Genomic DNA, 56768 nt, shown 5'->3' with positions numbered 1-56768 from the left:
GGCGGCCGGTCGCCTCCATGCTTGCCGGACTGCTCGGCCGCATCGGTGTGCCGGCGCAGGAGACACAGGAGATTTGCTACTGGCTGCATATCGGCGCCATCCTTGCCTTTCTCGTCTATATTCCCGGCTCCAAGCATCGGCACATGTTCCTTGCCGCGCCGAACATCTATTTTCGTAATCTCGAACCGCGCGGCACGGCACCGGCGGTGCCGCGCGAGCGTGAAAACCCAGGCGTCGACACGCTCGCCCAATTCGACTGGAAACAGCAGCTCGACCTTCTCTCCTGCACCGAATGCGGCCGTTGCCAGGCGGTCTGCCCGGCCTATGCCGCGGGCCTACCGCTCAGTCCCAAGATGCTGATCACCGACATGCGCGATGCGCTGGCCGCCGGACCGTCGGCGCTGCCGCTGGTCGGCGGCGTCATTTCGGAAGCGACGCTGTGGGCCTGCACCACGTGCCGCGCCTGCATGGAAGAGTGCCCGGTCGAGATCGAGCACCTGCCGAAGATCATCGACATGCGCCGTCACCTGATCGACGAAGGCCATGTCAGTCCGGGTTTGCAGGATGCGCTTTCCAACCTTACCCGGCTTGGCAACTCCATGGGCAAGCCTTCCAAGATGCGGGCTCGCTGGACCAGGGAACTCGGCTTTCCGGTCAAGGACGCACGCAGCGAACCCGTCGATGTCCTGTGGTTCGTCGGCGACTACGCCTCCTACGATCCGCGCGTTCAGGAAATCACCCGCAAGGTTGCCGAGTTGCTGAGTGCGGCAGGTGTCGATTTCGGCATTCTCTTCGACGCCGAGCGCAACAGCGGCAACGACGTGCGGCGCGCCGGCGAAGAGGGTCTGTTCGAGACTCTCGCGCAGTCCAACATCGATGCGATCGCGGAATGCACCTTCAACCGCATCATGACCACCGATCCGCATAGCCTGAATGCGCTCAAGAACGACTATCGGCATTTCGGCGCTGCATTTGAGGTCTTGCACTATACCGCCCTGCTGGCCGAGCTCATCCAGGCGGGAAAGCTCGACCTCGCCCCGGTCGACGGCGGCAAGGTTACCTATCACGATCCCTGCTATCTCGGGCGCTACAATGGCGGCTTCGACGCGCCACGCGACCTGATCCGCGCGGCCGGCTACACGCTTCACGACATGCCGCGCTGCCGCGAGAATTCGTTCTGCTGCGGCGCCGGCGGCGGCCGCATCTGGCAGAGCGACGACGGCGTCGCCGAGCGGCCGAGCGAGAACCGTATCCGCGAAGCGCTGAGCCTTGGCGACATCGATTATTTCGTCGTGGCCTGCCCGAAGGACAAGGTGATGTACACCGCCGCCATCGATGCCCTTGGCGTGGCGGACAAACTGAAGGTCCTGGACATAGCGGAACTTCTCGTGCCGCAGACACCTCCGAGACGCGATACGGCACCCGGGACCTCGGTGAGTGTCATCTGATGAATGCAATCCGCGAGATCGAGACAAACGCTACGGCAAATGCACCGAACGAGGAGTGAGCGATGACCATGAAAATCGGCTTTGTTGGTATCGGAAAAATGGGCACGCCGATGGCGAGCCGTCTCATCCAGGCCGGCTACGACGTGACGGTCCATGACGTCGACACCAAGGCGGTCGAGGAACTGGTCAAGGCAGGCGCCAGGGCGGCAACCAGCGCGCGCGACGTCGCCGATAGTGCCGAGATCGTCTTTGCCAGCCTGCCCAGTCCGCAGATCCTCGAAAAGGTCGTGCTCGGTGAATCCGGCATCGCCGAGGGCAAATCGGTTCGGATTTTCATCGACATATCGACGACCGGCCCGCGCACGGCCGCCAAGGTTGCCGAAGGCCTTGCACATAAGAACATCGCCATGATCGACGCGCCGGTCAGCGGCGGTTTGAAGGGTGCCCGCAATGGCACGCTCGCGGTGATGGTATCAGGCCCGAAAGCGGCCTTCGAAACGGCAAGGCCGGTGATCGAGAATTTCGGCAAGATCTTCTTCATGGGCGAGGTTCAGGGCGCCGCCCAAACCATGAAGCTTGCCAACAACCTGCTTGCCGCCGCAGCACTCGCCGTCTCCTCCGAAGCGGTCGTCATGGGCGTCAAGGCAGGCCTCGATCCCAAGGTCATGCTTGACGTCATCAACGCATCCAGCGGCCGCAACAGCGCGACGGAGGACAAATTTCCGAAATCCGTGCTGCCGCGCACCTTCGATTTCGGTTTCGCGACCGGCCTGTCCTTCAAGGACGTGCGGCTTTGCGTCGACGAGGCCGAGGCGATGGGCGTGCCGATGGTGGTGGGCAGCGCGGTCCGCCAGTTGCTGAGCGTAACCAACCAGCTCTACGGGCCTGATTCTGATTTCACCTGCATGGTCAAGACGGTGGAAACCTGGGCGCATGTGCAAGTCGGAGCGGCTCAAGATGCAAGCGTTGCCGAAGCGAGCTGACGATGGGCAACGCCGCACGTTATGAAATCCATGCCGTGCGCTACGGCCATTTCGAGCGCCGGTCGAACGAGAATTTCCTTGGCGGCGACACGCATGACGTTCCGATGCCGCTGGACTATTTCGTCTGGGCGATCGTCGGCGAGCAGCGCACCTTCATCGTCGACACCGGCTTCGACAAACCGACCGGCGACAAGCGTGGCCGCAGCGTCATCAGGCCGGTCGACGAAGGACTCGCCGCCATCGGCATCGACCATACGGCCGTAAGCGACGTGATCATTTCGCATATGCATTACGACCATTGCGGCAACCATCACCTGTTTCCCAACGCGACCTTTCACCTGCAGGATGCCGAGATGGAATTCGCGACGGGCCGCTGCATGTGCCATCACGCGATGAACCATCCGTTCGAAGTCGAGGACGTCACCACCATGGTGCGGCGCGTCTATAACAAGAAGGTCTGCTTCCACGATCCGGAATCCGAAATCGCGCCCGGCATCACGCTGCACAAGGTCGGCGGCCATTCGCGCGGGCTGCAAGTGGTTCGCGTCGAAACCGACAATGGCGCCGTGGTGATCGCCTCCGACGCCGCTCATTTCTATGCCAATATGGAACGCGAAAAGCCTTTTCCCGTCTTCGACCGGTTGAGCGACGTGATCCTTGGCGTGGAGCGGATGAGGAAGCTTGCAAGCTCACCCGCCCATATCGTTCCGGGACACGATCCGCTCGTGCTCAAGCGTTTCGCGCGCTCCAACCAGAATGTCGAGGACATCGTCGCGCTCGCGCACCCGCTCGGCTGAATTTGCGGGCGATCAGGCATTCCTCAGCGCCTGCGGCGCCACTGGTAAACCGTTCAATCATCGAATAGTCAGATCTGCACGGATTGCCCTGATATCGGCGCAGGAGGAGAAATGCCGCATTCTTTGCCGCTGGTCATCAGCGCGCCGGAACCGCGCACGCTCGACCTCATCTTCACGCCGACCCAGCTGACGCGCTTCAGGGCGAAATATCGCATCGTCGAAACGACGCCCGAGGGTGTCGCGGCGCTGCCTGCGGATGTGCTCGCCGAGGCGCGCTACATCGTCGGCCAGCCGCCGATCGCACCTGAAACGCTGGACAGGATGAAGGCGCTGCGCTGCGTCTTCAATGTCGAGAGCAACCTGATCGACAACATGCCTTACGAGACCCTGTTTGCGCGCGGCATCCATGTCGTCACCACCGGCCTGGTGTTCGCCGAGCCGGTGGCCGAGCTTGGCCTCGCCATGGCGCTCAACCTCGCCCGCGGCATCGTCGATGCCGACCTCGCCTTTCGGCAGGGCAAGGAGTTGTGGGGCGGCGATGGCAACAAGACGGCGCGGCTGCTCTCCGGCGCCGATGTCGGTATCGTCGGCTTCGGCGATCTCGGCCGTGCGCTCAATCGGCTGCTGTCGGGCTTCCGCACGCGGACCAAGGTCTTCGATCCGTGGCTGCCACCCTCGGTGCTGATCGAGACCGGCGTCCAGCCGGCCTCGCTCGATGCGGTGCTGTCGAGCAGTGACTTCGTTTTCGTCGTCGCTTCCGTCACCAGCGAGAACCAGGGTTTTCTCGGCGCAGACGCCTTCGCGAAAATGCGCAAAGGAGCGGCCTTCATCCTGCTCAGCCGCGCCGGTATCGTCGATTTTCCGGCGCTGATGGATGCCGTTCGCAGCGGCCACATCGTCGCCGCCAGCGATGTCTTCCCGGAGGAGCCGCTGGCCAAGGACCATCCCGTGCGCACGCTGCGCGGCTTCCTGCGCTCCGCCCACCGGGCCGGTGCGCTCGACATCGCCTTCAAGCGCATGGGAGACATGGTGCTGGAGGACATGGACCTCATCGACCGCGGCCTGCCGCCGATGCGCTCCAAGCGGGCTGAACGCGAGACCGTTTCGCGGATGCGATCGAAGCCGGTCGACAAGAACTGATCGTTGAAGGCACAGCCGGTACGTTCAGACAATTCGGCCCGAAGTCAGCATTCTCCGGCGCAAACGAGAAAAAGCAAAAAAAGTTTCAAGCTTTATTCGAAAATATTTTACTAGAACCGGGCCTTTTCGCGCAAAAAACCGGAACTTCCATCCGATCCTGCCGTTTTCGAAAAATGATCGTTGCTTGAACGATCCCAAAGCAACAGGAGGATTATATTATGAACATCAAGATGATTTGTTTCGGCGCCATGGCGCTTTCGATGGTTGCGGGTTCGGCCTTGGCCGCTGGAGACACAGGCACGTCGGCACTCGACGACCCGGCCAAGATGCAGCCCTTCTACACGGACTCAAGCATGAAGACGATGGTCGGTAACGACGATTTCGTGAAGGCTTGGAAAGCGCTGTCGCCTGACGACCAGACGGCGATGATGGCCGCCTGCGAGGACGAAGCCAAGGATGCAAACGCAACCAACAGCCATCCGGAGTTCTGCAGCAGCGTCAAGCAGAATGGCGGCAGCAAGTAGTCAGCAAGCTCTGCCTCAACGGTCCCGCTTCGCGGGGCCGTTTTTCAGGCTGGAATTACGCCGAGCTTAGCAAAGTGCGTTGCGGGTGATCCTCCAGCCGCTGGATTTCGCAACCCGACTGCGTCAACGGGCAAACTTCCCGCCGGGTCACAGGCGAGCGCCGCTTTGCCTGTCAAAGATGTGCACCCGGCGCGGATCGATCTTCAGCCTAACCTCTTCGCCGGGACGGACGGTCAGCCGGTCCTTCACGATGGCGTCAATAGCGTCCTCGCCAAATTTGGCGAAGATCTGCGTCTCGGAACCGGTCGGCTCCAGCACCGAAACCGTTGCCGGCAAGCCGTCGGGCGCGATATCGATATGCTCGGGACGTATGCCGTAGATGGCCGGCTGGCCATCCTGTACGCTGCCCGTTTCGACCGGCAGCACGGATCCGGTGTCCGAGACAAAGACCTGCCTGCCGTCCTTCGAGCCGATCTTGCCCTTGATGAAATTCATGGCCGGCGAGCCGATGAAACCGGCGACGAAGACATTGCCCGGATTGTCGTAGAGATCGAGCGGCGCGCCGACCTGTTCCACCTTGCCGTCCCGCATCACCACGATCTTGTCGGCCATCGTCATCGCCTCGATCTGGTCGTGGGTGACATAGACGATCGTTGTGCCGAGGCGCTGATGCAGTTCCTTGATCTCGACGCGCATGGCAACACGCAGCTTGGCGTCGAGGTTCGACAGCGGCTCGTCGAACAGGAAGACCTGCGGGTCCCGCACGATGGCGCGCCCCATGGCCACGCGCTGGCGCTGCCCGCCGGACAGCTGTTTGGGGAACCGATCGAGCAGCTTGCCCAGATCGAGGATTTCGGCCGCCTTCTTCACCTTGGCTTCGATCTCGGCCTTCGGCCTGCCCTTGATCTTGAGCGAGAAGCCCATGTTGTCGGCGACGTTCTTGTGCGGATAGAGCGCATAGTTCTGGAACACCATCGCTATGTCGCGGTCTTTCGGCAGGACATCGTTCACCACCCGGCCGCCAATGCTGATCTCGCCGCCCGATATGGCTTCGAGACCGGCGATCATGCGCAGCAAGGTGGATTTGCCGCAGCCCGACGGGCCGACGAGGATGACGAACTCGCCATCGGCGATGTCGACATTCACACCATGAATGACCTGGACGCTTCCATAACGCTTGACGATGTTCCTGACGGTGACTTCAGCCAACTGGCACCCCCTTTATTGCGGCAAGGCAATCTGCATCTTCACTTCGCCTTTTGGCGCGGATGCGGCGATTTCAAACGCTCGAACGCTGTCTTCGAACTCGAACGTGCGCGTGATCAGCGGCTTCACGTCGATCGCTCCCGAAGACAGCATCGCAACGCAGCGCGGAAAGACGTGCGCGTAGCGAAACACGTGCTCGACGCGCGCTTCGCGTACCATCGCCTTGCCGACGTCGTAATTGATGTCATGCATCTGCACGCCGATGAACACCACCCGGCCGGCCGGACAGAGCGGATCGAAAATGCCTGCCGCGGCGCGTGGACTGCCCGAGCATTCGAATACGATCTCCACGCCCCAGCCATCGGTCGCGGCGAGAATTTCCTTGGCCACATCCTGATGCGCGACATTGATCGGCGTGATAGCGCCGAGCTTCGCCGCGAGCTCGAGCTTGGTTTCGTCGATATCCGATACGAAGACCCGTGCGCAGCCCGCCGCCAGCGCGGACAGCGCGGTGACCAGGCCGATCGGCCCGGCGCCCATCACCAGGGCGATGTCGCCCGGCTTCACTTGCGCCTTGGTGGCGGCATGGATGCCGACGGCGAGTGGCTCGACCATGGCCGCCTCGGCAAAGGAAACATTGTCGGGAAGCTTGAAGGTGAAATTCTCCGGATGGACGACGGTCGGCCGCAGGACGCCATGGATCGGCGGCGTCGCCCAGAAGCGAACCGCCGGATCGACATTGTACAGGCCCATGCGGGTCGCGCGGCTGTTCGGGTCGGGAATGCCCGGCTCCATGCACACCCGGTCGCCGACCTTCAGCGACGTCACCTCCGCGCCTGTCTCCACGATGATGCCTGACGCCTCATGGCCAAGGATCATCGGCGCCTTGACCTGGAAGATGCCGGCGCCGCCATGCGTATAATAGTGCACATCCGAGCCGCAGATGCCGACGGTGTGCAATTTGATGCGCACGTCGCGAACGCCAAGCACCTCCTCGCGCTCGATCGGGAAATCCCGCAGCGACAGTTTCATCTTTTCTTCCAGCACCAATGACTTCATGACCTGCTTCCTGTCCTCTTCACTCTCGATCGTGGTTGCGCGCTAAGCTTTTTGTTTGAGCATGATCTATTCCGAAAACCGGTTCCCGCTTTTCGGGATCGTGCTCTAGCCACGCCAAACGATCAGCACCCCCAATGCGATCGCCAGGACATGACAGACCGACAATGGGATCGACTGTTCGAGAAACCTCATCCAGAGCAGTTCGAGCGCGACGAACAGATAGATGCCGACGAAAACCCGGTCGAACCAGTTGGTCACGATCGGCAGGAAACCGGTGCGTTGCGGGCTCGCGACGATGGTGTTGGCTTCGTCATCCACCGCATCGAGATCGACCATGTGCTCCATGGAACTACTCCTTGACCGCGCCGAAGGTCAGGCCAGCCACGATGTGCCGCTGGACGACCGAGAAGATCAGCAGCGCCGGTATAAGCGTGATGATCGCGATCGACGCCATCGTGCCCCATTCGGTTCCGGTCGTCGTTACATATTCCGACAGGCCGGTGGTGATGGTGCGCGCGTTGAAGCTGGTGAGCGTCGCGGCGAGCAGGAACTCGTTCCAGGCGAACACCCAGGTCAGGATCAGGGTGACGGCGAGACCAGGCCGCGCAAGCGGAAAGATCACTTCGCGGATCACCTGCCAGGTCGTGGCACCGTCGACGGTCGCGGCCTCGTCCAATTCCTTGGGAATTGCATCGATCGTCGGCCTGAGCGTCCAGATGGCGAAGGGCAGGTTGAAGGTGCAGTAGAGCAGGATCATGCCCGTGCGCGTGTCGTAAAGTTTCCACTCCCCTATGACGAAGACCTGCGTGAAGAGCAGGAAGAAGGGCAGCAGGAAAACCGCGGCCGGCGCCATGCGGTTGGTGATCGTCCAGAAAAAGATGTTCTCTTTTCCCGGTAGATCGAAACGCGAGAGCGCATAGCAGGCCATGAACGCCAGGACGGTCACCAGCACCGCATTGCCGGTCGAGATAATGATGGAGTTGAACATGTAGCGGCGCAGCGTGTCATCGCCGAGAACCTTGACATAGTTCTTCCAGTAGACGGTTTCGAGCAGCACGCTGGGGGTGGTGAACAGCTCGACGGCCGGCTTTACGGAGATCACGAACAGCCAATAGATCGGAAACAGCGTCACCAGGCTGAGCAAGGTCCACAGCAGGATGGAAAGAATGGGGCGATTGGCGCGCATCAGGAAGCTCTCTTCTGGCCGCGGCGGGCGACAAGGGCGACGTAAAGCAGCCAGCACATCACCAAGGTGAGGTACAGGACGATGACCGACGTTGCCGAGCCGTAGCCGTAGTCGGTCTTGGGAAACACGATCTTCCAGATGTGCAGGCCGAGGTACCGTGTCGCCGCACCTGGGCCGCCGCCCGTCAGCATCCACACTTCGTCGACGGTGCGCAGCGCATCCATGAGGCGGATGAAGACCGTCGCCAGGATCGCCGGGCGGATCATCGGCAAGGTGACGTGCCAGAATATCTGCCACCGGTTGGCGCCGTCGATCTGCGCCTGCTCGAACGGCTCCTTGGGCAGCGAAACGAGTGCCGCAAGCAGCGTCAGCGTCACCAGTGGCGTCCAGTGCCAGATGTCCATGATGACGGTGAGCGCAAAGGCCATGGTGGCGTCACGGCCGATATTGAGGTCGTAGCCGAACCAGGATTTCAGGAGATAGGGGATGATGCCGATGCTGGGCGTGGTCATGAGCCGCCACACCGAGCCGACGACGATCGGCGCCACGATCAGCGGCAGCGTGTGGATCGTGCGGAAAAAACCCCGGCCGGGAAATTCCTTCATGAACAGCTGGGCCAGAAAGTAGCCGAGGATGACCTCGCTCAGGACGGCGAAGAAGGCGAATTTCAGCGTGAAGGCGATCGAGGTCAGGAACTCGTTGTCGAACACGAGGCGACGGAAATTGTTGGCGCCGTTGTAGACCATATAGGGATTGGCGCCGAACGGGTTCCATTGATGGAAGGACACATAGAGCACGTACAGAAATGGGACGATGCCGAATATCCCCAGGATCGCAATCGTCGGGGCGAGCAGCAGCCATCCCACTCTGTTTGATCGCATGAAATCACTCTCCAGGAAGGCGCTTCACGATATTCCCCGGAATGTCGTGAAGCGGCAAGAAGCGTATTCGGACCGCCGCTTCAAGGCGGCCCGAAGTCTGCGTTCGCCCTGCTACTTGCGGTAGCCGAGATTCGTCAGTTCCGCCTCGGCGGCCGCAGCCATCTGGTCGAGCCCATCGTCGGGCGAGACCTCGCCCAACAGGATCTTGTAGAAGATCGGCGCCGTTGCTTCACGCACCTGCGCGTGGAACGGATAGGGCGGAGCGCCGGCAAACAGCTTTCCGTCGTTCTTGAGCATGGTGTAGTAGCCGTTGAGCTTCTTATCCATCTCGATGACCTTCGGATCGTCGTAGGTTGCCGTGTTGGTGATGCGGGGTGCCGCCACCGCCCAATCGCCCTGGACCGAGTCCTGGCCGATATATTGCAGGAACAGCAGCGACGCTTCCTTGTTCTTCGAAGTGATTGGAAGGCCGAAGGCGCCGCCATCATAATAGCCGATATAGCCCTTGCCGGCCTCCGCGTCCTCCATGACGCCCGGCTCCAGCGGCGGCAGCGCGACACCGACATTGCCGACGACCTTCGATTTCTCTGCATCAGCGGCAATCCAGGCCGCGTTCTCGCCATAGACGAGTCCCTGTGCCGCACGGCCTGCTGCAAAGGTCGTGGCGACCTCGGTCCACGTACTGGCCTGAGATTCCGGCGGGGCGATGTCGCGCAGATGCAGCCAGTATTTGAGCGCCGCCTTTGCCTTGTCGCTGTTCATCGTGCCGCCATTAGCGACTGATGCCGAGTAGTTCTTCGAAGCGTCAATGCCCCAGTTGTAGACGCCGAATGTCGGCGCGACCGATTCGAAAAACTCGTACCATGAAGCCGGATGGCCGGTATGCGCCTGGGCGGTGGTGCCCCACAGTTCCAGATTGTGGTCCTTGCCCCATTTGGTGAAGAACTCCGCGATCTGCGTATATTCCTCATGGGTCTTTGCCGGCACCAGATCCTTGCCGGTTTCCTTCTTGAACGCTTCCTTGATCGCCGGGTCGTTGAAGAGATCGGTCCGGTACAGATAGATTTTGATGAAGGCTTCCATCGGAATGCCGAAGAGATCGCCATCGGCATTCTTGAAATAGTTCGCAAATGTCGTGAAATGCGTTTCGTCGTAATCCGGCGCTTTCAGCGATGGATCGTCCTTGAGCGATTTCGTGATGTCGACCAGGAAGTCCCGGGCAAGATAGGCATAGATGATATCCTGCTCGATATAGACCATGTCATAGATGCCGGTCTTGGCTTCCATGTCCTTGATCGCCTTGTCGTACATCTGGTCCCAGGACGTGGTCTCGATTTCCACCTTGATGCCGGTCGCCTTCTCGAAAGCGGGGGCAAGAACGTCCTTGATATAGTTCGAAGGCGGGGTGCTTTCGGTCACGCCGTGCAGCGTGACACCCTTGTATTTCGCACCGGCGTCCGACCAGAAATCGGCTTTGGCAGGCATTACGCTGGTCATCAGGCCGACTGCCAATGCGGCAAGACTCATTCCAAATTCATGTTTCATTTTTCACTCCTCCAACAAAACATTGACTGTCAGTCATCCACTTCTGCGATCGCTATGTCCGTACCCCCTGGGGAACGCAGCTCTTGGCCATCCGGACAAAGCTGAAGCCCTTTTCAGGCCGATAAATGCCGATAAATGCAGTGGCTCCGTCGCGCCTCCGACCAGCCGATCGAGGCGCCGCTCGCCATCCCTCCTGATAGCGCGGTTGCCACGACGCAGTACCCTCAAGACAATGAAACGGCGGCTGTGGTTCCCGCCAGATACCTCCTCCCTCGACCTGCCTTCGCAGTGTCTGCCACAGCCTCGCTCCCGTGGGCATTCCGATGAACTTAGTGCGGCCGACATTGCCCCTGCCACGCGTGGTTTGCAGGCGACCTATACTTTTTCGCCGACTGCGCGTGCGTCGTCTGACCAGGTGCGGATTTCCCTGAACGGATCGGCGCGCGCCTCAGTCCCGATCTTGTGGGCACTGCGCCGGTAGTCCGATGGCGTGCGCCCGCAGATCTTGAAGAACTGCCTGTTGAAATTGGCGATGTTGTTGAACCCGACCTCGAAGCAGATGTCGGTAATCGGCCGATAAGTCTGCGTCAGCAGCGAGCAGGCGGCATATATGCGCGCGAGGATGACGTAACGGGCAAAGGTATGGCCTGTCTGCCGCTTGAAGAAACGTGAAAATGCTTGCGGTTCCAGGTCGCAGAGCCTGGCAACGAACGGCAGGTCGATATCGTCGCTGTAGTGGTCCAGAACGTAGCGCATTGCCACGTCAAGTTCCGGCGGCAATTCCGCCTGCGCGGAGGTAGGTGCCAGCCGCGAGAGCCTGCGGCGGTCGTCGGGATTGCGGGCCAGCGTGATCATCAATTGCAGGAAGAGCACAACCCGCTCGGCGCCTTGGGCGGCGCCGATTTGTGCGAGCAGCCGCTGCCCAGCGAGCGCGGTGGCACCACGAAACTCCACTCCGTAGACCGCGTCGTCGTAGAGCGGCCGGATGGTTCCAAGTTCGGGGCAGAAGCCGGTGACACGATCGGCCCATTCGCGGCTGAACTGGATCAGCATATCGCGATTGCGAACCAGCTTCCCGGGTTCAATATCGCTGACCCAATTGTGCGGGACGTTCGGCCCGGTCAGGACCAGGCACCCTGGATCGAACTTGCCGATATGATCTCCCACCATCATGACGCCCGAAGTCGTTCGCGTCAGGTGCAACTCATATTCCGGGTGATAATGCCATTTGGCCTTGAAAAATGGATAGTCATGCATGTTCCAGCGAAACGACTCCGCCGGCGGACATATGATCATTTCGAAGTCCGGAACGATCTTCTGAGCGGGCTTCATTGAATGGCTCCTTCCCGATAACGCAGCGCTTCGCTCTCCTTGATCCGCCGCCTTCCGCAGCCGGCAAGGGTCCCTACCCTCGGTGGCAGCGCCTCCTTTGCCCGGAGTTGTCGAAAACCGTCGTTTACCGGCCCAATTGTCACAAGGACTGTGGATCATTCAGCGCGCCCAGGCCACCGAACATAGTACGTCACCGAACACACTGAACGATGCCACAGGGCGAAACACAAGCTGAGCTACCGCGCATTCAAGCGCGGCTCGATAGTCCTCCTCCTCTACGTCTGGTGCTTTTGCCAAACTTATATGTTGCTTAACAGGACAAATTAGGGTTTTCCATTAAGCTGTCAATCACTTTTGTTCAGGCAGCACGATTCAGCCGGGCTATTTGATATTTCACATCACCTTGACATGCAGCATGTTTGGATATTTTGTTGCTCTACGCAACATAGATTGCGTCCAAGAGATAATTACGTCCAGGAGGAGGGCCGCATGCGCAGATTGGGCATTCATTCATTCGTTTGGACCGGCGGCGGCACCCAGGCCATGCTTGAAGAAGCAATGGAGAACTCGGCCGCGTGTGGTTACCGACTGATCGAGTTTGCGTATCTTCGACCCGAAAAGTTCGACCTCGACCGCCTCGCCAGGAAGGCTCAGGCGCTGGGCCTCGAAATCGCCGTCACGATGGGCCTTCCCTTGAGCGCCGATGTGTCGAGCGAGGATGCAGGCATCGTCAAGGCCGGCGAGGAATTGCTGGCGAGTGCCGTCGCGGCGGTTCGCGATATCGGCGGCACAAAGCTTGGCGGCATTCTCTATTCTGCCCATACGAAATATTCGACCATGCCAAGCGATCGCGGCCGCAAGAACAGCATTGCAGCCATTGCCAAGACGGCCGAAACAGCAAAGAAGGCTGAGGTCGATCTGGTCCTGGAAGTCGTCAACAGGTTCGAGACGAACCTGTTGAACACGACGGCTCAGGGCCTCGACTTCATCAAGGCGACCGGCTCCGATCACGTCACGCTCCATCTCGACACGTTTCATATGAACATCGAGGAAGCGAATCCGGCGGCAGCCATTCGTCTGGCCGGCGACAAGATCGGCTATTTTCACATCGGCGAAAGCAATCGCGGCTATCTCGGCGACGGGGTGATCGACTTCGATCGTATCTTCGATGCCTTGCTCGACATCGGCTACGAGCGCGACATCACCTTCGAATCGTTCTCCAGCGCGGTGGTCGATGAAGGGCTTTCGCTGGCATGCGCTATCTGGCGCGATACCTGGACCGAGAACATGCCGCTGGCAAAGCATGCCAAGGCCTTCATCGACCTGAAAATGGAAGAGGCGGTTCGCCGGCGAACGACGAACGCCCGGCCATAGTCGAGGATCTGGTTGTGCGGCGGATCGCAGGTAGCGTGGAGAGACTTACGTGAACGACCCGGCGCTGACCGCCAGTTCGCATCGCCGAATCCGACAAAGCAACGAAGTCGCGGCGCTCAGGGCCCTGCATCAGTTTGGGCGTCTCAGTCGGGCCGAACTCGCACGCAAATTGCGCCTTAACCGCTCTTCGTCGGGGCATATCATCGCCAGCCTGACCGCCGACGGTCTGGTGCGCGAAGCAATCGAGGATTCGCCTGAACAACCGGGCTATGCCCGGGTCGGTCGCCCCGGCATCATGCTCGAACTCGTGCCGGATGCCATATTTTTCCTTGGGGTCGAGATCGGTGTCGAACATATCAGCACGGTCGAGATCGATCTCGGCACCAACATCGTTTCGACGAATGTGGAACCGTTCGATGGGCCCTCGATCAGCGTAGAGGCCGCGGTCGACCGCGCGGTGAGCCTGGCTCTCCAGTCCATTCCGGCGTCAAAACTGGAGCGCTGCGAAGGCTTTGGCGTATCGACGCCGGCGCAGATGGACAAGCATGGCCTGGTCCGCTTGGCGCCGCTTCTTGGCTGGCGAAATGTTCACCTCGCGGATTTGGTGAGAGACGCCCTGCCGCTGCGCGTTCCGGTCCTTGCCGAAAACGACGCCAACGCATTCGCCATCGGCGCGACCTACGGGCGCAGCGAGGCGCATTCAGGCGTGACGCTCTTTCTGGTGATGGAGAGTGGCGTCGGCGGCGGCATCATCATTGACGGCAATCTCTTTCGCGGCGCCAATGGGCTGGCTGGCGAGATTGGGCACCTGATTGTCAGCGACACGCCAGGCCCGCGCCGCAATCTGGAACAACTGATCGGCCTTGAGACCATCATGGGGGAGTATCGCAAGACCTCCACCCTCGATCATCCGACATTCGGCAACTTCCTGGTCGATGTCCAGGATCGGCTGCCCAGCGCCGTCTCTATTGCCGAGCAGTGGGCAAGGGCCTTGGCGATTGGGCTTGTGCAGGCTTGCCGGATCATCGATGCCGACCGGATCGTACTGGGAGGTTCGGTCGCAGCACTCTATCCCCTGATGACCGCCAGGGTGGCTGCACATATCCACGCCACACAGGAATCCAGTTTCCCGGTCCCATCAATCACAGTGAACGATGAAGGAACTGTCGGCTCCGCCTTCGGTGCGGCCTGCATGTTGCACCAGCGCTATCTGTCCCTGGATAGCCAGCGTTTCGCCGATGACACGGCGGAACTCGAAGAGCCAGGGGAAGACGAGGGCTGACATAGTTCTCGGTCGATTAATATGTTGTATAAACCTACAAACGTTCATAATGTGCCCTTCAGGAGGAGTAATCGCGCATTCCTAACCGTAGCCGTCCCGGGCTGTTGTTCGCTGCCGGAAAGGACTGGCGCGCGGTCGCCGCGTGACCTGCGGCTGGCGCGAGTTCCGACGTCGAAAGTGCCCAAATAGCCGAGTCATGCGATGCCCGCCGATGCGATTCTAAGTCAGACCAAGCTCGCAGCGGACACGCTGGGGCCAACCGTCGTGATCGGTGAGATCCTGGTGGAGATCATGGCGAAAAGCCGTGGCGACGGTTTCCTCGAACCGATCGAACTCATCGGCCCCTACCCCAGCGGCGCGCCGGCGATTTTCATCGACCAGTGCGCCAAGATCGGCGGCTCGGCGGCAATAGTCGCCTCGGTCGGCGACGACGATTTCGGCCGCATCAACATCGAACGGCTCCGGTCCGACGGCGCTGACATATCGGCCATCTCGGTCAGCCCGGATTATCCGACCGGAAGCGCGTTTGTTCGCTATCGCGACGACGGCTCACGCGACTTCGTCTACAACATCGGAAAATCCGCGGCCGCGCTGGTGAGCCTGACGGCTGAGGCAAAGGCGCTCTTCGCGCGGGCCGGACACCTCCATGTCATGGGCACCGCCTTTGCCATCCCGGGAGTCTGGGAGATCATGGACCACGCCATCGATGCCATCAAGCAGCGCGGCGGCTCCGTTTCACTCGACCCAAATTTGCGCAAGGAATTGCTCGGGCTCGGCCAGACGCAGGAACGCTTCGCCAGGCTGGTCGATGTCGCCGACCTTATTCTGCCCTCGGGCGACGAGTTGTTCACGGCGGCCGGTGTTGATGGTGAATCTGCCGCCGTCGCCGCGCTCTTTTCCCGCGGTGTGACAGAGATTGCTCTCAAACGCGGCGAACATGGCTCGACATTTTTCGGCGTTGACGGCTCGCGTGTCGATTGTCCGGCCTTCAAGGTTACGGAAGTCGATCCGACGGGCGCGGGCGACTGCTTCGGCGGCGCTTACGTCGCCTGCCGCCGCCTCGGCATGCCTGTGTCCAAAGCTCTGGAATATGCCAATGCCGCGGGCGCCCACAACGTCACGGTCCAGGGTCCGATGGAAGGCGCCGCCTCACGCCCGCAGCTTGACGAATTCATCGCCGTCACCCCGAGAAACCTGCCATGACCGGTCTCCTCGGAAGCCTCGCGGCGGCACGGCGCGAGGGTTCGCCGACAGGCGTTACGTCGGTTTGCTCGGCGCATCCATTGGTCATCCGGGCGGCCGCGCGCAACGCCGCGCGGTTCTCCGACACGCTGGTGATCGAGGCAACCTGCAACCAGGTCAACCAGTTTGGCGGCTACACCGGAATGCTGCCCGGCGATTTTGTTCGTCTCGTCCAGTCTATAGCGGCGGAAGAAGGGCTTCCGACGGAAAGGATCATCTTCGGTGGCGATCACCTTGGGCCAAATCCGTGGCGCGGGGAACATGCCGGCGCGGCGATGGCGAAGGCCGAAGAGATGGTCACGGCATACGTGTCGGCCGGCTTCCGAAAGATCCACCTCGATGCCTCGATGGGATGCGCCGGCGAGTCTGCCGCGCTCGACGACGCCACGACGGCGGAGCGTGCAGCGCGGCTGGCCTTGGCGGCAGAGCGCGCGGCGCGCGCCGCGGGCGGTGAGGCGCCGGTCTACATCATCGGCACCGAGGTGCCCGCTCCCGGCGGCGCCGACCATGCGATCAGCGACATCGAGCCAACCAGCATGGCAGCGGCGAGACACACGATCGATGTCCATCGCGACCTGTTCCTCAGCCAAGGTCTGGCCGATGCGTTCTCACGCGTCATCGCGCTGGTGGTCCAGCCAGGGGTCGAGTTCGGCAATGAGAATGTGGTCCTCTACGATCGCGCCAAGGCACGCGGATTGACGCAGTTGCTCGACCAAGAGCCGGGCCTCGTCTTCGAGGCGCATTCGACCGACTACCAGGGACGGACATCCTTGCGCCAGTTGGTCGAGGACGGCTTTCCAATCCTCAAGGTGGGGCCGGAATTGACCTTCGTGCTGCGCGAGGCGCTCTACGGGCTGGACCTTATCGCGACCGATCTTTTGCCAGACTATGGAGCCCGTCCGCTGTATCAGGCCATGGAGCGGTTGATGCTGGCCGAACCCGGCAATTGGCAGGGCCACTATCACGGCACGCAAGCCGAACAGCGCCTGCAGCGTCACTACTCTTTCTCGGATCGCATCCGCTATTACTGGAACCAGCCGGAAGCCGAAGCTGCGGTTGCCAGCCTGACTGCGGCCCTGCGCGGCAAGACGGTGCCACTCACGCTGTTCCGGCAGCATCTGCCCGCATTCGAGGCGTTTGCAGGCAAGCCGCTCGAGCCGACCTCGCTACTGATCGCCTCGATCCAGCGCAGCCTTGACGAGTACCGCTTCGCTTGCACGGGCGAGGCGCTCAGTACCGAAAGCAATTCGACGGATGGAGGACGAGGATGAGCGGACAACTCTCTGGAAAGGTCATCGCAATCACGGGGGCGGCATCTGGTATCGGCCTTGCTTGCGTGCGTGGTTGTCTCGATGCGGGCGCCCGCGTTGTCCTGATCGACTATGCGGATGACAAACTGCGCAGCCTGGCTGCCGAGCTCGGCGAGAATGCAATTCCCTTGCGGGTGGATCTCACCGATCCGGAAAGCGTGGCAGGCATAATGCCGGGCATTCTGGACAAGGCCGGCCACCTCGACGCCTTCCATGCCAATGCCGGCGCCTATATCGGTGGCGATTTCATCGATGGCGATCCGGACGCCTTTGACCGGATGCTGGACCTGAACGTCAATGCCGTATTCCGGACAGTCCACGCGGTCCTGCCACACATGATTGAGCGGGGCACGGGAGACATTGTCGTCACCAGTTCCGTCGCCGGCCACACCGCGGTGCCATGGGAGCCGATCTACACCGCTTCCAAGCACGCAGTTCAGGCGTTCGTCCACGCGCTGAGGCGCCAGGTCGCCAAACACGGCATCCGTGTCGGCGCGATCGCCCCCGGGCCGGTGCTGACGCCCCTCGTCGCCAACTGGCCGAAGGAGAATCTCGACCGGGCGATGGCGTCGGGAAATCTGTTCGATCCAAAGGAAATCGCCGAAGTCCTGCTGTTCATGCTGACACGGCCGCGCACGGTGACGATCCGGGACATCGTCATCCTGCCGGCCAACTTCGACATCTGAAACGCAGCATATCGGCGTGGGGATTCCCAGGACTTCTCCAAACGGCTTCCAGCCGACCAGTCTCTCCGCCTTGCAGCTCCAGTCAGCGCGCGCCCGTAGCATCGGCCGAGTGGCCTGCATGGCGCATCATGCGGCGGAAACTCATGGATATATGCGCCCGCCTGATGTGCCCGATCGAGTCCCAATCGCCGATTTCGGCGGCGGCAAGCACTTCCTCCATCTCGCGGCGGAAGGCGGTGAACTCCTCCACCAGGCCGAGTTGCGGCATCATCTTGAGGACGACGCGCGAGACCTGGAAATAGAGCCGTTCGCTGATCTCGCGCAGTGGCTGGTTTCCTGTCATTGCACTGAGTTCGTAGAAGAAATCCCTGTTGAGGCGCAGGAAGGCGCGCTGATCCGGCTCGCGCATATCGGTATCGCATTGCTCGATCAAAGCTCGGATCCGGTCGAGATCCGCAGCCGTGCGCGGGATCGGCGTGAGCTTGCCGATCAGCAGCGCCAATTCCAGACGCAAATGGTAGACCTGCTGGAGCTCCTCGACATTGACGTCGGTGACGATCGTGCCGACGCCATGGACGGATTGGACAAGACCTTCCGATTCAAGGCGCGTGAGCACACGTCGAACCGGCGTGCGGCTGATCTCGAACTCCTGGGCGAGCTCTTCTTCCGAAAGATGGCTGCCGGGTGCGTAGTCGAGCAGGCAGATGCGGTCGCGCAATATAAGGTAGATGCGTTCGGACCGCTCCCGTGCCGAAGGCGGACGCGGGGCCGCAGAAGCCGCAAGAATCACCGCATCGTCCGCTTCAAGCGTCATCCAGCCTCCAGAACGGCACGGAGGAACTGCTGCGTGCGCTCGTTCTTCGGCGCTCCGAACAATTCCTTCGGCGGACCCTGTTCGCAGATCTTGCCCGCATGGAAGAAGCAGACGCGATCGGAAAATTCCTTGGCAAAGCCCATCTGGTGGGTAACCATCAGCATGGTCAAGTCGTGCTCTCTGCCGAGCTTGCGAATAACCTCCAGCACTTCGCCGACAAGTTCGGGATCGAGCGCCGAGGTCACCTCGTCGAACAGCATGATCTTGGGCCGCATGGCGAGCGCGCGGGCGATGGCGACACGCTGCTGCTGGCCGCCGGAAAGCTGCGAGGGGTAGTGGCCTTTTTTCTGCCCGAGCCCCACCATCTCCAGCAGATCAGCCGCGCGCGCCTCCGCATCCGCGCGCTTCATGCCGAGAACCGTGATCGGTGCCTCGATGCAGTTCGCCATCGCGGTCATGTGCGGGAAGAGATTGAAGGACTGGAACACCATGCCGATCTTGGCGCGGATCTTGCGGATGTGATTGATGTCGGCCGGCACCAGCTTGCCGTTCCGCTGCATATGCGTCAGCGGCTCGCCCTCGACCCAGATCACGCCGTCATTGATCGTCTCCAGTGTCATCAGCATGCGCAGCACCGTGGTCTTGCCCGACCCGGACGGGCCGATGACCGAAACCTTCTCGCCGCGCTTTATCTCGAGATCGAGGCCGTCGAGCACGGTCAGCGAGCCATAGCGTTTCGAGACGTTCTCAAAGCGAACCATGGGTTGTTCGGTCATCGCATGGTTCTCCGGTTGAGCACGCCTTCAAGGGAGCGGATGAGGGCTGCCGAAACCAGGCTCATCGCAAGAAAGAACAGGCCGACGAGCGTGATCGGCTCGGTGTAGCGGAACGTTTCGGAGCCGATGATCTTGGCGGTCTGCATCAATTCCAGGACCGCGATCGCCGAAAGCAGCGGCGTCTCCTTGAACAGCGCGACGAGATAGTTGCCCAGCGCCGGCACGATCGGCGGGATGGCCTGCGGGATGATGATATCCTTGAACGTCGTCCACGACGAGAGATTGAGCGCGATCGATGCTTCCCATTGACCGCGATGAATATTGTCGAAGCCGGCGCGGTAAACCTCCGAGCAATAGGCGGCGTAGTGGATGCCGATGGCGAGCACGCCCGCCGTGAAGGCGTCGAGAACGACGCCGAATTTCGGCAGCACGAAATAGAGAAAGAAGATCTGGATGAGCAGGGGCGTCGAGCGGATCAGCTCGACCAGCACCGAGATCGTCCAGCCCGTCCACGGCACCGCGATGCGCACGACAGCCAGGACAAGACCGAGCAACGCTGCGATCGCGAAGCCAAGCAGCGTCGCCTCGATGGTGACGATCGCCGCACGGCCAAGCACGGGCAGGATTTCGAAGGCGAATGCCCAGTCCCAGATCATGCCGCCCTCCCACGTGCCAAGCCCAGCGACGCGCGCCTTTCAAGAAGCCGCATGCCAATCGTCAGCACCAGCGACATGGCCAGGTACATCAGCAGGACGAGGGTGAAGATCGGAATGGTCTTGAACGTGTTCTGGTTCATCTGCTGCGCCTTGAAGGCCAGGTCCGAAAGCGTGATCAGCGAAACCAGCGCCGTCGATTTCAACAGCTCGATGAAGAGGTTGCCCCAAGGCGGGATCATGGCGACGAACGCCTGCGGCAGGATGATCCGCCGCAACATCTGGGCGCGGCTCATGTTGAGCGCGGTTGCCGCCTCCCATTGACCGCGCGCGACGGACTGGATCGCGCCCCGAACCACTTCCGATCCGTAGGCCCCGACATTGAGGCCAAGGGCAAGCACGGCAACAGGAAATGCATCGAGCGTGACGCCGAATTGCGGCAGCACGAAAAACAGCCAGAACAGCTGCACCAGCGCCGAAGTGCCGCGGAAGATCTCGACATAGACCGTCGCCAGCCAGCGGAGCGGCGCCGGGCCGTACATCCGTGCCAACGCGGCAAGCACGCCCATGACGACGGCGAGCAGGCTACCCAGGAGGGCGATTTCGATCGTCAGGACCGCGCCTTGCAGCAGTCCCGGCAGGAAGAGCCTATAGGTCTCCTGCGTCGCCAGGACGCCGATGACGGCGAGTGCCGCGACAAGCATGCCAACCAGCGTACGGATTCCCATCTACCCCTCCTTGCAAAGGGGGCGGCGCGTTTTGCGCCGCCCAACGGTAGGGGAAACTATTCGCCCGCGCAAAGCTGCGCGGTGGTCTTGTTCGGGAGGTAGTCCTTGCCAAAGCCGAGCGGCTCGACCAGCGCGATATGCTCAGGCGACCCCAGGAACGTCTTCAGCTCGGCGTTGAACGCCTCCAGCAGATCGGTGTCTTCCTTGCGGAAACCGAAGCCGCCATGGCCTTTCACCGACTTGCCGGCAACCTCGCCGAACGGCTTGGTCGATTCGACCCCATCGGCCTTCTTTGCCATGTCGGCGATAGACAGCGCAGTCAGCGCCGCCGCGTCGGCCCGGCCTGCCTGGACGGCGGCGACGAGGCTGGACTGATCGGGCAGCGAGACGATCTGGTCAGCGGCTACTCCAGCGTCCTTCGCGTAGCCGCCTTCGACGGCGCCAGCCATCACGGCGAGCTTCAGGTCGGGATTGTCCTTGATGCTCGAATAGTCCTTCACGCCTTTCGGATTGCCCTTGAGCACGAGCATGGCCTGGCCAATGCCGTAGGACGGCTCGGAGAAGTTGATCTCCGCACAGCGCTTGGGATTGATGAACATGCCGGCGGCGATGATGTCGAACCGGCCTGCCTTGAGACCGGGAATGAGCGAGCCGAATTCGGTGAGGACGCCATCCACCTGCTTGATGCCCATCTTGGCGAGCACCGCCTTGGCGACTTCCGGCGCCTCGCCGGTCAGCTTGCCGTCTGGCGTGGCGAAGCCGAACGGCGCCTCGTTGGCAAAGCCGACGCGAATGTAGCCGTCCTTCTTGGCCCGTTCGAGGGTGGTCTCCGCATGAGCGGGCAGCGCCGTCAATGACGTCGCTGCGAGCGCGATAAAAGCAGCGGCTTTCACCACCGCGCGACGTGATGTCGTTGATTTGAACATGCTTTCCCCTTTTCTTTTTCAATGGCTGGCCAAGCGATCGATGTTTCTCCCACATCGTCGATTAGCGCATAAGACGTATACAACTGATCTGGACTTGCCGCAAGCGGCGATGTAACAATCCATAAATTGCTGACTGCGCATTGCTAATTTAGCGCACCAGCTCCCTTAGTTGTGCACAATTGAGCGTCTTCGGCAGTGTTGGTGTGCCACGGACATGCCTTCGAAAGAGACCCCTGATGGACCGCAATCCGTTTTCCGAAGTCGAGCTGGCAAGACGCCTAGCGAAGCTTCGCACAGCGCTGATTGAAAGTGACCTCGAAGCGGCGATCATCGTGTCGCCGGAGAATGTCTTTTACTTCACCGGCCTCGATCACTGGGGTTACTTCGCGCCGCATCTCCTTATCGTTCCGCTCGATCGAAAACCGATCCTGGTCACGCGTTCGATGGAGCGCGTGACCATCGAGAACCAGGTCAAGGCAGCCGAATTTCGCGGCCATTCCGATAGCGAGACCGCGGCCGATATCGCTGCCCGCGTGCTGTCCGAACTTGGTCTGGCGGACAAGCCGATCGGTCTCGAATACTGGACATCCGGGCTGAGCCACGGTCTCGCTCTCAGGCTCAAGGCGCAAACCACTGCCATATGGAGCGATATTTCCGGTTTGGTCGACACGATGCGGCGCGTTAAAAGTGCCGAGGAGCAGGCCCTCATGCGCCGCGCTGCCAAGGTGACGGATGCCGCCGCCGCCGCTGCGATCGAAGCGATTTCGGATGGCGCGGCCGAGCAGGATGTCGCCGCGCAATGCGTGGCGGCGATGATCCGGGCCGGCGGCCACGCTCCGGGCTTCGGCCCGTTCATCCGCCCGGCTGCCCGGCTTGGCGAAGAGCACACCACCTGGGGCGACAGGAACTACAGATCCGGCGAGCCGGTGTTCCTCGAACTGTCCGGCTGCGTCTCGCGCTATCACGCGCCGCTCGGACGGCTGGTCCGTATCGGCGGCATCAGCGACGCGGACGCGGCGATGGCCGAGACGACTGCGAGCGCCTTCGACGCTGTCGTCGCCGCCCTCAAACCGGGCGCCAAGGCGCGCGATGTCTACGCAGCCTGGCAGGACGTCGTTGATAACGCGGGCCTCTCGCACTACCGGCGGCATCATTGCGGGTATCTGGTCGGCGCTGGCCAGCCGCCCTCCTGGACCGGCGGCAATTCGGTGACCGGGCTCCGTCACGACTCCGATATCGAAATCGAGGCCGGTATGAGCTTCCACATCCTGTCCTGGCTGATGGGCACGGGCCGCGGCGACGATTTCATCTCCAACACCGTGCTTCTGACTGGCAGCGGAGCGGAAGTGCTCACCCGCACGCCTACCGGTCCGATCGTCCGCTGACATGACGCGCTATTTCGCACTCTCGATTTTCCGCAACGCGCTGTCGGGCCAGAAGCACCGGCGCGCGGCCGAACAGCAGGCGCTCCAATGAACCCGGTCTCGCTCAGCGATATACAGGCCGCGCGGCTGCGGATCGCCGACAAGATCGAGCGGACCGCAACGGTCCGTTCTCAGTCACTTTCGGAGATTGCCGGGGTGCCGGTGTTCCTCAAGTTGGAGCATCGGCAGACGACCGGCAGTTTCAAGCTGCGCGGCGCCTCCAACGCGGTCGCCCTGCTCTCTCCTGCCGAAAAGTCGCGCGGCGTGGTCGCTGCTTCCACTGGCAATCATGGGCGCGCGCTGGCGCATGCGGCAAGGCTCGAGGGCGTGCGCGCCGTCATCTGCATGTCGCGTATGGTTCCCGACAACAAGCTTACTGAAATCCGCCGCCTCGGCGCCGACATACGCATTGTCGGCGACAGCCAGGACGATGCGCAACAAGAGGTCGATCGGCTGGTCCGCGACGAGAACATGACCATGGTTCCGCCCTTCGACCATCCTGCCGTGATTGCCGGACAAGGCACAATCGGCCTCGAGATGATCGAAGCCATACCTGCCGCCAGGACGGTGCTGGTCCAGCTTTCCGGCGGTGGGCTCGCGGCAGGCATAGCTGCGGCGGTAAAAAGCATCTCGCCGGCCACACGGATCATTGGCATTTCGATGCAACGCGGCGCCGCCATGAAAGCCAGCATCGACGCTGGCAAGCCAATCCCGGTGACGGAGTTGCCGACGCTCGCGGACTCGCTGGGCGGCGGCATTGGCCTGGCCAATGAATACACTTTCCGCATGTGCAGCGACCTGCTCGACGAGGTGGTCCTGCTGACCGAGGCCGAGATCGCAGAGGGTATTCGGCATGCCTACACCGTCGAGCGTGAGATTGTCGAAGGCGCCGGCGCCGTTGGTATCGCGGCGATCCTGGCCAGCAAGGTCAGGCTGGAAGGCGAAACCGTCGTGCTGCTGTCGGGCCGCAACATCAGCATGGACCTGCACCGCGGCATCGTATGCGGAACATGGACTAATGACGAGGAGACCAATCCATGAGCCGCATGACCATCTTGACCGAGGCCGAGCTTAGAAAGGTCGTCAAGCTTGATCTCGCAGCGGTGGCCTGCGTCGAGCACGCCTTTCGGGCACTGGCCACCTTGCCGGTTGCGATGCCGCCGATCCTGCGCCTCGACATTCCCGAGCATCGCGGCGAGGTCGATGTGAAGACGGCATACATCCCCGGCGTCGATGGCTTCGCCATCAAGATCAGCCCGGGCTTCTTCGACAATCCCAAGCTCGGCCTGCCCAGCCTCAACGGCATGATGGTGCTGCTGTCAGCCAGAACGGGCTTGGTCGAGGCCCTCTTGCTGGACAATGGCTACCTCACCGATGTCCGCACCGCAGCGGCCGGCGCAGTCGCCGCCAAACATTTGTCACGACCGGACTCGTCCGTGGCTGCCGTCTACGGCGCTGGCGTCCAGGCGCGGCTGCAACTCGAAGCGCTGCTTTTGGTGCGGCCGATCAGGCAGGCGCGCATCTGGGCGCGTGACGGTGCCAAGGCCGAGGCCACCGCGGCCGATCTGAGCCAATCGCTCGGCATCGACGTCCGTGCCGCGTCCGATCCCCGGCAGGCGGCCGCCGAAGCCGATGTCATCGTCACCACGACGCCGTCCGAGAGGCCGGTCCTGATGGCGCAGTGGCTGAAGAGCGGCCAGCACGTCACGGCCATGGGATCGGATTCCGAGCACAAGAACGAGATCGATCCGGCGGTGTTCGAGAAGGTCGTCTACGTCGCCGACAGCCTCAAGCAGACGCGGCGCCTTGGCGAACTGCATCACGCCATCGCTGCCGGCGTCGCCGCCGCGGACCAAGCGTTCCCGGAGCTTGGCGCAGTCATCGCCGGTACGTCGCCAGGACGCACATCCCCCTCCGACATAACCCTGGCCGATCTCACCGGCACCGGCGTACAGGACACCGCGATCGCCACGCTTGCCCGCGATCGCGCCAATGCGGCCAAGGCCGGCACATCCTTCGAAAGCTAGAGCATGATCCCGAACTGAAGGTCAGCGTAGCAAAAAGTTGCAGACTTTTCGGACAAGATCATGCGAACAAACAACGACTTAGAACCGGGACAAATGAAAATGACCACTGCAAATCTGAGGTTTTCCCGGCGGGAATATTCCGAACGCCTGACCAAGACGCGCCGTGCCATGGAGGCCAAGGGCATCGACCTGCTGATCGTCAGCGATCCGTCCAACATGCATTGGCTGACCGGCTATGACGGCTGGTCCTTCTACGTCCACCAGGCGGTTATCGTGCCGCCCGATGGAGAACCTGTCTGGTACGGCCGCGGCCAGGACGCCAACGGCGCCAGGCGCACCAGCTATCTCTCCGACGACAACATCGTGCCCTATGCGGACCACTATGTGCAGTCGACCGAGCGGCATCCGATGGACTATCTCGCGCAGATTCTCGGCGAGCGGCGCTGGGACAAGCTCGCCATCGGGGTCGAGCTGGACAATTACTGGTTTTCCGCCGCGGCCTTTCTGTCACTGCAAAAGCATTTGCCGAACGCGCGCCTCGTCGACGCGACGGCGCTCGTGAACTGGCAGCGCGCGATCAAGACCGAGACCGAAATCGGCTACATGCGCAACGCCGCCCGCATCGTCGAAGCCATGCACAAACGCATCGTCGACAAGGTAGAGGTCGGCATGCGCAAATGCGACCTCGTCGCCGAGATCTATGACGCCGGAACGCGCGGCGTCGACGGGATTGGCGGCGACTACCCGGCGCTTGTGCCCCTGCTCCCCTCGGGCGAGGATGCGTCGGCACCGCACCTCACCTGGGACGACAAGCCCATGAAGCCGAATGAAGGCACGTTCTTCGAGATCGCCGGTTGCTACAACCGCTATCACTGCCCCTTGTCGCGCACCGTATTTCTTGGCAAGCCGACACCGGCTTTTCTCGACGCGGAGAAGGCCACGCTGGAAGGCATGGAAGCAGGCCTCGCCGCCGCCAAACCAGGCAATGCGTGCGAGGACATCGCCAACGCGTTTTTCACCGTCCTCAAGCGATACGGCATCGTCAAGGATAGCCGCACCGGCTATTCGATCGGCCTTTCCTACCCGCCGGACTGGGGTGAGCGCACGATGAGCCTGCGGCCCGGCGACCGCACCGAACTCAAGCCGGGCATGACCTTCCATTTCATGACGGGTCTGTGGCTGGAAACGATGGGGCTGGAGATCACCGAGTCGATCCTGATCACCGAGACAGGCGTCGAATGCCTGGCCAACGTGCCTCGCCAGCTCTTCGTGAAGGATTGATGATGCCGACAGTTCCCCTGCGGCCTTCATCGATCACGCCGACAATCGACCTCGACAAATCAGGGATACAGCACGGCCACCTTCGCCTGCCCTATAGCCGTGACGACTCTGCCTGGGGCTCGGTGATGATTCCGATCGCCATGATCCGCAATGGCAACGGGCCGACCGCCCTTCTCACCGGGGGCAATCATGGCGACGAGTATGAGGGGCCGCTTGCCTTGTTCGAGCTTGCGCGTACCTTGTCCCCGAAGGATGTCAACGGCACGGTCATCATCGTGCCGGCCATGAACTACCCGGCGTTTCGCGCCGGCACGCGCACCTCGCCGATCGACAAGGGCAACATGAACCGATCCTTTCCCGGACGTCCCGACGGCACGGTGACGGAGAAAATCGCCGACTATTTCCAGCGCCAGCTATTGCCCCGCGCGGACATCGTACTCGACTTCCACTCCGGCGGCAAAACCCTTGATTTCATTCCCTATTGCGCCGCGCATACGCGTCCCGATCAGGCACTGTCCGCGAAGGCCTTCGCGGCCGTCGCGGCATTCTCGGCGCCATGGTCGATGAAGATGCTCGAAATCGACTCGGTCGGCATGTACGACACTGCCGCCGAAGATCTGGGCAAGATCTTTGTCACCACCGAGCTCGGCGGCGGTGGCACGTCGACCGCGCATACGGTCGGCATTGCCCGGCGTGGTGTTCTGAATGTGCTCAAACACACAGGCATCGTCGCCGGCGCTGTCGATCAGCGGCCGACGCGCTGGCTGGACATGCCGTCAGGCGATTGCTTCTGCTTCGCCGAGGACGACGGTATGATCGAGACGATGGTTGATCTTGGCGAACCAATCACTGCCGGACAGGTCGTTGCCCGCATTCACTCCATCAGCCGGACCGGCGCGACGCCGCAGGAGATTGTGGCAAGAATGTCGGGCCTTCTCGTCGCGCGACACTTTTCCGGTCTCGTCAAGGCCGGCGATTGCGCCAGCGTCATTGCGGTTGCCGTCGAATGAAATTCGCCCGCCACGACGCGGTTTCAGACCTGCGGAGTTGTCCGCAATGACATCCGTGCGGCTCGATCCCATCGATCTCAGGATACTGGAGGCCGTTCAGCGCGACGGCCGCATCACCAAGCTTGCCCTGGCGCAAAAAGTTGGCCTGTCGCCGACGCCCTGCTGGATGCGGCTGCGTAAGCTGGAAAAGGCCGGCATCATCTCCGGCTATCATGCAAAGGTGGCGATCCGCGCGCTGGCGCCTATCGCCACCGTACTGATGGAAGTAACACTTGCCAGCCACCGGCAAGCCGATTTCGATCGCTTCGAGCGCGCCATCCGCGACATTCCCGAGATCGTTGCCTGCTGGTCGGTGGGCGGCGGCGTCGACTACGTGCTGAAAGTGATGGCGCGCGATATCGATGCCTATCAGCGGCTCGTCGATGCCTTGCTCGAACGCGAGATCGGCATCGACCGCTATTTCACCTACATCGTCACCAAGACGGTCAAGGAAGAGATCGTGCTGCCGATGGCGGAACTGCTGCCGGAGCAGCCATAGGGACGCCAGAGAGATCGTCTCGCGGAGCAGCGCAATAAAGACAATCTCTCTGCACCGGGGCATGCAAACAGCCTCTCTGTCCGTGCCATGCGGATAATCTTGCCCGTAACACCTGCACCGGGAGGCTCGACCATGTCCGCGCATTTCGCCCGCTCGCACCGTCACGAAGCGCTCGACCAGCTGGCCGACCGGCGGCTGTTGCGCGAGCTCGCCTATGTCGATGGGCGCTGGACGGCGAGCGAGGCCGGAAAGAGTTTCGAAGTCACCGACCCGGCGACCGGCACGACTGTCGCTTGGGTCGCCGCGCTCGACGCCGGGCAAACGACGGCGGCCATCGATGCGGCCTCCCGGGCTTTTCCGGCCTGGCGCGGCCTGCTGCCGCAAGAGCGGTCGGGAATCCTGCGCCAATGGTTCGAGCTGATCATTGCCGCCAAGCAGGATCTGGCGCTGCTGATGACGCTGGAACAAGGCAAGCCGCTAAAGGAGTCGCTTGGCGAGATCGACTATGCCGCTTCCTTCGTCGAGTGGTATGCCGAGGAAGCAAGACGCCTCAACGCCGAGAGCGTCACCAGCCATCTGCCAAACGCCGAGATGATGGTGCGGCGCGAACCGCTCGGTGTAGTCGGCGTCGTCACGCCCTGGAATTTTCCGGCGGCGATGCTGACCCGCAAGGCGGCGGCAGCGCTGGCCGCCGGCTGCACCATCGTCGCGCACCCCTCCTCCGAAACGCCGCTGTCGGCGCTGGCGCTGGCCGAACTCGGCGAACGCGCCGGCCTGCCGGCAGGCGTCTTCAACGTCATCACCGGCGGTGCTTCGGCGATTGTCGGGCGGATGTGCGAGGATCGGCGCGTCCGCGCCATGAGCTTCACCGGATCGACGGAAGTCGGCCGGCTGATCGCGGCGCAGTGCGCGCCAACGATGAAACGCCTGGTCATGGAACTTGGCGGCCATGCACCGCTGATCGTCTTCGACGACGCCAGTCTCGACAAGGCGGTGACGATTGCGGTCGATGCGAAATTCGCCACCTCAGGGCAAGATTGCCTTGCGGCAAACCGCATCCTTGTTCAGCGCGGCATCTACGATCGCTTCTGCGCGGCCTTTGCCACGCGCATTTCGGCCTTGAAGACCGGCCACGGCCTTGCCGCGGATGTCGATATCGGACCTCTGATGCACGAACGCGCAGTGAGGAAGGTCGAGGAACAGGTCGCCGATGCGGTGATCCGCGGCGCACGCTGCCTCACCGGCGGCAGCCGTCATCAGGCCGGACCATTGTTCTACCAGCCCACGCTGCTGGTTGACGTGCCGGACGACGCGTTGATCATGCAAGAAGAGACATTTGGACCGGTCGCGGCGGTGACCGCTTTTGATACGGAGGACGAGGTCGTCGCCCGCGCCAATGCCACCGAATACGGCCTCGTCGCCTATGTCGTCACCGAGAGCGGCTCCCGGCAATTGCGCCTGGGCCGCGCGCTCGACTACGGCATGGTGGCGATCAACCGCGTCAAGATCACCGGCGCGCCGATCCCCTTCGGCGGCGTCAAGCAATCGGGCATCGGCCGCGAAGGCTCGCGCCACGGGCTCGAAGCCTTCACCGATCTGAAGTATCTCTGCCTGGACGTAGCGTAGGTTCGTCCAGCCATCCCTCAAGGAATCAAAAGAATGCTCGACCAGTCCAATGAACTCGCCGCCTGGGATCGCGACCACTTCTTCCATCCCTCGACCCATATGGGCACGCACGCGCGGGGTGAAAGCCCGACCCGCATCATGGCTGGCGGCGAAGGCGTCACCGTCTGGGACAACAATGGCAAGAAGAGCATCGATGCCTTTGCCGGGCTTTATTGCGTCAATGTCGGCTATGGCCGCCAGAAGATCGCTGATGCCATCGCCGCCCAGGCGAAGAACCTCGCCTATTACCACGCCTATGTCGGCCACGGCACCGAGGCCTCGATCACGCTCGCCAAGATGATCATCGATCGCGCGCCGCAAGGCATGAGCCGCGTCTATTTCGGCCTGTCGGGTTCTGACGCCAACGAAACCAACATCAAGCTGATCTGGTACTACAACAACGTTCTGGGACGACCGGAGAAGAAGAAGATCATCTCTCGCTGGCGCGGCTATCACGGTTCGGGCGTGATGACCGGTTCGCTGACCGGGCTCGACCTGTTCCACAATGCCTTCGACCTGCCGCGCGCCCCAATCCTGCACACCGAGGCGCCCTATTATTTCCGCCGCGCCGACCGCTCGATGAGCGAGGAGCAGTTTTCGCAATATTGCGCCGACAAGCTCGAGGAGATGATCCTGGCCGAAGGGCCGGAGACCGTCGCCGCCTTCATCGGCGAGCCGATCCTCGGCACCGGCGGCATCGTGCCGCCGCCAGCCGGCTACTGGCAGAAAATCCAGGCGGTGCTGAAGAAATACGACGTGCTGCTGGTCGCCGACGAGGTCGTCACCGGCTTCGGCCGGCTGGGCACGATGTTCGGCTCCGATCACTACGGTATCAAGCCCGACCTCATCACCATCGCCAAAGGCCTGACCTCGGCCTACGCGCCGCTGTCGGGCGTCATCGTTTCGGACAAGGTCTGGCAGGTGCTGGTGCAGGGGTCCGACAAGCTCGGCTCGCTCGGCCATGGCTGGACCTATTCGGCGCATCCGATCTGCGTTGCCGCCGGCGTCGCCAATCTCGAACTGATCGATGAGATGGACCTGGTCAGGAACGCCGGCGAAACCGGCGCCTATTTCCGCGCCGAACTGGCGAAAGCCGTCGGCGGCCACCGACATGTCGGCGACGTCCGCGGCGACGGCATGCTGGCGGCGGTCGAGTTCGTCGCCGACCGCGACGACCGCGTCTTCTTCGATGCCTCGCGGAAGATCGGACCGCAGGTTGCGGCAGCACTCGCCGAGCGTGGCGTCATCGGCCGAGCCATGCCGCAGGGCGACATTCTGGGCTTCGCACCGCCGCTCTGCCTGACGCGCGAGGAAGCCGACACCATCGTGTCAAAAACAGCAGACGCAGTGAACGCCGTGTTCGGCTGCGGCTGACATCTTCACCGATGGGACTATGCCGTAGAGGCCGGCCGGGATGCCCAGCGCCTTAGCCAAATGAGGGCACGGATCGAAGAAACCTCATTTGCGGGTAACTTCGGGGTCAAGGCCGGGCGAGCGCCATGAGAGCACCGGCGTCTGCAAGATCGGCAAGGCTCCAAAGCGTATCGGCAAGCGGTGCCACGGCGAGTGTTGGGCAACCGTAATGCGCCAGCGCGGCGAACTTCTCTCTGAGCGCTGCGTCCGACATAGGTCGAGCTAGGCTGCCGGTTGCGACTTCCTCCGTCACCTCGACCGAGAAGCCATCCGCATATCGGATCGAGACATGTGCGGCTTCGACTGGCGTGCCGGCATCGATCTCAACCGCTTGGACCTTGGCGCGCAAGGCCTTCACTTGGCGATCGTTCACGGCGGCATCGCTGAATTCCTCCGCACCCGCACGGCCGCGCAGCAGGCTGACGGCGACCGCGTGCTGGGCGCTCACCTGCCCCTCGCGGCCCGTGGTGACTTCCGGCCGATCGGCGCGGGCCTTGAGCAAGGGGGCGCCGCGCACGACGACCTCGGCAATCCGGTCAGCGGAGAAATCGGGATTGGCGCGGGCACTAAGGCAGGCATCGATCACCGGGTTCAGCACCACGCCGCAGGGGTAAGGCTTGAACATGTTGCGCAGCATCTCCCAATCCCTTCCCAGTCCGCCCTCGATTAGTTCGGGCTTTGGCTGGTCCGAGCAGACTTTCAGGAAGCCGCGCGGCCCTTCGAGCGGCTGCGGCGGCCCTTCGACGCCGCACTGCGCCATCAGGGCCGAGACGAGACCGCCGCGAGCCGCATTGCCGACGCCGGTGCTCTTGGCCATGAAGCCGAGCGTCTCGACGAGGCCGGAAGCTTGCGCGGAGGCATTGCCAAGCGCCCAGAGGATCTCGTTCTCGCCGAGATCGAGGAGCTTCGCGGCGGCCACGGCGGCGCCGAAGATTCCGCATGTTGACGTGATGTGCCAGCCCCGGTCGTAGTGGCTGGGCGAGACTGCGTTGCCGATGCGGCAGGCGACCTCTACTCCAAGAGCAAAGGCATGGAGGAGTTCCGCGCCGCTCACCGGACGCGTTTCGGCAATCGCCAGAACGACCGGTGCGATGGGCGCGGTGGGATGGATGATCGTCCCGGCATGGGTATCGTCGAAGTCGAAGACATTTATTGCCGCTGCGTTGAGGAAAGCGGCCGTCAATGCGTCCCGCCGCTGGGCATGGCCGATGACGGTCGCGGTCTCGCCAGCCGAAAAAGGCGCGAGGCTTTCGGTCAGCCGCAGCACCGCCTGATCTGACGAGCCGCCGAGCGCCGTTCCGAAGCCATTGAAGACAGATCTCATCGCGTGCGCGCGGACCGGCTCCGGGACGTCCTCCCAGCGGGAGCGGTGAACGAAAGCCGCGAGCCGGCGCGAGAGGCCTGCGGCGGAAGGCTTTAGAACATCTCCGGTCATGCGCGCGTCTCCGATCTGCAACCGCGACGCATCAGCCCCTCGCCTTGCTGCCGGCGACGGTCACGCCAGCCCACTCTTCTATCGGCTTGATGATTTCGGTCAGATCGGCATCCGCGCCAAGGTCGCCCTTGGCCACCGTCAGAAGCTGCCGTACCGCGCCGCCGACGATCATCGGCACGCCAAGCGCGTCGCTTTCCTCGAGACAGAGCCGGATGTCCTTCGCCGACAATCCGATCGAGAAGCCGAAATCGAAGCTGCGGGGCAGGACAAATTTCGGAATCTTGGTCATCGTCGCATTGGAGCTGCCGCTGCCCGAATTGACCACTTCGATCAGCACGTCGGGATCGAGCCCGGCCTTGGTGCCAAGCACCAGTGCCTCGGAAGCAATCGACAGCGCCGTGACCGACATCAGGTTGTTGATCACCTTGATCATTTGCCCCATGCCCGGCTCGGCGCCGACATGGATTGGCTTGCCGAGCACTTCAAGGATTGGTTGCACCGTCTCCATGACAGACACTTCGCAGGCGACCATCATCGCCAGCGTGCCCTTTTCGGCGCCACCGACGCCGCCGCTTACCGGGCAGTCGACCGTCGTGATGTCAGCCACCTTGAGCCCCTGCGCCAACTGCCGCTCGGTGCGCGGGCCAGTGGTCGACAGGTCGATGACGATTTTCGCCCCCTTGCCCGATGCAAGACCGTCGGGTCCGAGCGCGACGGCGTGCACGATCTCGGGCGTCGGAAGCGACAACAGGACCACATCGCACAGGCCCATCAGCTCCGCCGGGGTCGTGGCCCTGCCCGCTCCCTCTCCCGCCAGCGCCGAGACGGCGACGGTGTTGGTGTCGTAGACGGTGACGGTATAGCCGGCCGCAATCAGCCGTTTCACCATCGGGGTTCCCATGCGTCCTACGCCGGCAAAACCCAGCTTGAGTTTGGTCATCTTTATCTCCTGCTTGAAAGCCTGTGCAGCTCAGCTCCGCGCGCGAATGCTCACGGCGCTGCCGCAATCGGATCGAGGTCCAGGCGCACGATATCCCCGATCCCCGGCAGCGCGGCCGGATAGCGCGTCAGCACAAGCGGGTCGTGGCCCGGAATGACGTGTTTGGGCGAACTGGCGAGCTTGCGCATCGTGGCGTAGCCCTCCAGCATGTCGGTGGCGCTCTCCAGCACCGGAAAGGGCCGGTTCTGCTCGAAATTGGCATAGAAGTGCGAGGCGTCGGAGCCGAGCACCACCCAACCGCGCGCCGTCTTCACCCGGATCACCTGCAACCCCTTCGAGTGACCGCCGACACGGTGCACCGTGAGGTTCGGCGCGATTTCGGAGATCCCGTCATGGAACGTCACCCGCCCGGCGAAGAGCTTGGCCACCATGCTTGCCACGTCCTCATAGGCGAAGGGGTGGCGCAGATAGTCGTGGCACATGCAACGTCCGGTGCAATAAGCCATCTCCACGTCCTGGACATGGTATCGGGCATTCGGAAACAGGTCGTGGTTGCCGGCATGATCGAAATGCATGTGCGACAGGATGACGTCCTCGACCTTGTCCGGATCGATCCCGATCATTTTCAGGCCCTCGCCGACCGGCCGCAGCAGCTGCCTTTGCCGCTTCTCGGCCACCTCGGCGTCATAGCCCGTGTCGAATACGAAGGTCCGCGTCTTCCCGACGATAGCCCAGACGAAATAGTCGAGTGGCATTGGACCGTCATGCGGATCGCCGCCGATGAAATTCGCCGCCGCGTTGCGGTCGTGGTGCCCGTAGCGAACCGCGTAGAGTTCGTAAGTGTCATCCATGCGTGCCTCCTTTCGCTGCCAAGCCGCCATCGCGCCCACTCACATCGATCCGGATCCGCTCAGCTCGCAAGCCACCCGCCCTCGACCGGGAGCATGGCTCCCGTCATGTCGCGCGCAATCGGCCCGCAGAGAAAGACCAGGAGATCGGCGACGCTCTGTGGCGAGACGAAGCTGCCGCCGGGCTGCTTGCCTTCCAGAAAGAGGCGTTCCGCCGCGCCGCGGTCAATGCCTTGATCCGCCATCAACTCTTCCACCCGGCTCTCCGTCCCCGGTGTCAGCACCGAGCCGGGACAGAGGCTGTGGCAGGTGACGTCGACGTCCAGATTCTCCAGTGCCACTGCCCTTGTGAGGCCGAGGATAGCGGATTTCGTCGTCACATAGCCGACACGGCCTGGTGTGCCGCGCATGCCGTAGACGGAGGTTATGTTGAAGATGCGCCCGAAGTTCTGAGCCCGCATCTGCGGCAGCAACAGCCGGACGGCATGGAAAATGGCCGAGAGGTTCACGGCCAGCGCCATATCCCATTGATCGGGCGGGAAATCCATGATCGATGCGAAATGCCGTACGACCGCATTGTTGATAAGGATATCCACCCCGCAAAGTTCGGCGCTGGCCGCTGCGACAAGACCCTCCACCTCTGCTGGCGTGGACAGATCAGCCCTGTGATAGGCAATCTGTGAGCCTGTCCTGCGGGCCAGGGCTTCGCGGTGCGGCTCGACCGCCTCGGGCGTTTCGAGTCCGTGCAGCATCACGCTGCAGCCGGCCTCGGCAAGCCTGGCGGCCATCACCTGTCCCAACCCCGCGGTGGAGCCGGTGATCAGCGCACGCCGTCCCTTCAGGACTTTTGCCGAGGCGGGAAGCATCGCCTGTTCTGTTTCCTTCGACACGCTCATATCCTGCCCCGCCGCTTCGTGAGCATCGCCAAAGTCCTCGTCCCGGTCCGGACGCAGCGTCGCGCCATGTTCATCCTTTGGTACCGGTAACAAAAATGGACTATAGAACAGCGCCGTCGGCGATGCAACCGCTGGTACCGGGCCGCGGCGATCAAGTGCTTTCGCGCTGGATCAATTCGAATTTCAGATCAACGACACTGCCGCGCAGGTGCTCGGCCCCGTCCATGATTCGGCTGAGAAGGATACGCGCCGTACGCTCGCCGATATCATAGCGCGGCAGCCTCAGCGTGGTGACGGATGGGCTGACGTGACGCAAAAGGTCCACGTCGTCGAAGCTTGCCAGCGCGATCCGGCCGGGCACCTTCCAGCCGCGCTTCTGGCACTCAAAGAGTGCGCCTACGGCCAGCACGTCTCCCGCGCAAAACAGCGCGTCGACTTCCGGCACGCTCTGTACCACGCGCGCCATCACCTCTGCCCCGGCGGCGAGGCCGCGCTCCGTCTCCAGCACGATGCGGGGATCGGGATCGAGGCCAAGCTGTCTGAGCGCGGCATGATAACCTTGCAACCGGTCCTGCGAGCGGTCGTTGTGAACCGAGTAGAGGCTGGCGAAGGCAATCTTGCGATATCCGAGCCGGCCGAGATGCATCGTCATTGCATAGGATGCATCGTAATTGGAGAAACTGACAACCATATCCAGCGGTTCTCTGGGTATATTGCCGTTTTCGACCACCGGTATGCCTGATTTCCGGATCTTCTCCGCGGCTTGCGGCGTATGCTCGGTGCTGTGCAGAACCAGGCCACTCACACGGTGACTGAGGAAGACCGTTATCAGCTCTTCCTCCTCGTTAGGGTCATAGCCCGACTCGGCGATCATCAGCTGGAAGCCCGAGCTTTTGAGCACCTCCGACAGGCCCTTGACCGTTTGCGTATAGATCGAGTTGTCGATGCTCGGCACGATCAGCCCGATCGTCGTGGAGCGGTTCGAGGACAGGCTGCCAGCCAGGTGGTTCGGCAAATAGCCGATCTCGCGCACCGCCCGGAGCACCCTTTCGCGCATCTCTTCGGAGACTTTGCCAGGCTCGTTCAGCGCCCGTGACACTGTCATGGTGGAGACGCCGGCGCGAGCCGCCACGTCTCGCATCCTCGCGCTGCCGCTATGCGGATTTCCGACTCCAGACGATCTCTTCGGCATTTCCCATCACAGCTCGATGTGGCGGCGGAAATCAAATCATTGCGTCAGAGGGCAAACAAGCCTTCACGGCAGAATTTCGCAATAGTATTGTTACCGATACCAAAATCCAGTATTGCCTGAAAGGGTTTTGCGCATTCAGGGGTTTTGCGGAGATCGCAATGGATGGAACAGCCAACAGCCGAGCGGAACAGGCGGTATTGCGCTATGTGGCGACCGCCCGACCGGTGCAGCAATTGGTCAGCGAGACGCTGACGCAAGTCGCTGGCTTCGCGCTGCTGCAGATGACCTCGCCGCGCCGGGCCGTGCTCGCCGAAGGCGCGCTCGCCGGCGCACAAGAGGCAGCAACGCGAGCAGCCGAGGAGGTGCGCGCGCTCGCGGTGCCCGAAGTCGCTACGCATCACCATCACCATTTGCACGGCGCCGCCGAAACGCTACTCCGCGCCTGCGTCGCGGCGTTGGAGTCTCGCCGGATCGATGCCTCTGAGCAGAGTGATGCACTCGTCCGGGCGCTGCGGGCGTCAAGCGATCACCTTCGAGCCACGGCCTGTCTGTTGCCGGGCTTCGAACTTGTCGATTTCGGCCAGGCGTGCTGCGCGGCCCATGCGCCGCGGCGCCTGTTGCAGGGAGTCACCTAATGCATGTCGCGCAAAAGTGCGCAGCGGTTTTGCGACAACGACATGCATAAACAGGAATTTGAAGCGCGTCGGGACGCGCTTCAAGGGCCAACGGTATCAGGGAGGATGAAATGGCGGATTACTCGATTTGGGTGCTCGAATATGCGGCGGTGGAGAAGTTCCCCTTCAGCGTCATGATGTACGGCCCGCAGCATCAGGGCACACGCAAACTGCCCTATGCCTACGCGCTGCTCAAGGGAAAAGGTGAGACGATCCTGATCGACACCGGCTACGACCACGTTGCCTATGGCGAACAATTGGCGACCGCCTATGGGGTCTCGAACTATCACGGACCGCGCGAGGTTCTGGCCGAATGCGGCGTCAAACCGGAAGACGTGACCAGCGTCTTCATCACCCATGCCCATTTCGATCACATGGGCGCCATGCACCTGTTTCCAAACGCGAAATTCTATATCCAGAAGAGCGAACTGGACAAATGGGTCTGGGCTCTGACCTTGGGCCCGGAATATCGTTTCCTGACCGGTGGCGGCGATCCGGCCGACATCGTGCGCGCCGTCGAGGCGGCGAAGGAAGGCCGCATGATCTGTATCGACGGCGATCAGGAGGATGTGCTGCCGGGCATCGACGTCCATCTGGCCGCCGATACCCATACCTACGGCAGCATGTATGTCACCGTCCGCAACGACGGCGCCAGGGATGGCGAGGACAAGTGGGTCTTCGCGGGTGACCTTATCTATACCTACGACAATCTGACCGGCCTCGATCAGGATGCGCCGCAGATCGTGCCGATCGGCCTTGCGGTCGGCAGCCAGCACAATTTGATCTTCTCCAGCGTCGCGATGCTGAAATCGGTGGGTGGCGAGGTGCGGCGGGTGATCCCTGTCCACGAGGATCGGCTGCGCACCACATTTCCATCGCGGCTAACCGACAAGGGCTTGCAGGTCGTGGAGATCGCGCTCGCAAAAGGCGAAAACAGTAGGGTGGCCTGAAAAAAAACTGGTAGGCTGAGCTTGCACGGCAGGGCGCACTGACGCCCTGCCCGAATTTGCCGTGAATATTCAGAGTTGGTCGGCGCCGGCGACGAAGCCGCCGCCATCGATCACGATCGCCTGGCCGGTGATGAATGAGGCCGCATCCGATGACAGGAACAGCACGAGCTGGGCAATCTCTAACGGATCGCTGATGCGCCCCATGGGGATCATCGGCAGGACCGTATCCTTTGCCCCCTGCTCGCTGCCGAACATGCCGCGCAGCAGCGGCGTCATCACCGAGCCCGGGGCGATGGCGTTGACGCGGATGTTCTTGCGCGCCACTTCGAGCGCCACCGAATTGGTCAGCCCGATCACACCCCATTTGCTTGCGCAATAAACAGCGGTGGTGGCGAAACCCATGACGCCGAAGAGCGACGACGTGTTGACGATCGCGCCACCGCCCTTGGCAATCATATGCGGGATCTGATGCCTCAGTCCGTTGAACATGCCGCGTAGATTGACGTCCATCAACAGGTCGTAGTCGGCGTCGTCGAGCTCGTGCACGGGCGCCGTCTTGCCGGGCACGCCCGCATTGTTGAAAGCGACATCGATCCTGCCGAAGCGCTCGAAGGCTTTCTGGTGCAGCGCGGCCATCGCCTTGCTGTCGCGCACATCGGTCTCCATGAACTCGATCGCGACGCCCAGCGGCTTGACCTCCTCCTTGAGGCTGTTGCCGAATTCGGCGCCGATGCCGGCGACAAAAAGATTTGCCCCCGCCTGGGCGAAGGCCAGCGCCGTGGCGCGGCCAATGCCGGTGGTTCCACCGATCAAGATGACGTTCTTGCCGGAAAAATCGTATTTCACTTGCATGTTTGGTTCCTCCTATGGCCGGCGGCCTCAAGACATTCGCGGCAAGGATCGGCCGCGCCGTGGCTATCCATAGCCTTGACGTGATACCGCTAACAAGTGAAAACAAGGCGAGATGCAGGATGGTGACCTGCTATCGACGGCTTTTTGGTGAAAAGCGAATTTTCCGGGCAGCCCAAGCCTCCTATTGCCGCCCTTTTAAATGTGCATTATGGTACCGGTATCAGTCATGATCGATCGAGGCATCGGGGCAGACCGTAGGACCTGATCTGCAGGGGCCGCTCGGACTTGCAAAGGCCGCTCCCTTCGAGGCCGCCGGCCGGAGGGGTGGCCTTTCGGGTGCGAGGAGCAAACGAAGACCGCTGAAATCTCGTGAAAGGAAGGCGCCGGCCCCATCGTGGGGACGGTCGACAGGGAGAGAGGATTTTCAAAATGTACAAACTGCTGCTTGCCGCATTGACGGCCGGCGCCATGATGGTTGCCACCGTCGCTCAGGCGAAGACGCTTGGCGTCGTTGCACTTCTGGCCAACGATGCCCTCAACATAGCCGTCATTGGCGGCGCGACCGAAGCCGCCAAGGCTGCCGGCTGGGACGTCAAGGTGACTGATACCCAGGCGAGCGCCGACCAGGCCAACGCCGCGATGAACTCTTTCGCCGCGCAAAAGGTCGACGCGATCTTCGTGCTTGCCTTTGCCAGCAGCTCCATTGGCTCCGGTCTGGCAGCGGCGCGCGACGCGGGCATTCCCGTCGCCACCTGGGGCGGCGAGATCGTTCCCGGCATCGTCGTGACGACGAGCGGTCGCCAGGTCGGCGACGACTCGGTGAAGTTCCTGATCGACAAGGTTGGCGAAAAGGCCGACGTTCTGGCGATGACCTTCCACCCCGGAAAGCTCTGCATCGATCGCGGCATCGCCTTCGACGAGGGCGTCAAGGGCAAGTCCGACGTCAAGGTGGACTACAGCGAAGTGACTGCGCCCGGGCAGGTTCAGTTCGGTAACGCCACCGCCGCGGCCTGGCTCACCGCGCATCCCGCCGGCGGCGACAAGCCGCTCGCCATCTGGGCCTGCTGGGACGAGCCGATGCAGGGAGCCGTCGCTGCAATGCGCCAGGCCGGCCGCACCGACGTCACCACGGTCTCGATCAACGGCAGCCCGCAAGCACTGCAACTGGTCAAGGAAGGCGACCTGACGGCGACCGTCTGGCAGCCGGCCTACCAGGAAGGCAAGGAGGTCTTCCAGGCCATCCTTGACTCGATCAAGGCCGGCGCCTCCTGGCAGCCGAAGGACATCCAGATCCCCGGGATCGTGGTCACCAAGGACAATGTCGACAAATTCATGGCCGAACATCCCAATGGAATGTGAGACCGCTTTGCAGCGCTTGGCGGAGCGGCGTCTCTAGATGCCGCCCGCCGCTTCGGCCGGGCCATGGATGCGCATCCGCGGCCTGACCAAATCCTTTGCGGGAGAAGTCGCTCTCGACCACGCCGATCTCGACATCGAGCAAGGCAAGGTGCATGGCCTGGTCGGCGCCAACGGCGCCGGCAAGTCGACGCTGATCCGCTGCCTCGCCGGGGTGACGGTGGCTGACGAGGGCAGCGTGACGATCGCCGGCGAAGACCTGCAAAAAGGGTCGCCGCGAGCGTCGGAACAGGCTGGGCTTGCCTTCATCCATCAGGAATTGAACCTGATCCCGCATTTCAACGCGCTGCAGAACATGCTGCTCGGCGCGCCCAAGGTCACCCGTTTCGGGATAATCGACTGGCAGCGTTCCGGCGTCGCCGCCCGCGCCGCCGCCGAACGCGTCGGCATCCGCTTTCCGCTCGAGACGAAGGTTTCCGAACTGTCGGTGGCCCAGCGCTGGTTGGTCATGATCAGCAAGGCGCTCGTGGGCGAAGCCAGCATGATCGCGATGGACGAGCCCACCGCCTCGCTCTCGGGCCCGGAGAGCGAGCAGCTCTTCGCCATCATCCGCGATCTCTCGGCCCAGGGCGTGGCCATACTCTATGTCTCGCACCGGCTCGAAGAGGTGCTCCAGCTCTGCGACAGGATCACGGTGCTGCGCGACGGCCGCATCGTCGATGGCGCGGAGCGTGGAGCGCTCAACAAGAAGGGCCTGGTCAGAGCCATCATCGGCCATGACATACGCCCGCCGGACGCGCGCACCCGCTTCGCCGCCGACCGCAGCCGGCAGCCGATCTTCTCCGTCCGCGACATCGCCTGGAAGAGTGCGGTGAAGGGCGTGAGTTTCGATCTCTACAAGGGTGAGGTCCTGGCGCTCGGCGGCCTTGTCGGCGCCGGACGGACCGAACTTGCCCATCTCGTGGCCGGCGCGGCCCGGCCGGATGCCGGCCATTTCGAGCTCGACGGCAAACGGCTCGATATCGCCAACGAGGCCGAGGCGGTCCGTGCCAGCATAGCGCTGGTGCCGGAAGAACGCCGCTCGCAAGGCGTGATGCTGCAGCAGTCGGTGGGCTTCAACATCAACATATCTACCTTGAAGAAGCTGCGCGCCATTCCGGGGCTCCCGTTCGTCTCCGACACCAAGGCCCGGCGGCAGGCGAACAGCCTGATAGCCCAGCTCGGCATCAAGACGCCCAGCGTCGACGCCAGGATCGGCGGTCTTTCAGGCGGCAACCAGCAAAAGGCGCTGATCGCCCGCTGGCTCAATGCCGGCACCAGGCTCCTCATTCTCGACGAGCCGTCTCGCGGTGTCGATGTCGGCGCGCGTGAAGAGATCCATGATGCGATCCGGACGCTTGCCCGGTCCGGCGTCGGCATCCTGGTGATCTCGTCGGATGTCGAGGAACTCACGCTGCTGGCGGATCGCGTCCTCGTCATGCGCGAAGGCCGCGTCACCGGCGAACTGACCGGCGCCGATATCACCGAGGCGCGGATCATCGAACTCAGCTATCACGATCCCAATGACGAAGAAGGAGACATCGCATGATGGCCCAGGCCGGAACAGCGGCGAAGGACGCGCCACAGCTCCGCAAGTCCTCTTGGAAGCGGACCGCGCTGATCTGGCTCTCCCGCTACGGCACGATCGTCGGGCTCGTGCTGATGGTGGTCTTCTTCTCGGCGAACGCGCCAGGAATCTTTCTGTCCCGCGCCAATTTCCTCAACATCCTCAGCCAGGCGTCGCTGACCGCGATCATCGCCTCCGGGCTGACCTACACGCTCGTTGTCGGCGAGTTCGACCTCAGCATCGGCTATGTCGCGAGCTTCGTCGGCCTGATCGTCACCGGACTGATGGCTTACCAGGGTTTTCCGATCTGGCTCAGCATTGTCTGCGCCCTGCTCCTCGGCGCCGCGATCGGCGCGTTGAACGGCGTGCTGGTGACCAAGGTGAGGATCAATGCCGTCATCTCCACGCTGGGCATCGGCACCATGCTGACGGGGATAGGCTTCACTTACAGTTCCTTCCCCATCGCCACCGGAATCCCACGTGCCTTCACCGACATTTCGCTTGGTCGCCTCGTCTTCGGCCTGCCCAATCCGGTGATCATCATGGTGATCGTACTGATTGCGCTCTGGGTCATCTTGAACAAGACCGACATCGGCCAGAAGATGCAGGCTGTCGGCGGCAATCTGGAGGCGGCGAGGCTCTCGGGCATCCGGGTGGACCGCATCAAGATTTTTGCCTTTGCCACTGCCGGCTTCTGCGCCGCTTTGACGGGAACACTGCTGTCCTCGCTGCTCGGCAGCGGCACGCTGGCAGCGGCCGACGGCTATCTCCTGGACGCCTTCGCCGCCGTCTTTCTGGGTTCCGCCACGCTCAAGGAAGGCGAATTTCACATAACCGGGACCCTGGTCGGCGTGCTCATCCTGGCGGTCGGCTTCAACGGGCTCAGCATTTTCGGCGCGCCCACCCATTTCCAGCCGATCTTCAAGGGCGGCATCCTCGTTCTCGCTGTCGGCATGTCCGCTCTCGCCCGGCGTTATGCCGCCTCGGTGTGACCGAGGGCCGGCACCAGGCCCTTCGAGGATGCGCCTGACTTGCATGACTGGCGATCGATGACGAGGAGGACGCGGACCCAGTCCTATGGTTTCGGGTCCCAGATTCCCATTTTACGCAAGGCGCGCACCTCCTCCCTTATGAGGGTGGTCAGCGCCCGGATGACGGTAGTGGTTGGCCGCTGCGTCGACGTCGCGAGCAGCAGTTCCCTTTCTATCGACGGGTTCTGGATACGCCAATATTTGATCCTGCCTTCCGCCACCAGATTGTGGCAACTCGAATAGGACAGGATCGTATACCCCATACCGGCCTCGACGAGGCGCAACGTCGAGGGCATCGCCTCGACCTCGACCTCGATCCTGGGCTCGATGCCGACGGAACCGAAGATTTGGTCCAACAGCACCCGCAGCCCATGCGGTCGGGCCGGAAGGATCATGGGGATACGCGAAACAACCTCGGCATCGACCGGCCCGGGGCCGAGCTTGCTGGGGTCATTCTCGGCGCCGAGCAGGAAGAGTTCGTCGCGCAGGATCGGTTCTGACAGAAGGTTGTTCATGCGCGGCGCGTTGTAAAGCACCGCGACGTCGATCTTCCCCATCACGAGCCATTCGAGGAGATGGCCGCTGAACCCCTCGACGACGCGCATGCTCACCTGCGGGAACTGCTCGTGGAAATGTTGGACGAGCGGCGAGGTAAGGACGACGCCGACCGATGGCGGCATTCCGAGCGCAATCGTCCCACGCGGGTTCGATCGCAAGGCGCCGAGTTCAGTCGAGGCCCGCGAGGCCTGCTCCAGGATTGCCGATGCGTAGTCCCGCAGAAGCTTGCCTGCCTCCGTCAGGACGATGCCGCGACCGTTGCGATAAAGAAGCGCGATCCCGACGCTCTCCTCCAGCGCCTTGATTTGCCTGCTGAGCACCGGCTGGCTGACCGATAGCGCAACGGCGGCCCGCGAGAAGCTGCCGAATTCTGCCACTGCCGTGAACAGCTGGAGCTGCCGTAAGTCAAACATGAACATTGCCTCGTCGCAAAATGCGGAACAGAGAATTTCCGTTGGCATGCAACGAATGCCGGAGTTTGGGGTACATCGAAGCCGTTGACAAGCGCGCGTCAGGCCCGCGGCAAAGCTGTTATGCGCGTCGCGGGCCTTATCGCTCGGGCAGGAATTGGCCTAGTCTCAACCAGTCCAAGAGTGCCTGAATTCAATAGATTTGAGAGGAAAAGTCGTTGCAGCGTCAAACGCTTGGGTTCATCGGCCTCGGCCGCATGGGCGTGCCGATGGCGCGCCGCCTGATCGAGGCCGGCCACCATCTGGTCGTTTACGACACGCGGCCCGACACGGCGAAAGAGTTGCCGGTGGAATTCACCAAACTTGCCGTATCTCCCAAGGCGGTCGCGGATGAAGCCGACATCGTATTCTGCAGCTTGCCGACGCCACCCGTCGTCAGGGAAGTCGTGCTGGGTGCGAATGGAATAGCGGCCGGCTCGAAGGCCAGGATCATTGTCGACGTGTCCACCACCGGACCGAGCATGGCAAAGATCATCTCGGAGTCCCTGGCCAGCAAAGGCATCGCATGGGTGGACGCACCGATATCGGGTGGCATCGCAGGCGCACGCAACGGCACGCTCGCCGTTATGGTCTCCTGCCCTAAGCAGATCTACGAGGAAATCGAACCTGTTCTGGCCAATTTCGGCCGCAGGTTTTATTGCGGAGAAACGCCAGGAAGCGCTCAGGTTGCAAAGCTCGGCAACAACATGATCGCCGCCGGCGTCATCTTGCTGTCGGCGGAGGCGCTCGCCATGGGCGTCAAGGCCGGCCTGGATCCCACGGTGATGTGCGACATCATCAATGCCTCGAGCGGGCGAAACAGCGCGACGCAGGACAAGTTCCCCCGTGCCGTCTTGCCGGGAACCTTCGATTTCGGCTTCTCCACTGCGCTGTCGTACAAGGATGTGCGCATGTGCGTCGATGAAAGCGAGAATTTGGGCGTGCCCATGGTTGGCGGCTCTCTGGTTAGGCAGATGCTCGCCGCCACCAATGCCCGCTTCGGGCCGGATTCCGATTTCACCTCGATGGTCCGCATCATCGAGGAGTGGGCCGGCGTGGAGATACGCGCCTAGGCCTTGTTTTGTGGAGAGCAGCAAATGACGACGCGCTCGATGGAACTGGCGGATGCCTTGGCGAACCTTGCTTCGCCGGTTTTCAGTCCTGCCGTCGTCACCAAGGCCAAGCTCTGCCTGCTCGATTTTCTCGGCTGTGCGTTTGAGGCTTCGGCATTGGAGCCCAGCCAGCAGGCGGTCGCCGCCGTGGCGGCAGCGCCTGGCGGCCATATGATTGGCGAAAGGGCGACGACGACACCAGCGGACGCCGCCTTCGTCAATGCCGTGAAGGGCCACGGCCTCGTCAGGGAAGACATGCATGCCGCGTCGGTGTGCCACCACGGTGTGGTCGTCTGGCCGCTGCTTCTTGCCTTGGCCGAGACGGAGACCGTTTCCGGCATGGACCTGATCCGCTCGGCGGTGGTCGCCTATGAGGTCGGCGGACGGCTTGGCAGGATGCTGATCGATCCGGCGATGTCGTCACTTTTCCGACCGACAGGACTGGTCGCTCCCATCGGATCGGCATGCGGCGGCGCCTGGATGCTGAAGCTCGACCGACAGCAAGTGGCCGCGGCGATTGCCTTGGCGGCGAATACCGCGTCCGGGCTGAACCAATGGCCGCACAGCGGCGGCTCCGACATGTTCTTCCATCCCGGCTTTGCCGCGCGCAATGCCTGGATGGCGGTTCGACTGGCCGACGCCGGAGCCTTCGGCAGTCCTGACATACTTGAGGGCCGGTCGGGATACTTTGCCGCGCTGGCGAGGCGGCCGATGCCTGGCCCGATCGAACTCTTCCCCGATGGCGAGGCGGATATTCTCAACGTCTATCACAAGGCTGCACCTGCCTGTAATTTCGCCCAGACAGCCTGCCAGACGGCATTGAAGCTTGTCGAAATCATTGGCTCGGATGCCGCGCCGGTCGAGCGCATCCGCATCAGCGTGCCCGCTGCGGCTGCCGCATATCCCGGTTGCGACCGGACAGGACCGTTCGACAGAGCCCTGCAGGCGAAGATGAGCATTCCCTTTGGTGTGGGGGCCGTGTTTGCACATGGCCGGCTGTCCGAGGATATCTACAGCGATCTCGCTCATGCTGAAACGCTGCGCCTGATCGGCGCCAGCGAACTGGTTGCCAGCCCGGATCTGACCGCGCTGTTCCCCGGCCACCAGGGCGCGGCGATCGATGTGACGCTCGGCGATGGCCGCCAGCTCTCGATGGGTCTGCCCGATGTCGTGCCCGCAACGGAAGCGGAGGTGCGCGAGCGCTTCCGCTCGGCGGCCGCAGCCATCCTTGGCGTTGCCGCGGCCGAAGCCATCGAAGAGTTCGTCGACAGGCTGGACACCAGGAAAGACGCCGGCCGGCTCCTGTCGCTTTGTGCGGCGAAGGGAGCGGCCAAAAGGCAAGCGACGCGAGCGCCCCGACAAGGGGCCGGCAAAGCTTCGCGGCCGTGGTCCCGTCAAGTTTCGTAACCGATCCCGAAGCAGGAGCAAATTCATATGTCCAAGGATGTCTTCGAGCGTGGCCTGGCGATCCGCAAGGATGTGCTGGGCAAGGAATTCGTCGAAAAGTCGTTCGCCGCGGCGGACGACTTCAACCGCCCCATGCAGGAGCTGGTAACGGAGTATTGCTGGGGTGCGGTCTGGGGCCGCGAAGACCTGTCGCGCAAGACGCGCTCGATGCTGAACCTCGCCATGATCAGTTGCCTCAACAGGCCCCATGAGCTCAAGATGCATGTCAAGGGCGCCTTGCGCAACGGTGTCAGCCGCGACGAGATCCGCGAGATCTTCCTACAGGTGGCCATCTATGCCGGCGTGCCCGCGGGAGTGGATTCATTCCGCATTGCGCGCGAGGCGTTCGCCGAACTCGATGCCGCCAAGGCCTGACCGGCGTTTTTTGGGGACCGCCTGACATGACGGATCGGCAACGGATAGCCTTCGTCACCGGTGCCGCGAGCGGCATCGGTCGCGCGGTTTGCATGAGCCTCCATGGCAAGGGCTGCCGCGTCGTGCTGGCGGATCGCCAGCAAGGTCCCCTCACCGCGCTGGCTGGCGATCTCGGCGCCGACGTCTTCCCGCTCCCCCTGGATATCACTGACGGCGCCGCCGTCGCCAACTGCCTCGACCGGCTGCCGCCGGAATTCCGCGAGATCGACATACTGGTGAACAATGCCGGCCACGACATCGGCGGGCGTACCCGCTTCGACATCGGATCGGCCGACGACTGGTCGGCGATCATCGAAACCAATTTGATCGGCCTCATGCGCGTGACGCGGGCGATCCTGCCTGGAATGATCGCACGCGGCCGCGGCGACATCGTCAACATGAGTTCGATCAGCGCGCTGCGCCTGGTGCCGGACCAGGCGCCCTACTCAGCCAGCAAGGCTGGCGTGCACATGCTGAGCGACATTATCCGCGGCGAACTGGCGGAGACACCCATACGCATTATCGAGATCTTGCCGGGGCTTACGCGCACCAACATCGTCAAATCCCGTCACCGTGGCGACGAGGAGGCGTCTCGACAATATTTCGAGAAGTTCGGCATGGCGCTCGACCCCGAAGACATCGCCCGATGCGTCTTATTCGCGCTGGATCAGCCGCCCCACGTCCAGATCGCGCAGATGTTCGTCCTGCCGACGAACCGGTGGTAGAAACCGGCTAGGCCTAAGCATTAACGTCGCCGCATTTTCGCCGCGACTTCGGTTCTGTGACCGGCCGCTCCTGCCACGACGGGCTCAGTGGACCGCCGCGTACATGATCCCGCTTTCGGTCGCCTCGGCGATGTCCATTTCCTCGACAATCCGTCCCTGCCTCGCAACGAGAATCCGGTCTGACAGCGACATGATCTCGGGCAGGTAGGAGGAGATGACCACCACGGCCATGCCGCTGTCGGCAAGCTCGTTGATGAAGTTGTGGATCTCCACGATGGTGCCGACGTCGACCCCGCGTGTGGGCTCGTCGAGGATGACCAGCTTGGGCTTCTGGATCAGCGCCTTGGACAGAACCACTTTCTGCTGGTTGCCGCCGGAGAGTTCGATGACGCGTGCATCGGCGTCGATCGCCTTGACCCCCAGCCGCTTGGTCCATTCGGTGGCAAGTTCCCGCCCCTGCCGCGGCGCGACCGGGGTCAGCGGATTGTTGCCTTTGGCGAGTTGCCCAAGCTGGATGTTGCCGGCGATCGTCATGGTTTCGAAGAACCCCTCGATCTTGCGGTCCTCTGTGACATAGACGATGCCGTCGCGCACCGCCGGTCGCGGCGTCCGGTAGCGAACCGGCCTGTCTTCGAAGCGCACCGTGCCGCCATGGAAGTAATCGCGCTTCAGCACGCCGGCGACGATCTTCATCGTCTCGGTGCGTCCCGCGCCGACAAGTCCGAACATCCCCGTCACCTGTCCGGCGAACACAGAGAACGACGTATTGCGCACGGTGTTTCCCATCGAGAGGTTTTCGACGCTGAGGATCTTTCTGCCCATGGGCCGCGCCACGCGCGTCTGGCCGGAATAGAGTTCGCCGGACAGGCTGCGGCCGACCATCGCCTGCACGATCCGGTCGCGGTCGAACTTGCTGGTTTCGTCGGTCACCACCACTTTGGCGTCGCGCATCACCGTGATGCGGTCCGACAGCTGCAACGCCTCTTCCAGCGCATGGCTGATGAAGATGATCGCAATGCCTTCTTCCTTGAGCCGTCGGGCAAGGTTGAAGAAGTGGAACTTCTCCTCAGGCGTCAGCGTCGCGGTCGGCTCGTCGAAGATGATGAGCCGCGCATTGTGGTGAACGGCGCGCGCGATCTCGACCATCTGCTTCTTGCCGGCTCCAAGAAAGGAGACCTGCGCCGTGGGATCGACGTAGAAGTTGAGCGACAGCAGGTAGCGCTGCGCCTGGATGTTCAATCCGCGCAGCCGGTTGAACAGCTTCTCGTCTCCAAGATAGATGTTCTGCGCCACTGACATCGACGGCACCAGATTAGTCTCCTGGAAGACCATTGCTATGCCGCGGTTCAGTGCGTCTGATGGCGAATTCAGGGTGACGGGCTGGCCGTCGAGCAGCATCTCGCCGGAGCTCGGCTGATAGACGCCGGCGAGCACTTTCATGAGCGTCGACTTGCCCGCGCCGTTCTCGCCGAGAATGGCGTGTATCTCGCCGGGACGGATCTCGAAATCCACGTTCGAGATCGCCAGAACGCCGCGGAAATCCTTGGAGACGCCACGCAATTGAATGAGCGGTGTCATCTTGCGGTTTGCCCCGCTCGTTCGTCGATCGCCACGATCTTCCCCGATCCCTTTGCACCGACCAGAAGCCGCCCATCGGCTTCGCACATTGACGTCACGCCGTGCACATCGCCATCGGCACGGCTTTGATAGTTTCGCAGCATCGCCATGCTCTCATCGCAGCGCACGACGAGGCCTGCCGACCAAGTCGGCGACCACGGTTTCAGCATATTGAGCTTCTTGCGCGCGCCGCCCTGTATGGGTTCGAGGAAGCTCCGCCCGGTGACGAGGGAGGGAGCGATCCAATATTCTGGATCGATCGTCTCGATCATGCGCCTGCGGTATTCGTCTTCCTTCAGGACGAACTCGACGAGCGGGTTGCGCGGCGCAAACATCGCCAGCCAGAAGCCGCCTTCCGCTGCCGGTGCGATGCGCCCGGGATAGGCGGGGAGCGAGCCGAGGGCGATCTGTTGGTGCGAGCCGTCGAGACCCGTCGAGAGGACACGGTGCCGCCAGGCCTCCGAGACGAAGACGCGATCCCTCGACACGATTATCCCCGATGGAAACGCCAGCCCCGACGCGATTGAAACGGCTGTGCCTGCGCCAAGGTCGACACGCCAGACCGAGCCCTCGGCCGTCTTCGTCATCAGATCGTGCTTCCACCGGTACGCGGGATTGCGGGCCGATCCTACCGCGACGAGCAAGGTGGAGGGGTCGGCGAAAGCCATCGCCGTGATGCACCCCACATTGAGCCCTTCCGGCCTGATCAGTTCCGTGGAAGCGCCGTCCGGCCGCTCCATGCGGATGCCCTCGCCCTCAACGGCGACAGCCAACAGATCCCCGGTCGCCGCCATGCTGGTCACCGGTTTTCCGGTGCTGCGCGTTCCGGTAACTGACAGCCCCTGCCCGCTGTTGCCGGCTGCCGGCGCCAGCGTGTGGATCTCATGGCCAACGGAACAGACGATCTGTCGTCCACGCAGCACCAGATTGTCGATATCGGCGAGATTCAGCTGCAGCGGCGCTGCATCGAGCTTCGCATTCGGCCGCAGCGGACCGTCCATCGGCGGCACCGTGCTGCCTGTGAGGTCGAAACCGCGGAAGTTCGCCCAGGCGCGCTTGACGGCGCCGATCATGGGCGCGGCCCCCAATAGGCATCCTGCCCGCACCAATCGGGATCCGCGTCCGGCAGTCTGTAGCGGCCTATGCGGTTGTTCGAAACGCCGCCCAGATAGAGCCATCCCCTGTGCTCGCGCATCGAGGTGATCATCGGGTGGTTGCGGCCGCCGAGATCCCAGAGATTGTCGAGGATCTCCCCCTTCTCGTTGAACTTCACCACGCAGCCGGTGTTGATGTTCGGGTAGAGCCACTGATCCGGCGCGACGCGCCGCGCCATGCGCTTGCGGAAGCCGGGCATACGCATCGCAAGATCCAACGCCGGCCCGCGCATGCCGAGCAGCGCCAGCCAATAGTTGCCGTCCGAGGCCCGGTTGATGTTGTCGGGATAGCCGGGCAGACTGGAGATGACGCGTTCGGTCGTGCCCTTCTTGGGTCCGTCGAACCAGTATCTGCTAATGGAACAGGTCCAGCTCTCCGCGAACATGAAGGATTGCCCGTCGGGACACATCGTGACGCCGTTGGCGAAGACCAGCTTCGGAATCTCGGTGTGCGTCTTGCCGGTGCGCGGGTCGTAGCAGATCATGCGCCCGCTCGCTCGGCTTTCCAGCGCATCGGTCGCCCAGTCCTCCTGCTCGTAGCGGATCGTCGCCTCGCTGAAATAGACGCGGCCATCGGGTGCAACGTCAACGTCATCGGCGAGCCGCAATCGCGAATCGTCCACGACCGAGGTCCAGCTTCGGTTCGTCTCGTCGGTGAGCTTGGTGACGGTCTTGTCGCGCGCAACCTGGAACAGACCCATGCCGCCGATGCAGACCAGCAGGTTGCCTGTGCGGTCGAACGCCATGCCGAGCGGATGGCCGCCAATATGCGCGAACACCTCGGAACGTTTGTGGTCGGGACCGAAGAAGCGAACGATGTCGCCATGCCTTGTGCCGCAATAAAGATTGTCGTCGCGGTCGAGGATGACGTCTTCAGGCCCCTCAATCTCGCCGAGCCCAATGATTTCGACGGAGCGCAAGCGATCGTTCAGCACATAGGGCGAGCCGGGTGCGTCGACCTTCGGCGCCGGCGGTAGGGAAAGGTAGGCAGGCGAGACATAGACCTTGGCGAGAATGCGGTGGCGGTGCTTCTGCCAGCGCATATCGACGAAGACGGCGAACAGCAGGATCGCTCCCAGGATGGTCGAGGTGATCGGGCCGCTGATGCCGAGATTGATCAAGCCGTTGGTGAGCATCAGCACCAGCAGGCTGCCGATGATCGCCTTCGCTACCGAACCCCGGCCGCCGCCGATCGCCGTTCCACCCAGCACGGCAGCGGTGAGCGCCTGCACTTCGAGCCCGACGCCGGTGTCGGACCCTGTGCTGCCCAGTCGGGCGGCGAACAGGAAGCCGGCCAGCGCGCACATCGTGCTGGAGGCGACATAGGTGAGGAACACCATGAAGCGCACGTCGATGCCGGCGTTGAAAGCAGAACGCCGCGCCCCGCCCACGGCGGTGAGCCGCCAGCCGGGGCGCATGCGCGACAGCACGAGGTGCCAGGCGAGAGCGATCACCAGAGTGATCACCAGCGAGGTCGGAACGCCGAGCACCGTGCCTTCGCCGATGAACAGCCAGAGGTCGGACATGGAGAAGCCCACCATCATCGAGGTGGACATCTTCACGAAGACGATCTCGTAGATCGATCGGAAGATGATCAGGCTGACCAGCGTGGTCAGGAAGGCGCGCAGGCGCAGATAGCCGACCAGCACGCCGTTGATGGCGCCGCACCCCATGCCCATGACCAGGATGCCGGCGAGGACGACTGGGACCGGCAGTTCGTAGACATTCACGCCGATCAGCGAGAACAGCACCGCGAGCGAGAAGACGGCAGCGACCGAGAGGTCGATGCCGCCTGAGATCATCACCACCGTCAGGGCCAGCACCACGAGCCCGAATTCCGCGAACTGCCGGGCAAGGTCGGAAAGGCTCGACAGGGACAGAAAGTCCGGAATGATCGAGCCCAAAACCACGATCGTGAGCAGGAGAGCGGAAAACGGGATCGCGTTGTCGATCCAGCGCTTCGACAGAAGCTCCCCGATCAGATGATCGGGGAGATAACGCGAACGCAGGTAGGCGAAGGTGTCGCTGCTGGCCATGATGATCTTTGGTGCTCGCCCAGTCGGCCTACTTCAGCTGGTCCAGCTGCCAGCAGGTGCGCGGACCGATATTGTCCTTCGTCAGCAGCGTCAGCGGCGTGTAGTAGGAGGTCTTGCTCTCTCCGGCCTTGGCCGGCGCCAGCAGTGTCTGCACGATCTGCTGGTTGATCGCATTGCCCTGGAGCGGGACATCGTAGCTGATGATCAGGTCCAGCAGCCCCTTCTCGATGTTGTCGCAACCTATCTTGTTGCCGCCGCCGGAGGTGACGAGGTAGATGTCGTCGGCCTTGCCGGCCGCCTGGATCGCGGCACCGGCGCCGACGTCCTGATTATCCCAGTTGCCGACGACACCACACAGATCCGGGTGCTGCTGCAATACCGTCTCCATGATCGCGCGTGCCTTGGCGGGATCGTACTGGGCGGCCTGCTCCGACACGACCTTGATCGATGGATCCTTGGCGAAGGTCTGCTTGTAGGCATAAAGCTCGTAGAGGTCCGAAGCTGCCGTAGGCTGGCCGCGGATGATGGCGATCTTGCCGGACTTGCCGGAGCCGGCTCCGCACTGCTTCACCAGCGCATCCGCCTCGATATAGCCAACCCGCGACCAGTCGGCGCCGACATAGGCGTCGGTCGGCACCACGGATTCGAGATTGAGCTGGATCACCTTGATGCCGGCGTCCATGGCGCGCTTCAGCAACCGCGCGTAGGATTGCACATCGGGATTGTGCGCGATGATGAGGTCGGGCTTTTCGGCGATCAGCGCGGTCAGAGCGCGCGTGCCCGCATCCGTGCTCCAGTTTGGATCGCGGATTTCGAGCGTATAGCCGAGGTCGGCCGCCTGCTTGCGCATGATCGCGGCCCAGCCCTCCGTCAGGTCGAAGCCCATCGCCAGGGGAATGAAAACGACGCGCTTTCCCTTCAAGCCGTCATAGAAAGGGTTGCGCGATGGGTTGTCGAGGCCGTCATCGGCATGTGCGGCGCCGGTGAGCCCAAGGGCCATCAGCCCTGCCGCCAGAATGTTGCGTATCTTCATGGTTTCCTCCCGTTGAATTGCAAACAAGATGTGGTTCAGATGTCCCCTTGGCTTTGCTGCGAGGTCTGCTCGTCCCTGGGGTTGATGAAACTGTCGACCATGATCGCCAGCAGAAGGATCAGGCTCTTGATCAGGTTCTGCGTGGTGTAGGTGATGTCGAGGATGGTCATGCCGTTGAGCAGCACGCCGACCAGCAGCGTTCCGACCAGCACGTTGCGCACACCGCCGCGGCCGCCGCTCAGGCTTATGCCGCCCAGCACCACGACGAGCAGGACGTCGTAGATCATCGTAGAGTTGTAGACGCGCGTGCTCATGCCGGACACCGCCGCCGCCATGACGACACCGGCGAGGAAGGCGATCAGCGAACTCACGACGTACTGCGCCACGATCAGCGGCCGCAGCGGCAGACCGGTGATGCGGGCCGCCAGCGGATTATCGCCTGCCGCATAAACAAACCGACCGAAACGCGTGCGCAGCAAAAGCAGCGCAATCAGCGCTGCAAGCACGGCAAAGGCGATGATCGGCATTGGCAGGCCGAACAACAAACCGCGGCCGAGAAAGTCGAACCAGGTGACGCCGACCGGGGTATTCTGCACGTCGATCTGAAACAGGAAGGCGCGCCCGGAACCGTAGGCGACAAGGCCCATGGCGAGCGTCGTAAAGATCGCCGGGATATCGGCGTAGGCGACGAGAATGCCGCTCGCCAGGCCGATGGCAAGCGCGAGCAGGACGCCATACGCCAGCGCGGTGTCAAATGGCGTACCGGTCTGCGCCATGGACAAGACCCACGACAGCGAGACCACCATCGTGGCCACCATCGCGAGGTCTATTCCCCGGCCGATCACGACCAGCCCCATGCCGAGGCCGAGGATACCGAGGATCGAGACGCTGCGCACCAGCGCTATGAGGTTGCCGGCGGTCAGGAAATTGTTGAGCGTCAGCGCGAACACCGCAAACATCGCAACGGCCAGTGCGAACACCACGCCCTCTTGCGACAATCGCGCCTTCCCCATTTTTCGGACCTCCCAGACCGGCCGATATCGATCCGCGGACGCGGACCCGCGCGATCGGCATCGAGCTGGAACGAACATCCCTTTTTTGGAGAACCCGAGACAGACCCGTCGGTGGAATATCAGTTATGTTGGCTACCGGCCTCTATCGCGAAGAACGGCAAGTGCGCAGGGGCTTTGGAGCACCGGGCGGCCCGGAGGGGTGTTCAAAAGCATTTATTTTATTGGGTTTTTCGTGGGCCAAACCAGAAATTTTCCCGCATCGTTCCGCATGGTACCGCGAGCTGGACATAGTCGTTCGTCTTTGCTCTCGATCAATGAATGCCCCAATTCGTGCTGGTAGGCTTTGTGCATCAACCGAAAGGTGCCTGGAGGAGAGAATGCCCCGGCGAGGAACGACCATCGGTTGGCCAAACATCGCTAACCGATAGGAAACATGGAGGATGTCCCCTTTCTGGTTCTTCCGTCGAATTGACAATGCGGTGATTGAAAGCTGAACCTGACACAACACCAGCGTTGCCCTGTCTTGAATCAGCCATGGTCCAGGAGCCGAAGGAAGAAATGGGGTTTGGGAGGATAAGCATGGGCGAGGATTTGCCCCGTCATCATGCCGACCGCATTCAGGCCGCGATCGCTTCGGACGCCGCGGCGAAGTCGGCGCTGGTCGCCTCTTGGCGACGGTCTTCCAGTTTGCATCGGCTCGATCCGACTGATTGCAGCCCGCCACGCTATCTGACAGAGGCCGAATTGGAGGAAGCCCGGCAACCCATCGAAGCACTCGTCCGAGCTGCCCAACCGAGTCTGGACCGGCTCTATCTTGCGGTGGGCGGCGTCGGATGCTGCGTACTGCTCGCCGATCGCAACGGTGTGCCGGTAGAACGGCGTGGCGCGCCCGTGGATGACGAGACGTTTCATTCCTGGGGGTTGTGGACTGGCTCCGTCTGGAACGAAGAGAGCCAGGGCACGAACGGTATCGGTACCTGTCTGGTTGAACAGCGGGCGCTGACGATCCACCGCGACCAGCATTTTCAGACGCGCAACACGGGGTTGAGCTGCTCCACTGCCCCGATCTACGATCATGAGGGGAGACTTGTCGCCGCGCTTGACGTCTCGTCCTGCCGGGCCGATCTGACCGAAGCCTTCGCCGATCTTATTTCGGTGGCCGTGGTCGATGCCGCACGCCGGATCGAAGCGGAAAACTTCAAGATGGCGTTCCCGAAGGCGCGAATTCTGCTGGCGCCGGTAACCGACAAAGGCTCCGGCGCGCTGATCGCGCTCGATGCCGACGACCTTGTGGTCGGCGCGACCCGGTCGGCTCGCCTGGCGCTTGGGATAACGCAACAATGTCTCGACAAACCGATGCCCGCGGCCGATCTGCTCGGTTGGGCTGAGAGCGGCCCGGAAATTCTCGCCGACGCGGAGCGCGGCGTTCTCCAGCGGGCGCTGGCGCGGGCAGATGGAAATGTCTCGGCCGCGGCTCAGGCGCTTGGCATCAGCCGCGCGACGCTTCACCGCAAGCTCAACCGCCTGGACGTGCACAGGTCCCACTGACCATTCGAATCCTCGCATGACTGTCGCAATTCTGCGACACATCCGGTCTGCCCACTGCCTCCGATACGGTGACAAGAGCGGCGGAAATCACAAGTCTCTCTTTCCGAAGCGTTGCATCCCGCGACGTCGGCTTCGGGAGGAAGACAGATGAACAAGGTTGAATTCTCACGTTCGGTCAAGGCGCCGTTCGACAAGCGCTACGGCAATTTCATCGGCGGCAAATGGGCCGAGCCGCACGCCGGCCGCTACTTCGAGAACCACTCGCCGGTGAACGGCCAGTTGCTGTGCGAAGTGGCGCGTTCCGACGCCCAGGACATCGAGGCGGCTCTCGATGCGGCGCATGCCGCCAAGGACGCCTGGGCACGCACCAGCGTCGCCGAACGCTCGCTCATCCTCAACCGCATCGCCGACCGCATGGAGGAAAACCTCGATCTCCTCGCATGCGCCGAAACCTGGGACAACGGCAAGCCGATCCGCGAAACGACCGCGGCCGACTTACCTTTAGCCATCGACCATTTCCGCTATTTCGCCGGCGCCTTGCGCGGCCAGGAAGGCAGCCTTTCCCAGATTGACGACGATACCGTCGCCTATCATTTCCATGAGCCGCTCGGCGTGGTAGGCCAGATCATCCCC

53 protein-coding genes (1 of these 53 running past the window's edge) are annotated in these 56768 nt (G+C 62.5%); 29 read left to right on the top strand and 24 right to left on the bottom strand.

Translation table 11 applies throughout. The annotated features are described in order from the left end of the window. The 5 genes from CN311_RS00675 to CN311_RS00655 form a co-directional block, all read left to right on the top strand. A protein-coding gene (locus CN311_RS00675; RefSeq protein ID WP_097571513.1) for a heterodisulfide reductase-related iron-sulfur binding cluster crosses the window boundary here: on the top strand, positions 1-1448 show its 3' portion. 517 nt of this gene lie to the left of the window's left edge; only the last 1448 of its 1965 coding nucleotides appear in the window; its start codon lies off the left edge, out of view; the stop codon is at positions 1446-1448. A 68-nt stretch (positions 1449-1516) separates the two neighbouring features. Further along, complete coding sequence (locus tag CN311_RS00670) at positions 1517-2431, top strand: NAD(P)-dependent oxidoreductase (protein ID WP_165779539.1); 915 nt, start codon at positions 1517-1519, stop codon at positions 2429-2431. 2 nt (positions 2432-2433) lie between these two features. Next, positions 2434-3228 (top strand): N-acyl homoserine lactonase family protein, encoded by a 795-nt coding sequence (locus CN311_RS00665; RefSeq protein ID WP_097571511.1) that lies wholly within the window; start codon positions 2434-2436, stop codon positions 3226-3228. A gap of 111 nt (positions 3229-3339) precedes the next feature. After that, the gene (locus CN311_RS00660; protein WP_097571510.1) at positions 3340-4368 is read left to right on the top strand and encodes a hydroxyacid dehydrogenase; all 1029 of its coding nucleotides are present in this window, start codon (positions 3340-3342) and stop codon (positions 4366-4368) included. Between the two features lie 218 nt (positions 4369-4586). After that, positions 4587-4892 (top strand): hypothetical protein, encoded by a 306-nt coding sequence (locus CN311_RS00655; protein WP_097571509.1) that lies wholly within the window; start codon positions 4587-4589, stop codon positions 4890-4892. Between the two features lie 147 nt (positions 4893-5039). Here CN311_RS00655 and CN311_RS00650 read toward each other — a convergent pair whose 3' ends face one another. From CN311_RS00650 to CN311_RS00620, 7 genes are all read right to left on the bottom strand, one after another. Further along, entirely contained in the window at positions 5040-6101 is a 1062-nt protein-coding gene (locus CN311_RS00650) for an ABC transporter ATP-binding protein (protein WP_097571508.1), read from the bottom strand. A 12-nt stretch (positions 6102-6113) separates the two neighbouring features. After that, positions 6114-7157 (bottom strand): NAD(P)-dependent alcohol dehydrogenase, encoded by a 1044-nt coding sequence (locus tag CN311_RS00645; protein WP_097571507.1) that lies wholly within the window; start codon positions 7155-7157, stop codon positions 6114-6116. A 105-nt stretch (positions 7158-7262) separates the two neighbouring features. Further along, positions 7263-7502, bottom strand: a complete 240-nt coding sequence (locus tag CN311_RS00640) for a DUF2160 family membrane protein (protein ID WP_097571506.1) — start codon at positions 7500-7502, stop codon at positions 7263-7265. A 4-nt stretch (positions 7503-7506) separates the two neighbouring features. After that, entirely contained in the window at positions 7507-8343 is an 837-nt protein-coding gene (locus tag CN311_RS00635) for a carbohydrate ABC transporter permease (RefSeq protein WP_097571505.1), read from the bottom strand. Continuing rightward, positions 8343-9224 carry a carbohydrate ABC transporter permease gene (locus tag CN311_RS00630; RefSeq protein ID WP_097571504.1) on the bottom strand — a complete coding sequence of 294 codons (882 nt, stop codon included), beginning with the start codon at positions 9222-9224 and terminating at the stop codon, positions 8343-8345. The genes CN311_RS00635 and CN311_RS00630 overlap by 1 nt, the downstream gene beginning before the upstream one ends. A 111-nt stretch (positions 9225-9335) precedes the next feature. After that, positions 9336-10751, bottom strand: coding sequence for an extracellular solute-binding protein (locus tag CN311_RS00625; protein ID WP_245440674.1), 1416 nt, complete (start codon positions 10749-10751; stop codon positions 9336-9338). A 393-nt stretch (positions 10752-11144) separates the two neighbouring features. Then, positions 11145-11822, bottom strand: coding sequence for a helix-turn-helix domain-containing protein (locus tag CN311_RS00620; protein WP_245440673.1), 678 nt, complete (start codon positions 11820-11822; stop codon positions 11145-11147). A 768-nt stretch (positions 11823-12590) separates the two neighbouring features. Between CN311_RS00620 and CN311_RS00615 the strand changes: the two genes are divergently transcribed. From CN311_RS00615 to CN311_RS00595, 5 genes are all read left to right on the top strand, one after another. Continuing rightward, positions 12591-13475 carry a sugar phosphate isomerase/epimerase family protein gene (locus CN311_RS00615; RefSeq protein ID WP_097571501.1) on the top strand — a complete coding sequence of 295 codons (885 nt, stop codon included), beginning with the start codon at positions 12591-12593 and terminating at the stop codon, positions 13473-13475. 49 nt (positions 13476-13524) lie between these two features. Then, positions 13525-14757, top strand: coding sequence for an ROK family transcriptional regulator (locus CN311_RS00610; RefSeq protein WP_097571500.1), 1233 nt, complete (start codon positions 13525-13527; stop codon positions 14755-14757). Between the two features lie 201 nt (positions 14758-14958). Then, positions 14959-15960: a tagatose kinase gene (locus CN311_RS00605; RefSeq protein ID WP_097571499.1), complete on the top strand. Its 1002-nt coding sequence runs from the start codon at positions 14959-14961 to the stop codon at positions 15958-15960. Further along, positions 15957-17270, top strand: coding sequence for a D-tagatose-bisphosphate aldolase, class II, non-catalytic subunit (locus CN311_RS00600; RefSeq protein WP_097571498.1), 1314 nt, complete (start codon positions 15957-15959; stop codon positions 17268-17270). Before CN311_RS00605 ends, CN311_RS00600 begins: the two co-directional genes overlap by 4 nt. Then, positions 17267-17995, top strand: coding sequence for an SDR family oxidoreductase (locus CN311_RS00595; protein WP_097571497.1), 729 nt, complete (start codon positions 17267-17269; stop codon positions 17993-17995). Before CN311_RS00600 ends, CN311_RS00595 begins: the two co-directional genes overlap by 4 nt. 82 nt (positions 17996-18077) lie before the next feature. Here CN311_RS00595 and CN311_RS00590 read toward each other — a convergent pair whose 3' ends face one another. The 5 genes from CN311_RS00590 to ehuB are packed head-to-tail and all read right to left on the bottom strand — an operon-like array spanning position 18078 to position 21892. After that, positions 18078-18809 (bottom strand): GntR family transcriptional regulator, encoded by a 732-nt coding sequence (locus tag CN311_RS00590; protein WP_097571496.1) that lies wholly within the window; start codon positions 18807-18809, stop codon positions 18078-18080. After that, the gene (ehuA, locus tag CN311_RS00585) at positions 18806-19585 is read right to left on the bottom strand and encodes an ectoine/hydroxyectoine ABC transporter ATP-binding protein EhuA (RefSeq protein WP_097571495.1); all 780 of its coding nucleotides are present in this window, start codon (positions 19583-19585) and stop codon (positions 18806-18808) included. Before ehuA ends, CN311_RS00590 begins: the two co-directional genes overlap by 4 nt. Then, positions 19582-20241 (bottom strand): ectoine/hydroxyectoine ABC transporter permease subunit EhuD, encoded by a 660-nt coding sequence (gene ehuD / locus CN311_RS00580; RefSeq protein ID WP_097571494.1) that lies wholly within the window; start codon positions 20239-20241, stop codon positions 19582-19584. Before ehuD ends, ehuA begins: the two co-directional genes overlap by 4 nt. After that, positions 20238-20966 (bottom strand): ectoine/hydroxyectoine ABC transporter permease subunit EhuC, encoded by a 729-nt coding sequence (gene ehuC, locus CN311_RS00575; protein ID WP_097571493.1) that lies wholly within the window; start codon positions 20964-20966, stop codon positions 20238-20240. Before ehuC ends, ehuD begins: the two co-directional genes overlap by 4 nt. A gap of 56 nt (positions 20967-21022) precedes the next feature. Next, a complete protein-coding gene (ehuB, locus tag CN311_RS00570) occupies positions 21023-21892 on the bottom strand; it encodes an ectoine/hydroxyectoine ABC transporter substrate-binding protein EhuB (protein WP_097571492.1) in 870 nt (289 codons plus the stop codon). 236 nt (positions 21893-22128) lie between these two features. Here ehuB and CN311_RS00565 point away from each other — a divergent pair, with 236 nt between their 5' ends. The 8 genes from CN311_RS00565 (at position 22129) to CN311_RS00530 (ending at position 31211) form a co-directional block, all read left to right on the top strand. Beyond that, a complete protein-coding gene (locus CN311_RS00565; protein ID WP_097571491.1) occupies positions 22129-23277 on the top strand; it encodes a M24 family metallopeptidase in 1149 nt (382 codons plus the stop codon). Between the two features lie 87 nt (positions 23278-23364). Then, positions 23365-24357, top strand: a complete 993-nt coding sequence (gene eutB, locus CN311_RS00560; RefSeq protein WP_097571490.1) for a hydroxyectoine utilization dehydratase EutB — start codon at positions 23365-23367, stop codon at positions 24355-24357. Further along, the gene (eutC, locus tag CN311_RS00555) at positions 24354-25343 is read left to right on the top strand and encodes an ectoine utilization protein EutC (protein WP_097571489.1); all 990 of its coding nucleotides are present in this window, start codon (positions 24354-24356) and stop codon (positions 25341-25343) included. Before eutB ends, eutC begins: the two co-directional genes overlap by 4 nt. A 99-nt stretch (positions 25344-25442) precedes the next feature. Then, positions 25443-26624 (top strand): ectoine hydrolase DoeA, encoded by a 1182-nt coding sequence (doeA, locus tag CN311_RS00550; RefSeq protein ID WP_097571554.1) that lies wholly within the window; start codon positions 25443-25445, stop codon positions 26622-26624. Positions 26625-26626: 2 nt separating this feature from the next. Further along, the gene (gene doeB / locus CN311_RS00545) at positions 26627-27634 is read left to right on the top strand and encodes a N(2)-acetyl-L-2,4-diaminobutanoate deacetylase DoeB (protein ID WP_097571555.1); all 1008 of its coding nucleotides are present in this window, start codon (positions 26627-26629) and stop codon (positions 27632-27634) included. A gap of 55 nt (positions 27635-27689) precedes the next feature. Beyond that, complete coding sequence (locus tag CN311_RS00540; RefSeq protein WP_165779538.1) at positions 27690-28172, top strand: Lrp/AsnC family transcriptional regulator; 483 nt, start codon at positions 27690-27692, stop codon at positions 28170-28172. Positions 28173-28304: 132 nt separating this feature from the next. Next, positions 28305-29798, top strand: a complete 1494-nt coding sequence (locus CN311_RS00535; RefSeq protein ID WP_097571487.1) for an NAD-dependent succinate-semialdehyde dehydrogenase — start codon at positions 28305-28307, stop codon at positions 29796-29798. Between the two features lie 33 nt (positions 29799-29831). After that, positions 29832-31211, top strand: coding sequence for an aspartate aminotransferase family protein (locus tag CN311_RS00530; RefSeq protein ID WP_097571486.1), 1380 nt, complete (start codon positions 29832-29834; stop codon positions 31209-31211). Between the two features lie 106 nt (positions 31212-31317). Here the strand turns inward: CN311_RS00530 and CN311_RS00525 are convergent, their stop codons facing one another. From CN311_RS00525 to CN311_RS00505, 5 genes are all read right to left on the bottom strand, one after another. Next, positions 31318-32685: an MmgE/PrpD family protein gene (locus CN311_RS00525; RefSeq protein WP_097571485.1), complete on the bottom strand. Its 1368-nt coding sequence runs from the start codon at positions 32683-32685 to the stop codon at positions 31318-31320. A 31-nt stretch (positions 32686-32716) separates the two neighbouring features. Continuing rightward, a complete protein-coding gene (locus tag CN311_RS00520; protein ID WP_097571484.1) occupies positions 32717-33625 on the bottom strand; it encodes an NAD(P)-dependent oxidoreductase in 909 nt (302 codons plus the stop codon). 50 nt (positions 33626-33675) lie between these two features. After that, on the bottom strand, positions 33676-34476 hold the full coding sequence (locus CN311_RS00515) for an N-acyl homoserine lactonase family protein (protein WP_097571483.1): 801 nt from the start codon (positions 34474-34476) through the stop codon (positions 33676-33678). 59 nt (positions 34477-34535) lie between these two features. Then, positions 34536-35363 (bottom strand): SDR family NAD(P)-dependent oxidoreductase, encoded by an 828-nt coding sequence (locus CN311_RS00510; RefSeq protein ID WP_208866376.1) that lies wholly within the window; start codon positions 35361-35363, stop codon positions 34536-34538. A 157-nt stretch (positions 35364-35520) separates the two neighbouring features. Next, positions 35521-36510, bottom strand: a complete 990-nt coding sequence (locus CN311_RS00505) for a LacI family DNA-binding transcriptional regulator (protein WP_280954019.1) — start codon at positions 36508-36510, stop codon at positions 35521-35523. Positions 36511-36719: 209 nt separating this feature from the next. On the opposite strand from CN311_RS00505, the gene CN311_RS32395 reads away from it, so the two are divergent. Both CN311_RS32395 and CN311_RS00495 read left to right on the top strand, forming a co-directional pair. Then, positions 36720-37196, top strand: a complete 477-nt coding sequence (locus CN311_RS32395) for a hypothetical protein (protein WP_097571481.1) — start codon at positions 36720-36722, stop codon at positions 37194-37196. Between the two features lie 110 nt (positions 37197-37306). Beyond that, positions 37307-38185 carry an N-acyl homoserine lactonase family protein gene (locus CN311_RS00495; protein WP_097571480.1) on the top strand — a complete coding sequence of 293 codons (879 nt, stop codon included), beginning with the start codon at positions 37307-37309 and terminating at the stop codon, positions 38183-38185. Between the two features lie 69 nt (positions 38186-38254). On the opposite strand, the gene CN311_RS00490 is transcribed toward CN311_RS00495, so the two are convergent. Further along, positions 38255-39037 (bottom strand): SDR family NAD(P)-dependent oxidoreductase, encoded by a 783-nt coding sequence (locus CN311_RS00490; RefSeq protein ID WP_097571479.1) that lies wholly within the window; start codon positions 39035-39037, stop codon positions 38255-38257. 429 nt (positions 39038-39466) lie between these two features. On the opposite strand from CN311_RS00490, the gene CN311_RS00485 reads away from it, so the two are divergent. Genes CN311_RS00485 through CN311_RS00475 form a run of 3 tightly spaced genes read left to right on the top strand, consistent with a single transcriptional unit; the run spans position 39467 to position 42991 of the window. After that, positions 39467-40396: a sugar ABC transporter substrate-binding protein gene (locus CN311_RS00485; RefSeq protein ID WP_097571478.1), complete on the top strand. Its 930-nt coding sequence runs from the start codon at positions 39467-39469 to the stop codon at positions 40394-40396. Between the two features lie 37 nt (positions 40397-40433). Continuing rightward, on the top strand, positions 40434-41981 hold the full coding sequence (locus tag CN311_RS00480; protein WP_097571477.1) for a sugar ABC transporter ATP-binding protein: 1548 nt from the start codon (positions 40434-40436) through the stop codon (positions 41979-41981). Then, the gene (locus CN311_RS00475) at positions 41978-42991 is read left to right on the top strand and encodes an ABC transporter permease (protein ID WP_245440671.1); all 1014 of its coding nucleotides are present in this window, start codon (positions 41978-41980) and stop codon (positions 42989-42991) included. The genes CN311_RS00480 and CN311_RS00475 overlap by 4 nt, the downstream gene beginning before the upstream one ends. Positions 42992-43074: 83 nt before the next feature. Here the strand turns inward: CN311_RS00475 and CN311_RS00470 are convergent, their stop codons facing one another. Next, the gene (locus tag CN311_RS00470; protein WP_245440670.1) at positions 43075-44049 is read right to left on the bottom strand and encodes a LysR family transcriptional regulator; all 975 of its coding nucleotides are present in this window, start codon (positions 44047-44049) and stop codon (positions 43075-43077) included. 167 nt (positions 44050-44216) lie between these two features. Between CN311_RS00470 and CN311_RS00465 the strand changes: the two genes are divergently transcribed. The 4 genes from CN311_RS00465 to CN311_RS00450 are packed head-to-tail and all read left to right on the top strand — an operon-like array spanning position 44217 to position 47734. Then, positions 44217-45110 (top strand): NAD(P)-dependent oxidoreductase, encoded by an 894-nt coding sequence (locus tag CN311_RS00465; protein WP_097571476.1) that lies wholly within the window; start codon positions 44217-44219, stop codon positions 45108-45110. Between the two features lie 24 nt (positions 45111-45134). Next, positions 45135-46556, top strand: coding sequence for an MmgE/PrpD family protein (locus CN311_RS00460; protein ID WP_097571475.1), 1422 nt, complete (start codon positions 45135-45137; stop codon positions 46554-46556). 27 nt (positions 46557-46583) lie between these two features. Continuing rightward, positions 46584-46970: a carboxymuconolactone decarboxylase family protein gene (locus CN311_RS00455; RefSeq protein WP_097571474.1), complete on the top strand. Its 387-nt coding sequence runs from the start codon at positions 46584-46586 to the stop codon at positions 46968-46970. Positions 46971-46996: 26 nt separating this feature from the next. After that, positions 46997-47734: an SDR family oxidoreductase gene (locus CN311_RS00450; protein ID WP_097571473.1), complete on the top strand. Its 738-nt coding sequence runs from the start codon at positions 46997-46999 to the stop codon at positions 47732-47734. 84 nt (positions 47735-47818) lie between these two features. On the opposite strand, the gene CN311_RS00445 is transcribed toward CN311_RS00450, so the two are convergent. From CN311_RS00445 to CN311_RS00425, 5 genes are read right to left on the bottom strand one after another with little or no spacing between them, the layout of a single operon-like run. Next, the gene (locus CN311_RS00445) at positions 47819-49312 is read right to left on the bottom strand and encodes a sugar ABC transporter ATP-binding protein (RefSeq protein ID WP_097571472.1); all 1494 of its coding nucleotides are present in this window, start codon (positions 49310-49312) and stop codon (positions 47819-47821) included. Further along, positions 49309-50424, bottom strand: coding sequence for an SMP-30/gluconolactonase/LRE family protein (locus tag CN311_RS00440; RefSeq protein ID WP_097571471.1), 1116 nt, complete (start codon positions 50422-50424; stop codon positions 49309-49311). The genes CN311_RS00445 and CN311_RS00440 overlap by 4 nt, the downstream gene beginning before the upstream one ends. Further along, positions 50421-52541 (bottom strand): ABC transporter permease, encoded by a 2121-nt coding sequence (locus tag CN311_RS00435; RefSeq protein ID WP_097571470.1) that lies wholly within the window; start codon positions 52539-52541, stop codon positions 50421-50423. Before CN311_RS00435 ends, CN311_RS00440 begins: the two co-directional genes overlap by 4 nt. A 28-nt stretch (positions 52542-52569) precedes the next feature. Continuing rightward, positions 52570-53574, bottom strand: a complete 1005-nt coding sequence (locus tag CN311_RS00430; protein WP_097571469.1) for a sugar ABC transporter substrate-binding protein — start codon at positions 53572-53574, stop codon at positions 52570-52572. Between the two features lie 35 nt (positions 53575-53609). Further along, positions 53610-54587 (bottom strand): ABC transporter permease, encoded by a 978-nt coding sequence (locus CN311_RS00425; RefSeq protein WP_097571468.1) that lies wholly within the window; start codon positions 54585-54587, stop codon positions 53610-53612. Between the two features lie 579 nt (positions 54588-55166). Between CN311_RS00425 and CN311_RS00420 the strand changes: the two genes are divergently transcribed. Continuing rightward, positions 55167-56135: a GAF domain-containing protein gene (locus tag CN311_RS00420; protein ID WP_097571467.1), complete on the top strand. Its 969-nt coding sequence runs from the start codon at positions 55167-55169 to the stop codon at positions 56133-56135. 147 nt (positions 56136-56282) lie between these two features. Then, positions 56283-56768, top strand: a 486-nt coding sequence (locus CN311_RS00415; protein WP_115504218.1) for an aldehyde dehydrogenase family protein, incomplete at its 3' end; no start/stop codon positions are given.

Source organism: Mesorhizobium sanjuanii (genome assembly GCF_002529485.1).
In the GTDB taxonomy this organism is placed as follows: Bacteria; Pseudomonadota; Alphaproteobacteria; order Rhizobiales; family Rhizobiaceae; genus Mesorhizobium; species Mesorhizobium sanjuanii.
This window is presented reverse-complemented; position numbering and strand designations above follow the sequence as displayed.

What these genes read in the sequence shown, in the direction of transcription:
- CN311_RS00670 (WP_165779539.1), top strand. Translation starts at nt 1,517, where the DNA reads ATGAAAATCGGCTTTGTTGGTATCGGAAAAATGGGCACGCCGATGGCG.
- CN311_RS00665 (WP_097571511.1), top strand. Translation starts at nt 2,434, where the DNA reads ATGGGCAACGCCGCACGTTATGAAATCCATGCCGTGCGCTACGGCCAT.
- CN311_RS00660 (WP_097571510.1), top strand. Translation starts at nt 3,340, where the DNA reads ATGCCGCATTCTTTGCCGCTGGTCATCAGCGCGCCGGAACCGCGCACG.
- CN311_RS00655 (WP_097571509.1), top strand. Translation starts at nt 4,587, where the DNA reads ATGAACATCAAGATGATTTGTTTCGGCGCCATGGCGCTTTCGATGGTT.
- CN311_RS00645 (WP_097571507.1), bottom strand. Translation starts at nt 7,157, where the DNA reads ATGAAGTCATTGGTGCTGGAAGAAAAGATGAAACTGTCGCTGCGGGAT.
- CN311_RS00640 (WP_097571506.1), bottom strand. Translation starts at nt 7,502, where the DNA reads ATGGAGCACATGGTCGATCTCGATGCGGTGGATGACGAAGCCAACACC.
- CN311_RS00635 (WP_097571505.1), bottom strand. Translation starts at nt 8,343, where the DNA reads ATGCGCGCCAATCGCCCCATTCTTTCCATCCTGCTGTGGACCTTGCTC.
- CN311_RS00630 (WP_097571504.1), bottom strand. Translation starts at nt 9,224, where the DNA reads ATGCGATCAAACAGAGTGGGATGGCTGCTGCTCGCCCCGACGATTGCG.
- CN311_RS00625 (WP_245440674.1), bottom strand. Translation starts at nt 10,751, where the DNA reads ATGAGTCTTGCCGCATTGGCAGTCGGCCTGATGACCAGCGTAATGCCT.
- CN311_RS00620 (WP_245440673.1), bottom strand. Translation starts at nt 11,822, where the DNA reads ATGCTGATCCAGTTCAGCCGCGAATGGGCCGATCGTGTCACCGGCTTC.
- CN311_RS00615 (WP_097571501.1), top strand. Translation starts at nt 12,591, where the DNA reads ATGCGCAGATTGGGCATTCATTCATTCGTTTGGACCGGCGGCGGCACC.
- CN311_RS00605 (WP_097571499.1), top strand. Translation starts at nt 14,959, where the DNA reads ATGCCCGCCGATGCGATTCTAAGTCAGACCAAGCTCGCAGCGGACACG.
- CN311_RS00600 (WP_097571498.1), top strand. Translation starts at nt 15,957, where the DNA reads ATGACCGGTCTCCTCGGAAGCCTCGCGGCGGCACGGCGCGAGGGTTCG.
- CN311_RS00595 (WP_097571497.1), top strand. Translation starts at nt 17,267, where the DNA reads ATGAGCGGACAACTCTCTGGAAAGGTCATCGCAATCACGGGGGCGGCA.
- CN311_RS00590 (WP_097571496.1), bottom strand. Translation starts at nt 18,809, where the DNA reads ATGACGCTTGAAGCGGACGATGCGGTGATTCTTGCGGCTTCTGCGGCC.
- ehuA (WP_097571495.1), bottom strand. Translation starts at nt 19,585, where the DNA reads ATGACCGAACAACCCATGGTTCGCTTTGAGAACGTCTCGAAACGCTAT.
- ehuD (WP_097571494.1), bottom strand. Translation starts at nt 20,241, where the DNA reads ATGATCTGGGACTGGGCATTCGCCTTCGAAATCCTGCCCGTGCTTGGC.
- ehuC (WP_097571493.1), bottom strand. Translation starts at nt 20,966, where the DNA reads ATGGGAATCCGTACGCTGGTTGGCATGCTTGTCGCGGCACTCGCCGTC.
- ehuB (WP_097571492.1), bottom strand. Translation starts at nt 21,892, where the DNA reads ATGTTCAAATCAACGACATCACGTCGCGCGGTGGTGAAAGCCGCTGCT.
- CN311_RS00565 (WP_097571491.1), top strand. Translation starts at nt 22,129, where the DNA reads ATGGACCGCAATCCGTTTTCCGAAGTCGAGCTGGCAAGACGCCTAGCG.
- eutB (WP_097571490.1), top strand. Translation starts at nt 23,365, where the DNA reads ATGAACCCGGTCTCGCTCAGCGATATACAGGCCGCGCGGCTGCGGATC.
- eutC (WP_097571489.1), top strand. Translation starts at nt 24,354, where the DNA reads ATGAGCCGCATGACCATCTTGACCGAGGCCGAGCTTAGAAAGGTCGTC.
- doeA (WP_097571554.1), top strand. Translation starts at nt 25,443, where the DNA reads ATGACCACTGCAAATCTGAGGTTTTCCCGGCGGGAATATTCCGAACGC.
- doeB (WP_097571555.1), top strand. Translation starts at nt 26,627, where the DNA reads ATGCCGACAGTTCCCCTGCGGCCTTCATCGATCACGCCGACAATCGAC.
- CN311_RS00535 (WP_097571487.1), top strand. Translation starts at nt 28,305, where the DNA reads ATGTCCGCGCATTTCGCCCGCTCGCACCGTCACGAAGCGCTCGACCAG.
- CN311_RS00530 (WP_097571486.1), top strand. Translation starts at nt 29,832, where the DNA reads ATGCTCGACCAGTCCAATGAACTCGCCGCCTGGGATCGCGACCACTTC.
- CN311_RS00525 (WP_097571485.1), bottom strand. Translation starts at nt 32,685, where the DNA reads ATGACCGGAGATGTTCTAAAGCCTTCCGCCGCAGGCCTCTCGCGCCGG.
- CN311_RS00520 (WP_097571484.1), bottom strand. Translation starts at nt 33,625, where the DNA reads ATGACCAAACTCAAGCTGGGTTTTGCCGGCGTAGGACGCATGGGAACC.
- CN311_RS00515 (WP_097571483.1), bottom strand. Translation starts at nt 34,476, where the DNA reads ATGGATGACACTTACGAACTCTACGCGGTTCGCTACGGGCACCACGAC.
- CN311_RS00505 (WP_280954019.1), bottom strand. Translation starts at nt 36,510, where the DNA reads ATGCGAGACGTGGCGGCTCGCGCCGGCGTCTCCACCATGACAGTGTCA.
- CN311_RS32395 (WP_097571481.1), top strand. Translation starts at nt 36,720, where the DNA reads ATGGATGGAACAGCCAACAGCCGAGCGGAACAGGCGGTATTGCGCTAT.
- CN311_RS00495 (WP_097571480.1), top strand. Translation starts at nt 37,307, where the DNA reads ATGGCGGATTACTCGATTTGGGTGCTCGAATATGCGGCGGTGGAGAAG.
- CN311_RS00490 (WP_097571479.1), bottom strand. Translation starts at nt 39,037, where the DNA reads ATGCAAGTGAAATACGATTTTTCCGGCAAGAACGTCATCTTGATCGGT.
- CN311_RS00485 (WP_097571478.1), top strand. Translation starts at nt 39,467, where the DNA reads ATGTACAAACTGCTGCTTGCCGCATTGACGGCCGGCGCCATGATGGTT.
- CN311_RS00480 (WP_097571477.1), top strand. Translation starts at nt 40,434, where the DNA reads ATGCCGCCCGCCGCTTCGGCCGGGCCATGGATGCGCATCCGCGGCCTG.
- CN311_RS00475 (WP_245440671.1), top strand. Translation starts at nt 41,978, where the DNA reads ATGATGGCCCAGGCCGGAACAGCGGCGAAGGACGCGCCACAGCTCCGC.
- CN311_RS00470 (WP_245440670.1), bottom strand. Translation starts at nt 44,049, where the DNA reads ATGCCAACGGAAATTCTCTGTTCCGCATTTTGCGACGAGGCAATGTTC.
- CN311_RS00460 (WP_097571475.1), top strand. Translation starts at nt 45,135, where the DNA reads ATGACGACGCGCTCGATGGAACTGGCGGATGCCTTGGCGAACCTTGCT.
- CN311_RS00455 (WP_097571474.1), top strand. Translation starts at nt 46,584, where the DNA reads ATGTCCAAGGATGTCTTCGAGCGTGGCCTGGCGATCCGCAAGGATGTG.
- CN311_RS00450 (WP_097571473.1), top strand. Translation starts at nt 46,997, where the DNA reads ATGACGGATCGGCAACGGATAGCCTTCGTCACCGGTGCCGCGAGCGGC.
- CN311_RS00445 (WP_097571472.1), bottom strand. Translation starts at nt 49,312, where the DNA reads ATGACACCGCTCATTCAATTGCGTGGCGTCTCCAAGGATTTCCGCGGC.
- CN311_RS00440 (WP_097571471.1), bottom strand. Translation starts at nt 50,424, where the DNA reads ATGATCGGCGCCGTCAAGCGCGCCTGGGCGAACTTCCGCGGTTTCGAC.
- CN311_RS00435 (WP_097571470.1), bottom strand. Translation starts at nt 52,541, where the DNA reads ATGGCCAGCAGCGACACCTTCGCCTACCTGCGTTCGCGTTATCTCCCC.
- CN311_RS00430 (WP_097571469.1), bottom strand. Translation starts at nt 53,574, where the DNA reads ATGAAGATACGCAACATTCTGGCGGCAGGGCTGATGGCCCTTGGGCTC.
- CN311_RS00425 (WP_097571468.1), bottom strand. Translation starts at nt 54,587, where the DNA reads ATGGGGAAGGCGCGATTGTCGCAAGAGGGCGTGGTGTTCGCACTGGCC.
- CN311_RS00420 (WP_097571467.1), top strand. Translation starts at nt 55,167, where the DNA reads ATGGGCGAGGATTTGCCCCGTCATCATGCCGACCGCATTCAGGCCGCG.